Source organism: Curtobacterium sp. MCLR17_059 (assembly GCF_003234665.1).
GTDB lineage: Bacteria > Actinomycetota > Actinomycetes > Actinomycetales > Microbacteriaceae > Curtobacterium > Curtobacterium flaccumfaciens.
Map to the genome: position 1 here is coordinate 1 of NZ_QKSU01000016.1, position 53716 is coordinate 53716.

Here is a 53716-nt window from a genome sequence, read left to right on the forward strand (position 1 = left end):
ACATCTCCGAAGACGCCGCCGGCCTGCTGAACAAGACCTTCGGCACCGACGCCGTCAAGCGCGGCCTCCTCGTCGGCACCGCCACCATCACCGCACAGATCAAGTAACACCCCGCACCGCCACAATCGGCCCGGACCACGCAGCAGCGTGGCCCGGGCCGACTTGCGTCGTGCGGGCCCGCAGGCCGCGGCGTCGTCACGGGCTGGGCGACACCTCACGTGCTCACGTTCGCGTGGACTGTCGCTCAGCGCGAAATCGCGCCCGGACCCCACCGCACCGCACCGCACGGCGGTACCGCTCAGCGGCGCCGCCACCACCGCCGCGGCTTGGCCTCGAGCCGCGCCTGCTCCGCAGCCTGCGCAGCGGAGGCCATGCGCACCTCGCGGCGCTCCCGCCACGCGAGCACCTCGGCCTCGACGTCGCGCATCGGCGTCACCACCGGCGGCCCGCCGAGCAGCTGCCGTCGGGCCTCTTTCACCCGCGCGTTGAAGTCCACGAGGACGTCGCGCACGTCGGACTCCAACGACAATGCGTCGAGTGCGTCGTCGAGTTCGGCGTCCTCGGTGCGCAGCGCCAGGGCCGGCGGCGCGATGCCCCGGATGTCCTCACGCTCGATCTTCGACTTGATCCACCAGTCCGGGTCGTGCTGCCCGTCGAGGCCCGGCAGCGGCTTGCCGTGGTACGGGTTGCCCTCGAAGACCCCGCGGCGCTCGGCCTCCGCGATCTGGGCCCGGGCGTGCGCCGCGACGTCGGCGGCCTTGAGCAGCCGACGTTCCTCGCGTTCCGACCGCACCTCGTCGGGGTCGAGCGACCCCCGCTCGATCTCCTGGTCGACGAGCTGCTGGTAGCGGTAGCGCGCGGCCCTGCGGAGCCGGTCCATCCGTGCATCGACGTCGTTCATCGTCAGACCATGATGCCCCGCGCCCCCGACGGTTCGTCCAGCCCGGTCAGGACTTCTCTGAGACTTCTTCGATGGTCAGCGCGGCCTGGATGAGGGCCAGGTGCGACAGACCCTGGGGGATGTTGCCCATGAAGTCCCCGTCGACGGCACTGAGCATCTCGCTGAACAGGCCGACGTCGTTCGCCTGCGCGACCATGTCGTCCATCAGCTGCTTCGCGTCGTCGACCCGTCCGACGCAGGCGAGGGCCGCAGCGAGCCAGAACGAGCACGCCACGAACGGCGATTCCTCGTCCTGGATGCCGGAGTACCGGTACACGAGCGGGCCGTGCTGCAGCTGCTCCTCGATCGCCCGGATCGTGGACTCCATGCGCGGTCCGCGGTCGAACGCCGACATCGCGTGCAGCAGGATCGAGCAGTCGAGCGCGTCGGTGCCCGGGTACATGACGTAGTGGCCGAGCTCCTCGTTCCACCCGTTCTCGGCGACCCAGTCCTCGATGAGCTCGCGGTTCTCGATCCACTTCTCGCGCGGGCCGTCGATCATCCCCGCATCGTGCAGCTCGACCGCGGCGTCGAGCGCCTGCCAGCAGCCGATCTTGCTCGTCGTGTAGTGCTGCGCCTCCTGCAGCTCCCACATGCCCGAGTCGGGCTCCACCCAGCGGTGGCACGCGTCGTCGGCCAGGTCCTGCAGCACCGAGGCCGTCTTGCGGTCGAGCACGTTGCCGGCTCGGACGTACTGCCGCATGATCTCGAACACGTCGCCCCAGACCCCGAGCTGCAGCTGGTCACCGGCGCGGTTGCCGATCGTGACCGGCCCGATGCCGTTCCAGCCCGGGACGTCGCGCTCCTCGACGGTGTCGCTCTTCGACCCGTCGAGCCCGTAGAAGATCGGCATCGTCTCGTCGTGCTCGGCGATCGTGCGCATCACCCACGACACGGCGGCGTGCGTCTCCTCGCGCAGGCCGAAGCGGGTGAGCGCGTGCACCGTGTACGCCAGGTCGCGCACCCAGGCGAACCGGTAGTCCCAGTTCTTCCCGCCGGTGCGGTCCTCGGGCAGGCTCGTCGTCGGGGCCGCGGCGATGGCGCCGGTGGGGGCGAAGATCAGGAGCTTCAGGGCGAGGGCGCTGCGCTGGACGGCGTCCGACCAGGGGCCGTCGTAGCTGAACTCCTTCGACCAGGTCGACCAGTTCTCGATCGTGCGGTCGACCCCTTCGAGGGTGCGCTCGGGCTCGGGCAGGAAGATCGGCTCGTCGTACGTGCCGACGATGGTCAGGATCGACTTCGAGCCCTCGGTCGTCGTGAACCGCCCCGAGAACCGGGGGCCGTCGTCGTGCACCGGTTCGAAGCCCTGCTCGACGATCGCGATGGTCACGCCGTCGATGCCGATCACCGTGCCGTTCGCGGTGTCGAGTCGGCGCGGTTCCGCCGTGTTCAGGATCGTGCCGGGCACGACCGCCCACTCCATCTCAACCGACCCTTCGACCCCCTGCACGCAGCGGCCGATCTCGGCCCACGGCAGGCGTCCGGCCACACCGGTGACCATGGCGTCGGTCACGGTGGCGGTGCCGGACGGGGTCGTCCACGTCGTCACGAGCACGTTCGTCCCCGGCAGGTAGGCGCGGGACACCTGCGCCTGGTCGTCCACGGGGCGCAGGGCGACGTGTCCGCCGTGCTCGGCGTCGACGATGCTCGCGAACACCGGCGGCGAGTCCATCGACGGGATCGGCAGCCAGTCGATCCGGCCGTCGAGTGCGATGAGGGCGACCGTCCGCCCGTCGCCGATCGCGCCGTACGAACGGAGCGGGACGTACCCGTTCGTCCGTTCCTCGTTCTCGGTCGCGTCGGGGGTGTCTCGCGTGCGCTCGGTCATGCGTCCAGCCTGCCCCGGCCCCGGTGGCGACCATCAGGCGGACGTACCCCTCGTGGAGAACGCACGCCGGGCCTCCCGGCTGTGGAGAACCACCGGCGAACCGCCGGAGCACCCCAGGAGAGCCGCCGGCGAACCCCCGGCGCCCAGCCGACACGCCCACGCGACTTGCGCATCCCGGGCGTGTCGCACTAGCGTCATCCTCCTGCCGATCAGGCAGACCGCCCGCCCCGGGCACACCGGAAGGACCGCGCATGCGCACCGTGCAGCACAACGAGGAACGCGTCGAGCTCCAGCTCGCCGCGGCCGCCGTGCTGCCCGAGCAGCAGTGGTCCCTCCGCTATCCCGTGTAGGCACGCGACGTCCCACGACGCCCCGTGCCCACCCGGCCCGGGGCGTTCGTCAGCACCGCTTCCTTCCGTCCGCCACGTCCGGCGACGACCAGGAGGCTCGGCGTACGACCGTCTCGGACCGTCACCTCGACCGTCACGAAAGCGAGACGACTCCATGAAGAAGATCAACGACCGATTGCTCAGCTGGGCCTCGATGCTCGAGGACAACACCGAGCAGCAGGCCCGCACGACCGCGCGCATGCCGTTCGTGTTCCCGCACCTGGCCCTCATGCCCGACGCACACCTCGGCCTCGGGGCCACCGTCGGGTCCGTCATCCCGACCCTCGGCGCGATCATGCCGGCGGCCGTCGGCGTGGACATCGGCTGCGGCATGATCGCGGTCCGCACGCAGTTCACCGCCACCGACCTGCCCGCCGACCTGCAGGGCCTGCGCGAGCAGATCGAGCGAGCGATCCCGCTGTCGGCCGGTGCGTCGAACCGGAAGATCGTGGCGACCGCCGCTCCCCGGATCGCCGAGCTCGAGGCGATGGCCGAGACCGCCGGGTTCGACCCCGACGGCGTGCACGGCGGGTGGCGGAACCAGCTCGGCACGCTCGGCTCCGGCAACCACTTCATCGAGGTCTCCCTCGACGAGCAGGACCGGGTCTGGCTCTTCCTGCACTCCGGGTCGCGGGGCGTCGGCAACAAGATCGCGCAGCGGCACATCAAGGTCGCCAAGAAGGCCATGGAGCGCTGGTGGATCCAGCTGGCGGACCCCGACCTGGCGTACCTGGTCGAGGGCACGCCGGAGTTCGACCGGTACATCGCCGAGCTGCGGTGGGCCCAGCACTTCGCGCTGCTCAACCGCGAGGAGATGATGGACCGCGTCGTGCGGCAGCTGTCCGAGGCCGTCGGCACGCCCGTCGACGAGCGCGAGCGGATCAACTGCCACCACAACTTCACGCAGCGTGAGACGCACTGGGGCAAGTCCGTGTGGGTCTCACGCAAGGGTGCGATCCAGGCGAAGGCCGGTCAGCCCGGCCTGATCCCCGGGTCGATGGGCACCGCGTCGTACGTGGTCGAGGGACTCGGCAACAAGCCCTCGCTCGAGTCGTCCCCGCACGGTGCCGGCCGGCTGTTCTCGCGGAGCGCTGCCCGGCGGACCTTCACCCACGAGCAGCTGCGCGAGGCGATGGCCGGCATCGAGTACCGCGACACCGACGCGTTCCTCGACGAGATCCCGGCCGCCTACAAGCCGATCGACCAGGTCATGGCGGACGCCGAGGACCTCGTGTCGATCCGGCACACCCTGCGGCAGGTCGTCAACGTGAAGGGCGACTGAGACGCGCCCACCGACGGACGGGAGGCCCGTGGCGGCACCGCCACGGGCCTCCCGTCCGCCACGTGGCGGACCGCACGGCCCGGCGCGCCCCGGCGCGCCCCGGACAGGACGGCATGCGTCGGGCACGCTGGGCCGTGATGAGCGACACGGCGGAGCACGCAGCGAAGGAAACCGGACGACAGGTCCGGCGGGCGGCCGACAGCCGCTGGTTCGAGGTCACGGCACGCGCCGGGTTCGTCGGCAGCGGCATCGTCCACCTGCTGATCGGGTACCTGGCGATCCTGCTCGGGATCGGCAACGCGTCCTCCGGTGGCGAGACGGACCAGTCCGGTGCGCTGCAGCAGATCGCCGCGGTCCCCGGCGGGGTGTTCCTGCTCTGGCTGATCGCCGTCGGCACGGCCGCACTCACCGTGCGCCTGGTCGTCGAGGCGATCGTCGGCGGCCGTTCCGACACCACCCGGGGCTGGCTCGCCCGGCTGAAGGACGTCGCGAAGGCCGTGGTCTACGGCGTGATCGCGTACTCGGCGGCCTCGTACGCGCTCGGCGCCGGCTCGAGCTCGAGCAGTTCGTCGCAGAGTGCCGCGGCGAAGACCCTGGCGACACCGGGCGGGGTGTTCGTGCTGGTCCTGGCCGGGGCGATCGCGGTCGCGGTCGGCATCGGGCTCGTGGTGATCGGCTGCCGCCGGTCGTTCCGGAAGCAGATCACGCGACCGTCGGGTCAGCTCGACCGCGTGGTCACCGTGCTCGGCGTCGTCGGGTACGTCGGCAAGGGCGTCGCCGTGGTCATCGTGGGCGTGCTCATCGCCGTCGCGGGGCTGCAGAGCGACCCCGACCAGGCCACCGGCCTCGACGCCGCGTTCGACGCGGTGCGGAGCATGCCCGGTGGGGTGTTCGTCCTCGTCGCGATCGGCATCGGGTTCCTGGCCTTCGGCGTCTACAGCTTCTTCCGCGCGCGGTTCGCCCGCCTCTGACCCGCCGGCGCCGCCGCGCTACCCGCCGCACGCACGCCTGAACGGGCACGGACCGCCCCCGCGGTAGACGGGGTCGATGAGCACCAACGTCACGACCGGCCCCGCGACCGTCTTCGCCGACGCCCGAGCGGTCCTCGCCGAGAGCATCGTCTGGGACCCGTCCGCACAGCTGCTCCGGTGGGCCGACATCACCCTCGGCACCCTCAACACCGCCGAGGCCGACGGCACCGTGCGCTCGAGCGTGCCGCTGCCGCCCCCGCTGGCGAGCTTCCAGCCCCGGGCCTCCGGCGGGTTCGTCGCGGCCCTCGGCGACACCGTCGTGGTGACCGACGAGCAGGGTGCCGTGGAGCGTGAGATCGCCCGAGTCACCCACAGCACCTCGGGCAACCGGTTCAACGAGGGCAAGTGCGACCCGTTCGGCCGGTTCCTGGTCGGCAGCATGAACGTGACGACCGGCGAGCCCGACGGAGCGCTCTACTCGATCGAGGCCGACGGCACGACCCGGGTGCTCCGCGGCGGCTTCGGCGTGACGAACGGCATGGAGTGGTCGGAGGACGGCAGCACGATGTACGTCACCGACACCAGCGCCTCGACCGTCTTCCGGGGGTCGTACGGCCCGGACGGCGAGCTCGGCGAACTCGAGCCGTTCATCGTCGGTCAGGCGCACGACGGCCTGGTCCGCGACGACCAGGGCTGCTTCTGGAGCGCGATCTACGGCGGGTCCCGCGTCGAGCGCTACGGGCCGGACGGCTCGCACCTGGAGACGGTGGAGCTCCCCGTCGCCAACCCGACGTCGGTGGCGTTCGGCGGCCCGGACATGTCGACGCTCTTCGTCGGGACGGCCCGCGAGAACCTCACCGAGGAGGACCTGGAGCAGGCGCCCCGGTCCGGCGCGGTCTTCGCGGTGCCGACGACGGTGCACGGGTTCCCCGCGAACACCTTCAGCGGCTGAGCACGTCGTCGCCGCCCGCGCGGACGGCGGCCGGGTATCCTGGGCGACCGCCCGACCGGAGGAGACCCACGTGGACGACGAACGCCAGGCACCGCGGCCGGACCCGGCCGGCGAGCTCGCCCAGGCCGAGGACGCCGACGTCACGGTGCAGGTGGACCGGGTCGCGGTCGACGGCACCTACGTCCGGGTGAGCTCGATCGGCGAGCCGGGCGCGCGGGCCTTCGTGCTCGTCGCGGGGCTCGGCATCGCCTCGACCTACTACGAGCGGCTCGCCCCGCACCTCAACGAGAACGGTCCCGTGCACGCACTCGACCTGCCGGGCTTCGCCGGTGTCCCGCGGTTCCGCGGGAAGGTCTCGATCGAGCGCTACGCCGACGCGGTCGAGCGGGTCATCGACGACCTCGGGCTCCAGGACCCGGTCCTGGTCGGGCACTCGATGGGCACCCAGGTCGTCACCGAGGTCGCCGCCCGCCGTCCGGGGATCTCCGACCTCGTGCTCATCAGCCCGGTGGTCGACTCGTCGGCACGCACGGTGCGACAGTCGGCGTTCCGGTTCCTCCGGTCGACGCTGCACGAGCCCGCCGCGGTCCGCTGGCACGGCATCACGGCGTACGCGCTGTGCGGCTGGCACTGGTTCCGGAAGGTCCTGCCGCGGATGATCGCGTTCCCGATCGAGGAGCGCGCCGCCCACGTGCATGCCCGCACCCTGATCGTCCGCGGTGAGCACGACGCGATGGTGCCGCGGGACTGGGTCCGTCGGCTGGCGCGGGTGTTCCCGTACGCGGTCCTCCGTGAGGTCGTCGACGGCGCACACTCGGTCATGCACGCACAGGCCGACGCGGTCGCGCGGCTCGCCGTGGCGCACGTCGACCACAGGATCCCCGACCGGGGCGTGTCGTCGCTGCAGCGGGTGCGCGACGACTCGACGTCGTCGGACCTGGCGCGGCTCAGCCCGGGGGACGCCTGGTTGCTGGTCAAGTCGCGGTTCATCGAGCTGTTCGGGATGGCCCGGAACGACGACGAGACGCTCGAGGCGGCCAAGTCCGCGCACGCCGTCGCGATGGCGGACGGTGACGACCTGCCGGTCGACCCGGCCGATCGCCGGGCGGTCGTCGACGAAGTCGCGCCGGAGTCGAAGTAGCCAGCACCGTCGAAGTAGCCAGCACCGTCGAAGCAGCGCGCACCGTCGAAGCAGCGTCCGCCGCGATCTGCGGGTGACCGCCTGGAGGCCCGGTGCCGGTCCGACGGACCGGCACCGGGCCTCCAGGGCGTCGCGACCACCGCGACGGGCGAGCGGTCAGGGCGTGATGCGGCCCGGCAGCATGTCGGGCGTCAGCGCGTTCGCCTCGGCGAGCACCTTGCGGGCCTCGTCGGTCTTGTCCCACACGTTCCAGAGCAGCACGCCCCGGACCGTGTCGTCGTCGTCCAGGTAGTAGACGACGCCGGTGACGGTGGGGTCCTGCCAGTCCTCGACCGTGCGGAGCTTCGAGCTGACCTGTCCGACGGCCTCGTACCCCATGTCGAAGACGTCGGAGTAGAACATCGGCGTGTGGTCGTAGGTCTCGTCGGCGTCGGCCAGGTTGCGGCCTGCCTGCCGACCCTGCTGCTGGGCGTTGTCGACGTGCTCCACCCGGCGGGTGCCGAGGATCCGGTCCGGGTACTCAGCGACGTCACCGGCGGCGAACACGGAGTCGTCGTCGGTGAGCAGCGTCGAGCTCACCACGATGCCGTCGCGGACGGTGAGTCCGGCGTCGGCGGCGAGCTGCGTCGCGGGTTCGATGCCGAGTCCGGCGACGACCGCATCGGCCTCGACCACGGAGCCGTCGTCGAGCGTCAGCCGCACGCCGTCGGCCGTCTCGGTGCCCTCGGACACCCGGCGACCGGTGCGGAGCTCGACGCCGTGGTCGACGAAGCGCTGCTGGAACGCCCGAGCCAGGTCGTCCGGGAACATCCGTCCGCCGACGACCTCGTCGGGGTCGACCAGCGTGACGCGTGCGCCGTTCTGCACGATGCCCGCCGTGATCTCCTGACCGATGTACCCGCCGCCGACGACGGCGACGTGTGCTCCGGCGTCCGCGAGTTCGCGCAGCCGGCGGTAGTCCGACGCGCTGCGGTAGTCGAGCACGCGTGCCGACGGGGACAGCCCCGGCAGCCCACGCGGCTTCCCGCCGGTCGCGAGCAGGAGCCGCTCGTAGCCGTGGGTCGCGCCGTCGGCCGTCGTGACGGTCTTCGCGGCACGGTCGATCCCGGTGACCGCGGTTCCCAGGACGAACTGCGCCCCGGTCTCCTCGGTGTGCAGGTCGACCTTGTCGTCCCAGCTGAAGTCCGGATCGGTCCAGAGCTTCTTCGAGAGCGCGGGCCGGGCGTAGGGCCGGTCGACGTCCTCGCTGAGGATGCCGATCGACCCGTCGGTGTCGAGCTCGCGGATGCCACGGGCAGCGGCGTCGGCGACCATCCCGCCGCCGACGATGAGGTAGCGGAAGTCGGTCATGACGCCTCCTGGCGGTGCTGTGGTGCCACGATCAGATCGTGGCGACCGAGCCGGAGTCGACCCGGTAGTTGGCGCCGTTCACGAAGCTGGCCAGGTCCGAGCACAGGAAGGCCACCACGTTCGCGACCTCTTCCGGCTCGCCGCGGCGCTTGAGCTCCATGTACGGGCGCTCCTCTTCGAGGAAGCTGCCGATGGCCTCGTCGAACGAGGTCCCGCGCTGCTTGGCCCGCTTGTCCATCATCGCGTCGGTCATCGGCGTGTGGATGAACGCGGGGGAGACCGTGTTCACCAGCAGCCCCTCGGAGGCGTAGGAGCGCGACAGGCCCTTGGCGAACGAGAGCACCCCGGCCTTCGCGGCGCAGTAGGGCAGTTCGTCGTCGTACGGCTGCGAGGCGTCCTCGGACACCAGGTAGACGATGCGTCCCCAGCCGCCCTGTCGCAGGTCGCCGATGAACTCGCGGGTGATCCGCACCGGCCCCATCAGGTCGATGTCGATCGTCTCCGCCCAGCCGGCCTCGTCGATCTCGTGGAACATGCCCTGGGCGCCGGTGACGCCCGAGGACTGCACCAGGATGTCGATCTCGCCGACCGCTTCACGCACCTTGTCGTGCAGGGCGGCGAGGCTCTCGGCGCTTCGGACGTCGGCGGCGAAGGCGTGCAGCTTGCCGAGCGGCGCCTCGAGCTGGTCCGCACTGGTGTCCAGACGGCTCTGGTCGATGTCGGTGACGACCACGGTCGCACCCTCTGCCAGGAGGATGCGCGCCGTGTTCCAGCCGATGCCGGAGTCGCCGCCGAAGACGAGTGCGGTCTTGCCCTGGATACCGAGGTCCACCCGGGCCCCTACGCGTGTGCCGACGCGTCGGCGACGGCGGGCGTGGTGGCGGAGGCCAGCGGGGTGCTGGGCGCGCGGTTCTCGGCGGAGACCATCCACGCGAGCTGCTCGAGGCGCTCGATGAAGCCGTGGAGCAGGTCCGCGGTCGTCGGGTCCTCTTCGTCGACCTCGTCGTGGACGTCGCGCATGGTGCCCGTCGCCTGGTACAGCCGGAGCGTGACCTGGTCGATGGCGTCGTGCGTGGTGATCTCGCCCGAGGGGAACGCGTCGAGGTGGCTGCCCGCGGAGACGGTCGCCGAGCGGCCGTCCGGCACGAGGTACAGCGCACGCATGCGCTCGGCGGTGTCGTCGGCGAACTCACGGGCCGCGTCGACGATCTCGTCGAGCTGCAGGTGGAGGTCGCGGAAGTTGGTGCCCAGGATGTTCCAGTGGGCCTGCTTGCCCTGCAGGTGCAGGTCGATGAGGTCCACGAGGACCGCCTGGAGGTTCTTGGCCATCTTGTCCGAAGCGTGCATGGTTGTGGCTCCTTTCGCGTCGGTGTGACCGTTCCGGTCTACGCGGTGCCGCAGTGCGCGCTCTCAGTGCGCTCGGAGGCAGCGTCCCCCGAGGTCGTCCGGTGCAGGGCTGCTCAGTGCGACGGCGCGGGGTCGACCTGGTCAACGGCGTCGCGCATCTGCTCCAGGAACCCGGCGACGATCCGCGCCTCGGACGCGGGGAGCCCCTCGGCGATCGACATCATCCGGCGGTGCATCACGCCGAGCGTGGCGCGGACCTCGTCGTCGGTCTCGGTCGTCGGCGTGATGACGAGGGCCCGTCGGTCGGTGGGGTGCGGGTCGCGGCGGACGTGGTTCGACTTGACCAGGCGGTCGATGAGGATGGTCGTCGAGGCCGACGAGATCTTGAGGTACGCGGCGAGGTCCTTCGGGCTCACGGCGGTGCCGGAGCGCTGCGCCTGCAGCAGGAAACGCACGGCGAGCAGGTCGGTCTCGCCCATGCCCATCGAGTCACGGGTCCGGCGGCGCATGGCCGTCTCAGCGGATCGGTACCGGCGCAGGGCGTTCAGCACCGCGACCCCGCGTTGGGTCGCGTCGTCGTCCGGGAACCAGTACCCGGACGCCTCGGTGATCTCCTGCGTCGACATGGCGTTCAGGGTAACCCGTCTCGTATCTCGGCCGTCTAGTGAACTCCCGGGTTCCGCCACGACCGGTGCGTCCGCAACGTCCGCAACGTCCGCACCGTCCGATGCGTCCGCACCGGACGGACAGGAGGCCCGTGGCGGGGTCGCCACGGGCCTCCTGTCCGATGGTTCGTCGCGTTACGCGGCTGCCTGCTCGTCCGTGCCGGCTGCGGCCTCGGCGAGCGCGGTGAGCGCGCCCTGCACGAGCGTCGTGACCTCGGCGTCCTCGCGCGGGTGGGTCTCGGCGAAGCGGACGACCGACTGCGGGATGGCGACCTTGACGTCCTCCAGGACCTTCGCGCCGGCGATGCCGGCGGCCTTGCGGGCGTCGTCGTGGGCCCAGACGCCGCCGTACTGGCCGAACGCCGAGCCGATCACGGCGAGGGGCTTGCCGGACAGCGGCGAGGCACCGAACGGACGCGAACCCCAGTCGAGCGCGTTCTTCAGGACGGCGGGGATGGTGCCGTTGTACTCGGGGGTGATCAGCAGGACGGCGTCCGCGGTGGCGACGGCGTCGCGGAAGGCGACGGCCGCGGCGGGCGGGGTGTCGCCGTCGATGTCCTCGTTGTAGAACGGCAGGTCGACGATGCCGTCGAAGGTGTGCAGCTCGATGCCCTCCGGCGCGTGGTGCGCGGCGGCCTCGGCGAGCTTGCGGTTGATGGAGTCGGCGCGCAGGCTGCCGACGAGGACGAGGACGTTCGTCATGGAGCTCCTTCTGTTGCGGGATGCTGTTGCTGGACGGAAAGGTGTCAGCGACAACCAATGCGATCGTAGGGGGCGCTATTCCCAGCACCCTGGGTACGGTGGCGACGTGACCACGCTTCGGACCCCGGCCAGCACGCCACGAACCACCGACCCGACCTGGTGGCGCGATGCCGTCGTCTACCAGGTCTACCCGCGCAGCTTCGCCGACACGGACGGCGACGGGCTCGGTGACGTCGCGGGCATCACGAGCCGGGTGCCGTACCTGGCATCGCTGGGCGTCGATGCCCTGTGGCTCTCCCCGTTCTTCCCGTCGCCGCTCGCCGACGGTGGTTACGACGTCGCCGACTACCGCGCCGTCGACCCGAAGCTCGGGTCCCTCGACGACCTGGACGCCCTGGTCAGGGCCGCCCACGAGCACGACCTCAAGGTCATCGTCGACATCGTGCCGAACCACACCTCGGACCAGCACGAGTGGTTCCGGGCCGCGTTGGCGTCCGCGCCGGGGTCGGCCGAGCGTGCGCGGTACGTGTTCCGTGAGGGCTCGGGCGCCTCCGGGGAACTGCCGCCGAGCGACTGGGTGTCGAACTTCGGTGGCAGCGCGTGGACCCGAGTGCCCGACGGGCAGTGGTACCTGCACCTGTTCGCCCCCGAGCAGCCCGACCTGGACTGGTCGAACCCCGAGGTCCGCGCCGACTTCGAGGACACGCTGCGCTTCTGGTCCGACCGCGGTGTCGACGGGTTCCGCGTGGACGTCGCGCACGGTCTGGCGAAGGACCTGTCGACCCCGTACCGGCCGTCGAACGAGCAGGACCTGCCGCTCGACGGCTCCGACCCGCTGTACGACCGCGACGAGGTGCACGAGATCTTCGCCACCTGGCGCCGGGTGCTCGACGAGTACGACCCGCCCCGTGCCGCGGTCGCCGAGGCCTGGGCCCCGGCACCCCGCCGCGTCCTGTACGCCCGGCCGACGGAGCTCGGGCAGGCCTTCAACTTCGACCTGCTCGAGGCTCCGTTCGAGCCCGATGTGTTCCGTCGGATCATCGAGCGGAACCTGGCCGCCTCGGAGCAGTCCGGTGCCTCGAGCACCTGGGTGCTCTCGAACCACGACGTCGTGCGGCACCCCACCCGTTACGGCCTGCCGGACGGCACCGACACCGACGCCTGGCTCATGACGGACGGCACGACGCCGGAGCTCGACCGTGCACGGGGGCTCCGTCGGGCCCGAGCTGCGACGATGCTGATGCTGGCGCTGCCCGGGTCGTCGTACGTCTACCAGGGCGAGGAGCTCGGGCTGCACGAGGCCGCCGCGATCCCGCGCGACCTGCTGCAGGACCCGAAGTGGCTCCGCACCGGGCACACCGTGAAGGGCCGGGACGGCTGTCGGGTGCCGATCCCGTGGACGCGCTCCGGGCCGTCGTTCGGCTTCGGGGACGTCGCACCGCACCTGCCGCAGCCGCAGGACTTCGGGGAGTCCTCGGTCGAGGCCGAGGACGGCGATCCCGAGTCGACCCTGTCGCTGTACCGCCGGGCGCTGGCCGCCCGGCGTCGGCTGCAGCAGGGGGAGGCGCTGACGTGGCTGGAGTCCGGCTCCGAGGTCGTGGCGTTCGCGCGGCACGACGGCTGGCGGTCGGTCACGAACTTCGGCACCGCGCCGGTGCCCCTGCCGGCCGGGACCGTCGTCGTCGCGTCCGGGCCGCTCGACGGGGTCGCACCGGGGCTGCTGCCGGGTGAGACGACGGTGTGGCTGGCCTGAGCGGTCCGCTCGCGTCGTTCTTCCTCCACAGCCGGGAGGCCCGTGGGGGCGTTCCACAGATCGTCTCGCCGCCGCCCGGGGGTGACGTCCCGGTCGCGAGCATCGGGGCATGACAGATCCCACTGCATCAGCACCTGCGCCAGTACCAGCTCCTTCCGTCGACCGGCGGTCGTTCCGCTCGCGGGTCGTCCGCCGTCTCGCCGCGGCGTGCGCCACCCTGACCGCGCTCGGCGTGCTCGCGGCGCCTGCCGTCCTGCCGTCCGGGTCGAGTGCGGCCGCCCTCGACTTCCCGTACGTCAACCAGTTCTCCAGTGCGTCCGGCGGTGCCCTGCACGGTGACGCCGCGGTGTCCGGCGGCCGGCTGCGGCTCACCGACGACGTCCGGAACCAGGCGGGAGCGTGGTCGACGAACGACACGTTCCCGTCCGACACCGGGCTCGAGATCGAGTTCACGTACGCGATGCACACCGAGAAGGACGACCCCGGGGCCGACGGCCTGCTGCTGTACCTGGCCGACGGCGCAGCGGCACAGGGCGTCGGGTCCTTCGGCGCCGGTCTCGGGTACGCCTGCCGCAAGGAAGCGACCGAGGGCGGTGGCCGGGAGTGCGACCTGCCGGGCGTCCCCGGGGGCTTCGCCGCCGTCGCGATCGACCACTACGGCAACTTCTCGTCACGCATCAACGGGTCCGGTCCCGGAGCACAGCCCGACCACGTGGTGGTCCGGGGCTCCGGCAACGGGACCGAGGGCTACCGGTACGTCGCCGGTGCCGCAGCACCCGGTGGCACCGTGACGGCCGGATCCACGCCCCGGACGGTCCGGATCACCCTGCTGCCCGACGACGACGGCGGGCTCGCGGTCTCCGTTCGGCTGCAGGTCGGCTCGACCATGCGCACCGTGCTCGACTCGGTCCCGCTGCACGGCGACGGGCAGGCCGCGCTGCCGAGCACGCTGCGCCTCGGGTTCGCCGGGGCCACCGGCAGTCACGTCGACAAGCACGAGGTCGACGCGCTCCGGGTCTGGAAGCCGGCGGACCTGTCCGTCGAGCACGACCTGCCCGCGATCGCGACGGCGGGCGAACCGCTCCGCTACACCGTGACGGCGCGGAACCCCGGCCCGAACGCCGCCGACCCGAGTCCGCTGCAGGTCGACGTGCCCGACGGCGTCGAGGACGTCACCTGGACCTGCACGGCCGCGGACGGCTCCGCCTGTGCGACCCTGTCGGGCACCGGTGACGTCGCGACCGACCTGTCGTTGCCCCGAGGGGGTTCCGCCGTCGTCACGATCGAGGGCCGGGTGGCCGAGGGCACGTCCGGAGCGCTGGAGAGCGTTGCGACCATCGCCCCGCCGACCTCGTTGTCCGACACGAACGAGGCCGACAACGCCTCGCGGGCGACCACCACGGTCACTGCCCCCGTGATCGCCGCCGACGTCGAGACGGACAAATCGGTGTCGCCGTCGACCGTCCGGCCCGGTGACGAGGTCGAGTACCTCGTGACGGCCCGGAACCGGGGGCCGTCGGTGGCGCAGCAGGTCGGGGCGGTCGACGACCTGCCCCAGGCCATGCGGTTCGTGGGCTCCGACGACGGGTGCACGGCCGAGGGGCAGCGGGTGACCTGCAGCTCCGACGTGTCGCTCGAGGTGGGCGAGACCCTGGACTTCCGCATCCGCGCCGAGCTCGACCCCGCGTACCAGGGGGACGGCTCCGACGTGGTGAACGTGGCGACGGCGACCTCGCCGACCGACGCGGACGGCGGCGACCCGTCCACCGGCGTCGCGATCGTCGTGGGCCCGGACGACGAGGGGCCCGCGCCGAGCCCCGTGCCGACGACCGGGCCGGCTCCGGACGACGGGGACGCCGGTGGTGACGGTTCCGGTGGCGACGACGGTGACGGCGCCGGTGCCGACGACGGCGGAGCCGGTGACCCCGCAGCCGACCGTCGGGCGGCTGCCCCCGTGGGAGCCCTCGCCTACACCGGCGCCGAAGGGCTCGGGCTCGCCGCGGCGCTCGCTGCCCTGGCCGCCGCCGCCGGGTCCGTGTGCTGGTGGCTCGCCCGACGTCGTGCTCGTCGGAACGCGCCGACCGACGACCCGCAGCAGCCCTGAGACCGCCGGGACGGCACCGGAGGCGGTGTCGTCCCGGTGCGCGGGTGTGGACGTCCACAGGGGGGTCGAGTCCGCTCCGGTCGGGCGTCCACCCCACCGGCGGTAGGATCGGATCCACGATCCGCATGCCCGAAAGAGGTCTCGTGTCCGACACCGTGGACGACGCCACCACCGTGGAAGACGCGACCCAGCGCGCGCGGTACTGGCCGATCCCGATCCTCCGGGCGGTCCCCGCAGCGGTCGTCGCGATGGTGATCACCTTCTCGACCAACCACGCCGCGGGCTACGGTCTCCTGCTGTTCGGCGGCTTCGCCCTGGTCGAGGGCCTCGTGCTCCTGTTCGGCGGGATCTCCCGACTGCCCCTCGACGGTCGATCGCGTCGCACGACCCTGCTCCAGGCCGTCATCACCCTGCTCGCCGCCGTCGCCGCGTTCGCGTGCAACGGGTTCGGGCTGCCGGCCTTCATCACGGTCATCGTCGCGTTCGCGGTGCTGACCGGGGCCCTCGAGCTGTCGCAGGGGCTCCGTGCCCGGCGACGCTCGCCCTTCGCTCGCGACTGGACCACGATCGGCGGCCTCACGCTGTTGCTCGCGGTCGCCTTCCTCGTCACGCCGCCGGACTACTCCCAGCAGCTCGGTGGCGTGGAGCAGGTCACCGGCACCCTCGACGCCTCGATCGTGCTCGTCGGCCTGCTCGGCGCGTACCTCGCCATCACGGCCGTCTTCCACGTGATCGCCGGCCTCTCGCACAAGTGGGGCACGGCCACGCCGGCCGTCGCCCCGGACGGAGCACCACACGCATGACCACCCCCAGCCGTCGTGACCGTCTGCGCCCGGTCGAGCTCCTCGGGATCTCCGCGATCATCGCGGTGTTCACCGGGCTCGTCGTGCTGTTCTCGACGCGGGAACTGCAGCTGGCCGTGATCTTCCTCGGCGTCGCGTTCATCGTGGTCGTCGTCGTGCTCGCGATGCTGCAGCTCGCCTCGTCGAGCGAGCAGGACGACAACGACATGCTCGGCGGGCACAAGACGCCGGGCGAGGGCGACGGCGACGACTTCCACTGACGGCTGATGTCTGACAGCTGACGGCTCCGGTCGGACACGCCCGAGATCACGAATCCGCCACGGTCCTGTCAGGATCGCGGGTCCTGCCGACACCTCTGAGTGAAGGAGGTGGGATGTGGACGTGACGACCGGCACCGACACGGACGAAGGACTCGTCCGTGCGATGGCACAAGGGGACACCGGCGCGCTCGCCCGGGCGTTCGACCGGTACGCCGCCACCCTCACCCGCTACGCGTGGGCGCTCGTCGACGACCGGTCCGACGTCGAGGAGATCGTGCAGGACGCTTTCCTGACGCTCTGGCAGCGCGCCGCGACCCTCGAGCTGCCGACGGACACGGTGCTGCCGTGGCTGCTCGTCGTGTGCCGAAACCACGCCTTCAACACCGGGCGCAAGCAGGCCCGGCGCCGCACGGACGAGCTCCCGGAGCACCTCGCCTCGCCCGCCGACCACGACGAGGCCCGCGAGACCCTGCGCTGGGTCCGCGCCGAGATCGCCGCGCTCCCGGACCTCGACCGCCGCATCTGCGAGCTCTGCCTGCTCGAGGGGCACTCGTATGCCGAGGCCGCCGAACTCCTCGGACTCACGGTCGGCGCGGTCACCCAGCGGGTGTCCCGCAACCGTCGACGACTCAAGAAGGTGGTGATGCACGATGAACACTGAGCCTCCGCAGGGAGACGACCTGCAGCGCATGCTCGTCTCGATGAAGCAGAACGTCCTCGAACGTGCCACCCCGCTCCCGAAGCGTCGTCGGGGCCGGTCCGGGATCGTCATCGGTGTCGTCGCGCTGCTCGCCGTCGGCACCGCGACCGGTGCGGTCGCCCTGACCCTGTCGCAGCAGAACGCCGACCCGGTCGCCGCTCCCACCCAGACCCAGCAGCCCGAGCCCGCGCCGTCCTCCACGACGCCGAGCTCCGCCCCGATCACGGGTGCCCCGGTCCCGAAGCCCACCCCGACGTCGACACCGACCCCCGCCGCGGCGACGATCCCGGCGACGTGCCGCGACATGGTCCCGGCAGAGGACTACACCCGGCTCTTCGGGGAGACTCCGCTGACCGAGATCTCGAAGGCGAAGGACGGGACGGCCGGCGGCGATGGTGAGGACGTCACCTGGGCGAACGGCGAGTCGAAGATCATCTGCACGTGGGCAGATCCCCGAGCCGACGTCAGTGGGCTCACCATGACCGTCGGGACGGCCGGGCCCGGGGCCGCGGACGTGCTCGCCACCAGTCCGCTGGAGTGCGAGGACCGCGACGGCGGGCGGGTGTGCCAATCATCCGTCCCGGCCGAGGCTGCCCCGGTGGACCAGGTCTCCACCTTCTTCCTGCGCGACGACACCTTCATCGTGATCCGGCAGGCGAACTTCCCGACGAACGGGCTGCTGGACGCCGTGGTCGGGGAGATCTGGGGGGACTGACGGCCCGGAGGCACGTGGCGGACCCGACCCGTGCCTCCAGTTCGTCGGTGGTCAGATCGTGAGCAGGAACGGTCGCCTCGCGCACCGTGACGCGACCGTTCCTGCTCACGAAGCACAGCTGAGCGCGACCGCGTCACCCCACCCGCGCCGCCACGATGTCGCGCGCCAGCGTCCGGACCGCGCGGCTCGGCTCCGGGGACGTCCGGACCGCCAGGCCGATGCGGAGCGGGTCGACCTCGTCCTCCAGATCGAGCACCGCTCCGTCGTACCGCACCCCTGAGTCCGGCACGACCCCGACGCCGAGCCCGGCCGAGGCGAACCGGATCACTGCTGGCATGTCGTTCATCTCCGCGACGATCCGCCGACGGATGCCGAGCCGCTCGAGTGCCCCGTCGAGGATGATCCGGTTGCCGAACCCGTGCGCGGTGTCGACGAAGGGTTCATCGGCGAGTTCGGCGAGCGACACCGACGACCGGCCGGCGAGCGGGTGGTCCGCCGCGGTGAACACCCGGAACGGCATCTCCCGCAACGGCTCCACGACGACGCCGGCGGGCACGGAGGGCAGGCCCGTGTAGGCGATGTCGAGCCGCCCGGCGACGAGGTCCTGCACGAGGCCGGTCGTCCCCGACGGCGAGGTCATCAGCTCCACGGCGACGAGCGGGTGCTGCCGCCGGAACCGCTGCAGCACGCCCGTCAGGTCGACGATGTCCATGCTCGTGAAGATGCCGAGCCGCACCCGGCCCCGCAGGTCGGCGTCGTCAGCGGTAGCCAGGTCGCGCATCCGGTCGAGGGACTCGAGCACCGCGCGGGCGTGGGGGAGCAGGTCCTCGCCGGCGGGGGTCAGCACGAGCTGTCGTCCGGTGCGATCGAAGAGCCGCACCCCGAAGCTGCGCTCGAGCGAGGCGATGCCCGCGGACACCGTGGACTGCGCGGCCCAGAGCCGTTCCGCCGCCCGGGTGACGCTGCTCTCGGCGGCGACGGTGACGAACTGTTCGAGCAGTCGGGTCTCCATCGTCCGAGTATCGAGCAGATCGATCGCGCACATCAAGCGCATCCGTTGGACTCGATGCACCGCGAGCGCGATCATCGGAGCATGTCAACCGTCACCGACACCCCGACGGGCACCGTCCCCGCCACCACCGCCGCTCCCGCATCCGCGAGCGACCGTGTCGTCGCCCCGCGCGGACGCCGTGTCCACACCCGTCGGCGCCACGGTTTCGGCTTCTGGGTCGTCGCCTTCGCGTTCCTCGCGGTGATGGCCTTCGCGACCGTCCCCGCACCCCTGTACGTCATCTACCAGGCCCGCGACGGCTTCCCGACCTTCACCACGACGGTGATCTTCGCGGCGTACGGGGTCGGGGTCGTCGGGTCGCTGTACCTGGCGGGGCACCTCAGCGACGTGCACGGACGCCGTCCGCTCATCCTGGTGTCGATCGCCCTCGAACTCGTCGCCGCCGTGCTGTTCCTGCTCTGGAACGACGTCACCGGCCTCATCGTCGCCCGGCTCGTGACCGGCCTCGGCGTCGGGACGCTGACGGCGACCGCGACGGCACACCTCGGTGAGCTCCGGGTCCGTGCCACCGGGTCGAGCGACTCCGCGAAGGGCGCGAGCGTCGCCGCCGGCGCCGTGAACCTCGGTGGTCTGTCGCTCGGCGCCCTGGTCGGCGGAGCGCTCGCCGAGTTCGTCGGGCAGCCGCTCATGGTCCCGTACGTCGTGTTCGTGATCGCGCTGGCCGTCGCGTTCGTGCTCGTGCTGGCCGCACCGGAGACGGTCGACCGTCCCGAGCAGCCCGTGGCCTACCGTCCGCAGCGCATGCAGGCTCCCGAGGGGCAGGGCGCCGCGTTCTGGGCCGCCGGCGCAGCCGCGTTCGCCGCGCTCGCCGTGCAGGGCCTCTTCACCTCGGTCGCGCCGAGCTTCCTCGGCACCACGTTCCACGTCACCGACCGCCTGGCCGCCGGGGCCACGACCTTCGGGGTCTTCGCCGCGAGCGCGCTCTCGCAGATCGTCTTCGCCCGACTGTCGCAGCGTGCACAGATCCGGCTCGGCATGGTGCTCCTGGTCGTCGGACTGGTCGTCCTCGCCGTCGCCGCGGTCCTGCTGCAGGTCGCCGGGTTCATCGGCGGCGGGGTCGTCGCGGGAGCCGGCGTCGGCCTGCTGTTCCGCGCGGCGATCGGCAGCGCCGCAGCACTGGTCGGCCCGGAGCGTCGGGGCGGCGTGCTCGCCGCCACGTTCCTCATCGCCTACGCCGGGCTCACGGTGCCGGTCGTGGCCGTCGGGGCGGCGCTGCTGGTGATCCCGACGCTCCCCGTCCTGATCGGGTACGTGGTGCTCGTCGCCGTCCTGGCCGTCGTCGCCGGCACCCGGCTGGCCGCGCGCGCCTGACGCGTGCCGGGCCTCCCCTCCGCCCGGAACCAGGTTCCGGACACCGCACCACGCGATCGCGCGGTGCCGTGTCCGGAGCCTGGTTCCGTCGTGCGGTCGAACTCCCGGCATACTGGGCGCGTGCCCCGGAACCGCAACCGTCCCGTGATCACCGGCGTCGCGGCCGTGGTGGCCGCCGGTCTCCTCGCCGGCGGGTTGTTCCTGACGGCACGGCAGGGCGCGGACGACCCCACCATCGGTGCCGGCTCGGCCTCACGGACGCCGAGCGACGCGCCGCCGGCCGCCGGTGACGGCACCGTCACGATCACCCGCACCGGGCCGGACATGCCCGGCAGCACCGCGCTCGGCCGGTGCGACACCACGACCCAGGCGGCCGTCGCGCAGTACGAGACCGAGGCCCTGGGCCGCGTCACCCTGCAGTGCGGCACCGCTGCCCAGGGGTACGAGCACATCCGGGTGCGGCACACCGCCGACTGGCAGGACGTCGTCACCGGGCACGGCTCGCGCGACTGGGACGACGCCATGCTCACCGCGGTGCAGACGGCGCTCGAGGACCCGCGCCCCGGGTTCCCGCTCGACGCCGGCGACGGCAAGGTCTGCTACGCCGCACCCGTCCGGTTCGACGACGGTTCACGCCCCGACGACGAGCCCTGGGTCAAGGTGATCGTCTCGGCCACCACCGACCGGGTGATCACGGCGTACCCCACGCGCACCGACGACTGCTGACGCGGTGGGCGGCGGCGCTGCCCACTGACGCCGAACGACACCGCCGATGTCGTCCGACATCGGCCCTGTCGCAACCGGTGCCACGCAACAGTCCGCGTGTGCACGAAGCGACGATGTCGTCGTCGTACGACGTCGACACTGTCGTTCGGCGTCGCCACCCCCGCCGCAGCGCCCCCGATCGCGAGATCCGCACGCCCGAGCGCGGACCCTACGCGTGCACCTCGTACTCGTGCCGCCGGTGCGACACCGGCTCCAACTGGAACGTCGAGTGCTCCACCGGCACGTCGAAGTGCTCCGCCACGCACCGCTGCAGCTCGTCGAGGATCGCCGGGGCGTGCGCCGTCGAGAAGCAGTGGTCGTCGACGACCACGTGCGCGGTCAGGTTCGGCACCCCGGTCGCCACGAGCGTCGCGTGCAGGTCGTGCACCGCGATGACGTGGTCGAGCTCGAGGATGTGGCCACGCACGTCGTCCAGGTCGAGCCCCGGCGGCGTCGACTCGAGCAGCACGTTCGCGGTCTCGCGCAGCAGCCGGATCGCCCGCGGCAGGATGAGCAGGCCGATCAGGATCGCGGCGACGGAGTCCGCCCGCTCCCACCCGGTCAGCATGAGCACGACCGCGGCGATGATGACGGCGACCGACCCGAGGGTGTCGTTGAGGACCTCGAGCCGGGCGGCGCGCGAGGTGAACCCCTCGCCCGAGGCCCGCAGCAGCACCGCGTAGGCCACCAGGTTGCCGACGAGGCCGACGATGCCGAAGACGAGCAGCGGCCCGGAGTGGATCTCTTCCGGCACGAACAGCCGCTGCACCGCCGAGATGATCACGTAGACCCCGACGGCGAGCAGGATCGCGGCCTGTGCGGTGGCCCCGAGGACCTCGGCCCGCTGGAAGCCCCAGGTGCGCTGCGCGGTCGGGGACCGGCGGGCGAGCCGCGTCGCGACGAGCCCGATGCCGAGTCCGCCGGTGTCGACGACCATGTGCCCGGCATCGACGAGCAGCGCGAGCGAACCCGTGACCACGGCGCCCACGACCTCGGCGAGCAGGATGCCCGCCGAGATGCAGAACGCGATGAGCAGGGCGCGCTCCGAGGCGTGCCCGACGCCGTGCCCGTGGTCGTGTCCCATGCCTCTGATGGTAGAGCGCTCGTATCTGACCCGGCCGACGTCTTCGGAGGGAGAGAGCAACGAGTCCTATGTGGACTGTGGCAAGTATTCCATGTATGCCAAGCATGCCAAGTATGCTGTGCACATGGAAACCGGCGAACTTCGTAAGCTCATTGCCGAGATGCGCCGCATCCACGGTGAACCGGATCTTGTCGAGGCCAAGAGCGGACGAGGCGGCTATCCGAAGACAGTGGTGGATTCTATAGTCGCGTTCGCGAACACGAACGGTGGAACGATCATCATCGGCGTCGATGAGGAGCAGGACTTCGCCGTCGTCGGGGTGCAACAGCCAGCCGCGTACCGGGATGCCGTCATCAATCAGGCCCGAGATGGCGTCGTTCCACCGGCTGATGTCACCGTCGATATTGTGGACCTCGACGGTGACCAGGTCGTCGTGGTCGACGTGCCCGAAGCAGAGGCTTCGCAGAAGCCCCTGCACCTCGCGTCGAAGGGGCCGTCCACCGGTGCCCTCGTCCGCACCGGCGACGGGGATCGACGAATGACCGCAGCGGAGATCGGCCTTCTCTACTCCACGCGGACCCAACCGGTGTTCGACCGCCAGCCGATCCCAGGAGCCTCGTTTTCCGATCTCGACCGAGGTGTCCTCGGCAGAACGCTCGAGCGGATCCGCAGCACGGCTGCTTCGCTTCGTACTGATGACGATGAAACCGTACTCGTCCGCATCGGCGCTGCGCTTCGAACCGACGATGTGATCCAGCCCACCCTGGCAGGCCTCCTGGCCTTCGGAGTGTACCCGCAACAGTGGTTTCCGCAGCTCATGGTGAGCTTTGTTTCATTCGCCCCCGATCAGTCGCCCGAGCGTTTTCTCGACAACGTCACAATCCGGGGAAGCATCCCCGCGATGATCGCTGAGACAGTGGCGTCGGTTCGCCGGAACCTGGCAGCCCGGGCGACGGTGACCGGCGAGGGACGCGCTGATCGGCTGGACTTCTCGCTCGAAGCAGTGCGGGAAGCGGTGGCGAACGCACTCATCCATCGGGATTACAGCGGCATCACGGAAGGCACGCAGGTGCAGGTCGAGCTCTACCCGGATCGGCTGGTGGTGAGAAGTCCCGGTGGGTTGTACGGTCCGATTGCGCTCGAGGAACTCGGCGAACCAGGAGTGTCGTCGTCACGCAACGGGACGCTCGTCTCGTTGCTGTCCGACACGTTCATTCCCGGCAGTGATCGGCTTGTCGCGGAAAACCGGGCGTCCGGTATTCCTGCCATCGTGCGGGAGTCGCGTCAACTCGGTCAGCCGAGGCCAGAGTTCGACAGCAGCATCAGTTCGTTCACGGTGAGCATGTCGAGTTCCGCGCTGCTCGATGACGAGGTTTACCGAAGGATCGAGCGGCTCCAGATCCCTGGAAGAACGCGTGAGAAGGACATCGCTCTGGCGATGCTTCTGCGAGCTCCGATCACGAACGAAATGCTCCGGGAGTGGGGCATGGACCGGATAGTCGCCGGAGGTGTCCTCCGCGACCTTGTCGACATCGGGGTCGCGGTGAAGCGGGGAGGTCGTCGGTACGCCAGCTACGTCCTCGACGACTCAGCACGTGCAGCTTCCGAACCAACGGCCGAACGTGTGCAAGGCGATACCTCCGACAGAGCGCGGCCGGTTGACACCCTGCCGAGCACGGAGTCGGTGTTCGCTGTGCTTCGCGCGGAGGACCGGCTGTCGGCCCGCGCGATCGCGGAACGAACGGGATTGCACCGGCGAACGGTTCTGAATGTCCTCAATTCTGCCATCGACGACGGCGATGTTCTTCCGCATGGAGCGCCGCGGAGCCCGCAGCGGACATACTCATTGTGGCGATGAAACATCGGTCGCCCTACGAGCTGTCCACACCGCCGGACGTGCTGGCCGGGCTGCACCCGCGACTCCGCACGTACTTCGGCGAGGTCCGGCCCGGGCACGTCGGCCGCGGCGAGGGTGTCTTCGACGTCGTCGGCACCCCACGTCGGTGGCTCTGGCCGGTGCTCGCGGTGTTCGCCCGCGACTCCGTCATGTTCCCGGTCTGGGAGCGGGACGTCCCGTTCGCGGTCGAGAACCGGCCGGCTCGCGTCCGTCGTGGACCCGGCACCGGCCTGGAGGCCCGGGTCGCCGTCCGCGCGCACCGCACCTTCCGGTTCCGCTCCGGGAGCCGCACGATGGTGGACGCCATCACCGCCGAACCGGACGGCCTGGTCGACCACCTGGGTCGCCACGGGCGCGTCAGCGCGCGTCTGCGGGCGCAGGTCGACGCGGACGGCCCGGACGCGGGCGCCCTGCGCCTGGTCTCCACGCGTGTGACGTTCCACGCGCTGGGACGCGAGGTGCGCCTCCCGGCCGCCCTGAGCCCGCGTGTGACGCTCACAGAACGATTCGATGACGAAGCCGACCTGCAGCGCGTGTCCCTGGTGCTCACGGCGCCGGTGCTCGGCACGCTGTACCGGTACGAGGGGGCGTTCCGGTACGAGATCGCGCCGGACACAGAACGGGGATGAGATGAGCGACCAGAAGGGCCGCGTCGTGATCGCGGGAGCGAGCGGCTTCGTGGGGCGGTACCTGCGGGACGCCTTCGCCGAAGAGGGGTACCGGGTCGTCACCATCGGCCGGACCGGCGACGCCGTGTGGGGCAACACCATGCGCATCCGGGAACTCGTCGACGGCGCCGCCATGGTCGTGAACATGGCGGGCAAGAGCGTCAACTGCCGCTACGGCCGACGCAACCGCGCGGAGATCATGCGCTCGCGGGTGGACACCACGCTCGAGCTCGCCGAGGCCATCCGCACGTCCGAGCACCCGACGCCGCTGTGGATGAACGCCTCGACCGCAACGATCTACCGGCACGCCGACGACCGACCACAGGACGAAGCGACGGGGGAGATCGGCGAGGGGTTCTCGGTCTCCGTCGCCCGCGCGTGGGAGGACGCCTTCTTCGGCGCCGACCTGCCCGGCACCCGTCGCGTGGCGCTCCGGATGGCGATCGTGTTCGGCGACGGCAGCGCCCTGCTGCCGCTCCTCCGGCTCGCGCAGGCCGGCCTCGGCGGGCCGCAGTACGACGGGCCGTGGGTGCCGACGCGCTCCCGGCTCCGCGCCGGCACGTACCACCACCACCGGCCCACGCACGGTCGGCAGCGCTTCAGCTGGGTGCACATCGCCGACGTCCTCGGGTCGATCCGGTTCCTCCGCGACCACCCGGAGATCGAGGGGCCGGTGAACATCTCGAGCCCGAACCCGTCCGACAACCGCACCGTGATGGCGACCCTCCGCGACGCCGTCGGGCGCCGGTTCGGGGTGCCGACCTGGCGGTGGATGCTCGAGCTCGGGTCGTTCGCGATCCGCACCGAGACCGAACTCGTGCTGAAGAGCCGGTGGGTGGTGCCGACCCGGTTGACCCAGGCCGGCTACGAGTTCCGGTACCCGCACCTGCGCGGGGCGCTCGCCGGGATCATCGCGGAGCGTCGCCAGCACCGGGGCTGAGCGCCGGGTCGAGGTCGCGCGGACTGCCGCTCGCGAGCGGTCCGTGCGGCACGTCGTGCGGCCTCGGCGACACGGCCGCGGCACGTCGTACGCCCTCGGCGACGGGGGCCGGTCGCGGCCCGCGGTCCCGCGCCGGACGTGACGACCACAGCACGGCGGCCACGACGACCGCGCCGGCGAGCACCTCGACCAGGTCGGGCACCTCGCCGAAGGCCGCCCACGACGCGAGCACACCGACCACGGGCACGAGCATCGAGAACGGCGCGACCGTGCTCGAGGGGTAGGCCGCCAGCAGCCGCGACCAGATGCCGTAGCCCACCAGGGTGGCGACGACCACGATGTAGAGCAGGCCGAGGTCGGCGGGCAGCGCGGCCGCCGTGAACGCCGAACCGAGAGCGGTGCCGATGCGGTCCGGGCCCTCGACCACGAGCGACAGCACGACCATCGGGACCGGCGGCACGACGGACCACCACAGGGTCAGGTGCAGCGGGTTCGCGGCCCCCGCCCGCCGGGTCGCGACGTTGCCGATCGCCCACCCCAGCGCACCGCACAGTGCGAGCACGACGGGCAGCAGCGCAGCGGTCTGGGAACGGTGCAGGGCGATCGCGGCGAGTGCGGCCACGGCGACGGTGACCCCGACGACCTGCCTGCCGGTCAGCCGCTCGCGCAGGAACACCCCTGCCAGCACCACCGTGAACGGCGCGGAGGCCTGCAGCACGAGCGAGGCCAGCCCCGACGGCATGCCGGACGCCATGCTGAGGTACAGGAACGAGAACTGCAGCACGCCGAGCCCGAGGCCGACGAGCAGCAGTCGCCCGAACGGGATCCGCGGCCGCGGCACGAACAGCAGCGTCGGGACCGCCAGGATCGTGAACCGCAGCGCCGCGAGCAGGAACGGCGGGAAGTGCTCGAGCGCGAGTGCCGTCGCGGGGAAGTTCAGTCCCCAGACCACGGCGACGACGACGGCGAGGAGGCGGTCTCGGGTGGTCATGCTCCCCATCGTCCCGGCCCGCACGTTGTAGGTCCATCGAAACCTTCACGAACGACGATGTAGGGTCCCTGTATGGTCGACTTCGACGTGCAGCTGCTGGCGGTCCTGCGGGAGCTCGCCGAGCGCGGCAGCGTCACGGCCGTCGCCGAGGCCACCCACCGCACACCGAGCGCCGTCTCCCAGCAGCTGCAGACGCTGCAGCGGCAGGTCGGCGTCCCGCTGGTCGAACGCGTCGGGCGCGGGGTCCGGCTGACCCCGCACGGCGAAGTGCTCGCGGGCCTGGCGTCCGGGGTCGCGACCGCCATCGCGCGGGTGGACGCCGCCTGGCAGGAGCACCTCGGCGGCACGACCGGACCGGTGTCGCTGGCGATCTTCCCGTCGGCGGCGGAACTGCTGCTGCCCGGCGTGCTCACCCGGATGCAGGCACACCCGGGCATCGCGCTGACCCTGGTCGACGTGGACGTCAGCGAGGGGGAGTTCGCACCGCTCGCGGCCGACCACGACGTCGTCGTCGGGCACCGGTCCGACGGCGTCCGCCCGGCCGACCAGGGATCGGTCGACACCGTGCCGCTGCTCCGCGAACCCCTCGACGTGGCCCTGCCGCCCGGGCACGCCCTGGCCGGCCGCGCACGCGTGGGCATCAACGAGGTCGTCGGGGAACGCTGGATCGGCGTGCCGGAGGGCTACCCGATCGACCGGGTGCTGCACGCGATGGCCGCGGCGACGGACACCCCGCCGAGCGTCGCGTTCCGCACGATCCACCTGCCGGTCATCGAGAACCTGGTGGCGGCCGGCCACGGCATCGCACTCGTCCCGCGGTACACGTCGGGGACGCGGGCGGCCGGGCGCTTCCACCTGGCGGAGCTCGCCGACGTCCGTGCCGGACGCCGCATCGAGGCACTGGTCCGCCCCGACCGTGCCGTCCGTCCCGTGGTGCGCACCGTCCTGGAGGCGCTGGTCGCCGTCGCCCTGGACGTCACCACCTGAGACGGTGGCGCCCACTGCCGGGCGCACGCCGTGCCTCCAGGCCGCCTGTCAGCGCACCTGGAACGTCAGCGCACCTGGAACGTCAGCGCACCTGGAACGGCGTGCCGAGCGGCAGGCGCTCCGCCAGCGCCGTGATGTCGGCGTTGTGCATGCGGATGCAGCCGTGCGAGGCGGCGGTGCCGATGCTCGACGTGTCCTCCGTGCCGTGCAGCCCGATCTGGCCGGGGCCACCGCCGAACGAGTTGAGCACGTCCGAGAACGCCGTCGTGCCGTACGCGTACGGGCCGTAGCCCTCGTTGGTCGGTGCGAGCAGCTCGGTCAGCGCGAACCGGCCGGTCGGCGACGGTGTGCCGCCGGTGCCGGTGGCGACGGGGTAGCTGTCGACGACCTTGCCGTCCTTGTACAGGTCGAGCGTCTTCGTCGAGCGGGTGACGACGATCGCGTACGGGTCCTCGGTCAGGGTGACGGCGCTGGTCGGCACCCAGCCGGTGCTGCCGTTCGGGCGCTGTGCGAGCTGCACCTCCGCCCAGCCGTCCTGCTGGTCGACGACCCGGAAGACGAGCGGGGCACCGGACGCCTGCGGGTTCTCGAGGGTCTGTGTCGCCGTGCCGCCCGCGCTCGCGCTGACCGGGACGGACGCGCCGGTCACGGCGGCGACCGTGGTGCTGGCCGGGGCGTCGAGCGCGTCGACGGGTGCTGCCGACCGGGTCGGCTCCGGTGTCGTCGTCGGGGTGGGCGTCGGTGCCGCGATGGACCGGGTGGGGGTCGGGGCGGGCGCGGCTGACAGGGGACCGAGCGCGACGAACGCGACGGCCCCCGCACAGACGACCGCCACGGCGGCGGCGATCACAGTCGCACGCCGCCGTGGCTCGGTCGGGAGGATCGGCAAGATCAGCCCGTGAAGTTCGCCGTTCCGGGCACCGGGACGGCGACCGGTGCCGTGCCCGGGTCACCGGCAGCGGCCGGGTCGGCCGTGACGGTGAGCGCGGCCTGCGCGGCCTGCGCCGACGAGGCGCCGACGAGACCGACGCTGTACGCGCCGGCGGTGTTCACGAAGTCGGCGGGCAGGACGATGGTGCCGGAGACGTTGCCGTCGGCGTCGGCGCGGAACGCGACCCCGGGGATGTCGGTGCCCTGGGCGCCGGTGCCGACTCCGGCGCCGACGAGCTCGTTCGGAGCGAAGCCCGAGCCCTGGATGCGGACTCCGGTGGTGGTGGCCTCGGTCAGCGTGGCCGTCGGGGTGAGGAGCTCGGCGGCCGCGGTGGGCTGCGGCGTGAAGTAGGTCGTGGTGTCGTCGACGCGGAGCGCGGAGATCGAACCGCTGGCGTCGGCGGCGAGGGACTGACCGTTCGCCTCGAGCGGGGCGGCGAGGCTCTTCAGCTCGCTGCTGGGCAGCGCGGTCGGTGCCGGGGTGCCGTCGACGGTCGGTGCCGGGGTGGGCTCGTCGGTCGGAGCGGGCGTCTCGGTCGGCTCGGGCGTCGGCGGGGCCGTGGTGTCGGCGGCGACGTCGATGCCGACGTAGACGACGTACCCGACGACCTGCGCGTCGGCGGCCTCGAGGTCGGCCGTGAGCTCCGTCGTCGACTCGACCTCGCCGGTCGCGGGGTCGATCCAGTTGCTGGTGCCGTCGGAGATGCCGACGCCGTCACCGGTCTCGGGCGCGTCCGTGGCGAAGACCACGGTCTGCGCGCTGGTGTCGCCGCCCTCCTGGACCGCGAGACCGAAGCTCGTCGCGCCGGTGGTCGTCATGCTGATGCCGGCGGCGAGGGCGGGGACGCTGCTCGCGGGCACGGGCTCGTTCAGGCCGCGGACCAGGCCGACGGCCTCGCCCTCGGAGACGGACAGGCCGTCCTCGTCCAGCGTGGCGTGGTCGGTGATCGAACCGCCACCGTCCAGGTCGGTCACGGACGCCCAGTACCACTGGTCGGTCAGCGGGAAGGTGCCGGTCGGCGCGGCGGTGAAGTCGTCGGCCGAGTCGGTCCAGGTGACGATGGCCGAAGCAGCGGTGCTCGTCACCAGGGCGGTCGAGACCGTCGGGACGAGGGCGGCGGAGACGCCGAGCACGGTGGCGCCGACGGCGGCCGCGGTGATGCGAGAACGAAGCACGGTGTGGAGATCCATCCGGTCAGTGGACAGGGTGCATCCACTGCGACGCCCCCCGTGCTGAGATGTACTCAGCGATACGAACCTATCGAACCGCTCAGGATTCCGCACCCCCCGGACGCGGATCCGATGACGGACCGACGACCGTCCGGCCGCCGGTCCGTCGTGCTCAGACGTCGAGGTGGTCGACCAGCTCGTCCGCCAGGCCCGTGTAGGTCGCCGGCGTCAGGTTGGTCAGCCGGGCCTTCGCGCCGTCGGAGATGTCCAGACGGTTCACGAACACGATGAGGTCCTGCTGGCTCACCCGCTTGCCGCGCGTGAGCTCCTTGAGCATCGCGTAGGGGTCCTCGATGTTCGACTGCCCGGCGGTGACCTCGGCACGGATGACCGTCTGGATCGCCTCGGCGAGGACCTCCCAGTTGTGGTCGAGGTCGTCGGCGAGCTTGACCTCGTTCACGGCGATCTCGCCCAGTCCGCGGCGCAGGTTGTCGAGCGCGAGCAGCGAGTGCCCGAACGCGACGCCGATGTTCCGCTGCGTGGTGGAGTCGGTCAGGTCGCGCTGCAGCCGGCTCGTCACGAGGGTCTCGGACAGCGTCGAGAAGAGCGCCGACGAGATCTCGAGGTTCGCCTCGGCGTTCTCGAACTTGATCGGGTTGATCTTGTGCGGCATCGTCGACGAACCGGTCGCACCCGCGACGGGGATCTGCGTGAAGTACCCCATCGAGATGTAGGTCCACACGTCGGTGGCCAGGTTGTGCAGGATCCGGTTGGCGTGACGCACCCGGTCGTAGAGCTCGGCCTGCCAGTCGTGCGACTCGATCTGCGTGGTGAGCGGGTTCCACGTCAGGCCGAGGCCCTCGACGAACTCGCGGGACAGCGCGGGCCAGTCGGCCTCGGGGTCGGCGGCGAGGTGTGCTGAGAAGGTGCCGGTCGCGCCGGAGAACTTGCCGAGGTACTCGCCGCCCTCGATCTGGGCGAGCACGCGCTCGAGCCGGTAGACGACGACCGCGAGCTCCTTGCCGAGCGTCGTCGGGGTGGCCGGCTGACCGTGCGTGTGCGAGAGCATCGGCACGCTCCGCAGCTCGACGGCGAGCGTCCGGAGCTTCTCGAGCACGGCACGGAAGCCGGGCAGCCAGACCTGGTCGACGGTGTCCCGCACGGTGAGTGCGTAGGACAGGTTGTTGACGTCCTCGCTCGTGGCGGCGAAGTGGGTGAGTTCGGCGATCGCGTCGAGCCCGAGCTCGGACAGCCGGCGGCGCACGAAGTACTCCACGGCCTTGACGTCGTGACGGGTCGTCGCCTCGATCTCGGCGAGCTCCGCGATCTGGTCCTGGCCGAAGGTCTCGACGATCCGGCGCAGTGCTGCCTTGTCGTCGACGCTGAGCGGCGAGGTGGTGAACATCGCGTGGTCGGTCAGGAAGATGAGCCACTCGACCTCGACCACGATGCGCGCGCGGTTGAGGCCGGCCTCGGAGAGGTGCTCGCCCACCGTGTGCACGATCGGGTAGTAGCGCCCGTCGAGCGGGCTGATCGGCTGCGGGGGAAGGGGGGTCATGGGGCTCCCTGACGGACTGCCGGCTCGAGCTGGTGGAAGAGCGCCCGGCAGGCCCGTTCGACGGTCGAGAGCACTCGGTCGAACTCGTGCCGGTCCGCGTAGTACGGGTCCGGCACGTCGGCCTGCTGGGGCCAGGCGGCGTCGTACCGCAACAGGAGCGTCACCTTGGCGGAGTCGTCCATGGTCGGGGCCCACGAACGCAGGATGCGCTCGTGGGAGCGGTCGAGTGCGACCACCAGGTCGAGGTCCGGGAACCGGTCCGGGTCGAACTGACGGGCGCGATGCCTGCTGCCATCGTATCCGCGCGCCGCCAGCGCTGCGATCGTGCGCTCGTCGGCGGGTTCGCCGACGTGCCAGTCACCGGTGCCGGCCGACTCCACCTGGAACCGGTCGGCGAGGCCGGCGTCCGCGGCGATCTGCGCGAACACGACACCGGCCATGGGGGAGCGGCAGATGTTACCGCTGCAGACGAACGAGACGCGGAACGGGGCGTCGACGTCCTGGGTCATGAGCACATCATGACGCAGGGCGGGGTCCTCCGCGAGGTCCGCCGGGGTCACGCCCGCTGGCGGTTGAGCACCGGGCGGGCGAAGAGCCCGATCAGCCAGGCGAAGACCGCGAGCACGAAGGCACCGACGATGCCCCAGCCGAAGGAGTCGACCTCGAGCCCGAAGCCGAACGCCTCCGAGATGCCCGCGACGATGAGCAGCAGGATCGCGTTCACGACGAACGAGATGAGCCCGAGCGTGAGGATGTAGAGCGGGAACGCCACGATCCGGATGAGCGTTCCGATCACCGCGTTCACGAGACCGAACACGAACGCCACGAGCAGGAAGGTGAGGACGGTCGCAGTGGTCCCGCCGTCACCGAACGGCGTCACGGAGACGCCGCTGACGATGAGCGTGGTGAGCCAGAGCGCGAGGGCGTTGACGACGAGGCGGACGAGGAATCGCATGCGCCCATGATGCCCTCGTTCCCCTCGTGGGTGCCGTGGGCCTGCCGGTAGCCTGAACCCGTGAGCGAGCAGCGTGTGCACATCCGGCCCGAGGTGGCCGTCCTCCCCGCGTACAAGCAGGGGCGACAGGCGTCCGACTCCGCCTTCAAGCTGTCGAGCAACGAGAACCCGTTCCCGCCGCTCCCCGGGGTCGTCGAGGCCGTGCAGGCCCAGACCTCGTACAACCGCTACCCCGACGCCACCGCCCTCGCCCTGCGCGCCGTGCTGGCCAACCGCTTCGGGCTGACCGCCGAGCAGGTGCACGTCGCCCCGGGCAGTGTCGCGATCCTGCACGAACTCGCCCGCGCGACCTCGGGCCCCGGCGACGAGATCGTCTACGCGTGGCGCTCGTTCGAGGCGTACCCGGGCGTCGTCACGGTCGCCGGCGCCACCAGCGTGCAGGTGCCGAACCGCGCCGACGGTGGGCACGACCTCGACGCGATGGCCGCGGCCGTCACCGAGCGCACCCGCATGGTGCTCGTCTGCTCGCCGAACAACCCGACGGGGCCGATCGTGACCGCCGCGGAGTTCGACGCGTTCATGGCCGCGGTGCCGCAGTCGGTGCTGGTCGTGCTCGACGAGGCATACGCCGAGTTCGTGACCGACGAGGCCGCCGTGCACGGTCACCCGCTGCTCGCCGCGCACCCCAACCTCGTGGTCCTCCGCACCTTCTCGAAGGCGTACGGGCTCGCCGGGCTCCGCGTGGGCTACGCGCTCGGTCCGGACTACGTGCTCGACGCCGTCCGGGCCTGCGCGATCCCGCTGTCCGTGACCGCCCAAGGCCAGGCGGCGGCGCTCGCCAGCCTGGAACGCGAGGCCGAGCTGCTCGAGCGCGTGACCGAGATCGCCACCCTGCGCGACCGGATCGTCGTCGAGCTCCGGGCACAGGGCTGGGACGTCCCCGACGCCCAGGGCAACTTCCTCTGGCTGCCGACGGGCGAGCGGACGGCGACCGCGGCGGCCGCGTTCGAGGACGCCGGCATCATCGTCCGGGCCTTTCCGCCAGAGGGCATCCGCATCTCGATCGGCGAGCACGAAGCTGTGGAAACGCTCCTCCAAACAGCCCGCTCACTTGTGGGGGACCTCCAGGTGGCCGACTAGTGCCTGGCGCTACGCTGGCCCGCATGTCATTCCGCGCCGCGGCTCCCGCGACGACCACCGTCCGGCTCCTCGACCCCGAGGGTCGGTTCGTGGAGACCGACGAGAACGCCGAGTTCGCCGCCGCCGCGCGGGCGATCCCCGACGAGACCCTGCTGGCGATGCACCGCCGCATGGTGCTCACCCGTCGGTTCGACCACGCCGGCCACAACCTCCAGCGCACCGGCCAGCTCGGCCTGTGGGTGCCCAGCCACGGGCAAGAGGCGGCACAGACCGGCTCCGCCTTCGCCCTGCGCGCCCAGGACCACGTGTTCCCGTCGTACCGCGAGCACGCCGTCACCATGCACCGCGGCGTCGAGCCGATGGAGATCATCGCGATGTACCGCGGGCAGACCCACGGCGGGTGGGACCCGGACCAGCGCGGCAACACGCACATCTCCACGCTGGTGATCGGCTCGCAGACCCTGCACGCCACCGGGTACGCGCTCGGCCAGAAGCTCGACGGCGACGTCGGCACGGGCGACCCGGACCGCGACGCCTGCTCGATCGTCTACTTCGGCGACGGCGCCACCAGCCAGGGCGACGTGAACGAGGCCTTCGTGTTCTCCGCGTCGACCAAGGCGCCGGTCGTCTTCTTCCTGCAGAACAACCACTGGGCCATCTCAGTGCCGGTGTCCGTGCAGTCCCCGACGCCGCTCGTCGACCGCCCGCGCGGCTTCGGGATCCCGAGCGTCCTGATCGACGGCAACGACATCCTCGCGTCCTACACGGCGTCGGTCGTCGCGACCGAGCACGCCCGCAGCGGCCAGGGCCCGGCCTTCATCGAGGCCGACACCTACCGCATCGGTGCGCACACCAGCTCCGACGACCCGAGCCGGTACCGCGCCGACGGTGAGCTCGAGGAGTGGGTCCTGCGCGACCCGATCGTCCGGTCCGAGGCGTACCTGCGCTCGAAGGGTGCGACGGACGAGCAGTTCGCCGCGTTCGACGAAGAGGGCGAGGACATCGCCGCCGACGTCCGACGCCGCACCGTCGCCCTGACCGCACCGTCCGTCGACGTCATGTTCGACAACGTGTACCGCGAACCGCACCCGCGGATCACCGAGCAGAAGGCCTGGCTCGCCCAGTACGAGGCCGGCTTCGAAGGGGGCGCCCACGCATGAGCACCACCGAGCAGCTCTTCGACTACACCCTGCGCTCCCACCCGGGCGCCGGCGAGGTCCCGAGCGACCCCACCCCGACCCTGCCGATGGCCAAGGCCCTCAACGCCGGGCTCGCCGCGGCCATGGAAGCGGACGACAAGGTCCTGCTGATGGGCGAGGACATCGGCCAGCTGGGCGGCGTCTTCCGCATCACCGAGGGCCTGCAGGACCGCTTCGGCGCCGAGCGCGTGCGGGACACCCCGCTGGCCGAGGCCGGCATCATCGGCACCGCGATCGGCCTCGCCCTGCGCGGCTACCGCCCGGTCGTCGAGATCCAGTTCGACGGCTTCGTGTGGCCCGGCTTCGACCAGATCACCTCGCAGCTCGCGAAGATGGCGAACCGCCTGCCGGCACACATGTCGCTGCCCGTCGTCATCCGCATCCCCTACGGCGGCCACATCGGCGCCGTGGAGCACCACCAGGAGTCCCCGGAGGCGTACTTCGCGCACACCCCGGGACTGCGGGTCGTCAGCCCGAGCACCCCGAACGACGCCTACTGGATGATCCAGGAGGCCATCGCGTCGAAGGACCCGGTGATCTTCCTCGAGCCGAAGTCCCGCTACTGGCCCAAGGGCCAGGTGGACCTCGTCGACGGCCACGTCCCGATGCACACCACCCGCGTCGCCCGCACCGGCAGCGAGGTCACCCTGGTCGGGCACGGCGCCATGGTCGCCACCCTGATGCAGGCGGCGGACATCGCCGAGGCCGAGGGCACCAGCTGCGAGGTCATCGACCTCCGCTCGATCTCGCCGATCGACTGGGAGCCGCTGCTCGCCTCCGTCCGCAAGACCGGTCGCCTGGTCATCGCACAAGAGGCCTCCGGCTTCGTCAGTGTCGGCAGCGAGATCGCCGCGACCGTCGCCGAGCGGGCGTTCTACACGATGCAGGCACCGCCGCTGCGGGTCTCCGGCTTCGACGTGCCGTTCCCGGTCTCGAAGCTCGAGCACCTGCACCTGCCGGATGCCGACCGCATCCTCGAGGCCGTCGACCGCGCCCTCGCCTACTGACCCGTCCGACCGAGCACGACCAGATCCGCGAAGGAGCCGTAGTGGCCGCCGCCGAATTCCCCCTGCCCGACGTGGGTGAAGGTCTCACCGAGGCCGAGATCGTGCAGTGGCGCGTCGCGATCGGGGACGAGATCGCCGTCGACCAGGTGCTCGTCGAGATCGAGACCGCGAAGTCGCTCGTCGAGCTGCCGTCGCCGTTCGCCGGCACGGTCACGGGCCTGCTCGTGTCCGAGGGGGACACGGTCGAGGTGGGCAAGCCGATCATCCGCGTCGACTCGGACGCGTCGGTCGCCTCCGGTGCGGCCCTCACGCCGCCTGCGGAACAGCCTGTCGAGCAGCCTGGAGGCGCGGCACCCGTCGCCCAGACCGCCCCGGTCTCGCCCGTGGTCGCGTCCACCCCGCCGGCCCCTGCCGCCCCGTCGGCCCCGGTCGCGCAGACGCCGCCCGCTCCGGCGCGCGCTGCTGCCCCCGCTCCAGCCGCAGTGGCGCCGGCCGCTGCTGCTGCCCCTGCACCGGCGGCGCCGGTGCAGCCGGTCGCCGTCGACGCGACCGTCCAGGGCACCGACGAGTCCTCCGGTGCCGTCCTCGTCGGCTACGGCTCGGCGACCTCGTCGCCCTCCCGTCGCAAGCCGGGCGCCCGCCGGGCCGCAGCGCTCGCGGCCGAGGCGAGCCGCGCCTCCAGTGTGGACACCGCCGCGGCGGCGGAAGCCTCCGTCGACCCGGGCGAGGAGAGCACCGCCGAGGCGATCAGCGCCCTCGGGACGGGCTCCGCGCACAAGCAGAGCACCGCGACCAACGTGCTGGCGAAGCCGCCGATCCGGAAGCTCGCGAAGGACCTCGGCGTCGAACTGACCGAGATCGTCGCGACCGGTCTGGCCGGCGAGGTCACCCGCGACGACGTCATCCGGCACGCGAAGCAGGCCAGCGTCTTCCGGAACATCGAGACGCCGGAGTGGGGTGAGGTCCGCAGCGAGACGATCCCGGTCAAGGGCGTCCGCAAGGCCATCGCCACCGCGATGACCACGTCCGCGTTCACGGCACCGCACGTGTCGCTGTTCGTCGACGTCGACGCGACCCACACGATGGAGTTCGTCAAGCGCCTCAAGGCCTCGCCGACGTTCGCCGGCGTCAAGGTCTCGCCGCTGCTCATCGTCGCGAAGGCCGTCATCTGGGCCGTCCGCCGGAACCGCTCGGTGAACTCGACCTGGACCGACCGCGAGATCATCGTCCACCACTTCGTGAACCTCGGCATCGCCGCGGCGACCCCGCGCGGGCTCATCGTGCCGAACATCAAGGACGCGCAGGACATGTCGCTGCTCGAGCTGGCGCAGGCGCTCGAGGAACTCACCCTGACCGCCCGCGACGGCAAGACCACGCCGAAGCAGATGGCGAACGGCACGGTGTCGATCACGAACATCGGGGTGTTCGGCATGGACACGGGGACCCCGATCCTCAACCCCGGCGAGGTCGCGATCGTCGCCATGGGCACGATCAAGCCGAAGCCGTGGGTCGTCGACGGCGAGGTCCGTTCGCGCATGGTGACGACCATCGGTGCGTCGTTCGACCACCGGGTCGTCGACGGTGACGTGGCGTCCCGCTTCGTGCACGACGTCGCCTCGGTGCTCGAGGAGCCCGCGCTCCTGCTCGACTAGCGTCGGTCGTTCCGCTTCGTGAGCAGAAGTGGTCGGGTTGCTTCGAGCCACTCGACCATTCCTGCTCACCATCTGCGGGCTTCCGCAAACGTCGCGTGGTGTTCACACGGATGTCGGGGGTCGGCGGCATGATCGGTGCATGGTCCACCAGCTCCTGACCCCCTCGCAGGAGATCCGAACGGATCGCCTCCTCCTCACCCCGCTGACCCCGGCCGACATCGACGACGTGCACGCGCTCTTCTCGGACGCCCGCACGTGGCAGCACCTGCCCACGGGTCGGCACGTGGCGCGGAGCTCGAGTGTGGACATGGTGCAGCGCAAGATCGGCGGTCGTGCACGCCACGGCCTCGGGTCCTGGGCGGTCCGGAGCGCCTCCGACCACGCCTTCGTGGGTGTGGGCGGGGTCGACATGACCGCCGGTGGGGTCTGGAACCTCGGCTACCGCCTGGCGCCCGCGGCATGGGGGCAGGGCTTCGCGTCCGAGATCGCCCTCGCTGCCGTGCGTGCCGCCGCCGACACCGCTCCGGACGTCCCGGTGACCGGCCGGGTGCTCACGAACAACCCTGCTTCTGCAGCCGTGCTGCGTCGTGCCGGGCTGTCGCTGGTGTGGCAGGGGGCTCCGGCTGCGCAGAACCGTGCGGCCGCCGGCGTCGAGGGGCAGGTCTGGACCGATCGGCTGCTCTCCGACGAGCAGTTCGCCTGGCTCGTCGCCAACGCCTGACCCGTCAGCGAGCGGGTCCGCCGAGCGTGATGCTCCGTGCGGCGCGCGCTTCGACCGATGACGAGTGTGTCGCGATCAGGACGGCCGCTCCGCCAGCCGCCAGCTCGCCCAGCAGGTCGAGCACCATCGCCGCGTTGTCGTCGTCGAGGGCACTCGTCGGTTCATCGGCGAGGATGACCGACGGACGCTTCACCAGGAGCCGCGCCATCGCGACCCGTTGCTGCTCGCCGCCGCTGAGTTCGTGGACGCGGTCCGTTCCGCGTCCAGCCAGACCGACACGGTCGAGGGCCTCGCCCGTCCGGATGCCTCGGTGTCTCCGCCGTCCGTCCGGCAGGCGAACCACGTCGACGTTCGACTGGACCGTCATGTCGGGTACCAACCCGAAGTCCTGGAACAGGTACCCGAGGTGGCGCCGCCGGATCAGTCGTGCCCGCCGCCCGTTCGAGCCCGCCGACTCTCCGTTGATCCGGATCGTGCCGCCGTCGAGCGCATCGACGTGCCCGACACAGTCGAGCAGCGTCGACTTCCCGCAGCCGCTCGGCCCGACCAAGCCGACGATCTCTCCACCTGCCACCTCGAACGTCAAGTCGTGCCACAGTGCACGGCCTCCGCGACGCTTCGATGCGTTCCGTACCTCGATCATCGTGATCCGTTCCCTCGGTTGCGTGCAGTGCTCCGTGCCGTGACGGCCATGACGACGAGGCTGGTGGCGCTCACCGCCGCGAGCGTCACGAGCGCGAGCGCCCCGGCGACTCCGGCCGACTGCGCGACCGGGTCGAGTGCCGATCTGAGCCCGCTTCCGTCCGGGCGTTGCGACCACCAGGTGTTGACGACGGCGATGACGGCGATCGAGACCAGACCGGCTTCGATCGTCAGCAGGCCAGCATCGGTGCGGACGGGCGAGACGCCACTGGTGAACTTCGCGAACAGCGCACGGCCGTGACGGCGTCGGTGCGCGATCGTGGCGACCATCCCGAGCATGACGCTGACGGCGAGGGTGCTGACCAGGGTGCCCGTCCCGATCGCCACGGTCGTCGCTGCGTGCCGTGCCTGTTCCGCCGCAGACTGACCCACCGCGACGACCGCGCTGAACTCGTCGCGGAGCCCCGACGCGCCGATCGACCGCTCGGCGGCAGCACGGGACGTGAAGACGACGTCTCCGGTCGACAACCACGATCCGAGTTCATCGGCCGAGAAGACGTCGAACGGTGTGGGGACGACCACGATCACGGCATCGTCGAGCCACGCGCGCGACGACGCGTCGTCCGGGTACGAGTAGACCTGCTGGCGGGCCAGCGTGCCGCCGATGACGTGCTCGAGGAGGGCGTCGGGTGCATCCCGCAACTGCCAGTCGGTCAGACCCGCGACGAGCCGCTCGCGGGAGAGGTCACTGTCGGCAGGCATCCACACGGCGATCTCCGCGCCGTCGGTGGTGATGCGGGCCCCGTTCGCGGAACGGACGTCCTGCAGGTCGAGGTAGCCCTGGTCGACGACGAGCGCAGGAACCGTCGACTTCCCTCGGCCACTCGACACTTCGACCGCGGCGGCGAGGAACGCATCACGCCGCTCGAGCGCCCCAGCGGCGAAATCGCCGATGCGGTCCCAGTAGGCCTGCTCCTCGACCGGGCGGGGATCCGGGGTGACCCAGAGCTGGACGGTTTCGCCGGCCGCCCGAAGATCCCGTTCTGCCGTTCCCTGTCGCGCGGTGGTCACTGCCCCGGTCAGTTCGAAGACGGCCGCGATGAGCAAGAGCAGCGCGGGCACCCGTGCGATCTGTGCGACGAGCAGGAGCGCGCCCGCTGGTCGAGCGCCCCGCAGTGCGCCGGCCAACGGCTGTCGACACGCGACCACCGTGCCGATCGTGTGCGCGACGACGACCGGTACGAGCAGTCCCACGCAGAACACCGAGATCGCGGCGGCGAGGGTCGCCGCCGAAGCGAGCCCGTTGTAGAACCAGAGCCCGATGGCGGCGACGGGTGCTCCGATGGCGATGACGAGCACGGCGGTCCGGAGCTCAGCCAGCTCCTGGATGACGATGGCGGTCGTGGTGTCTCCGTGCAGTCGGCGGACTGCGCTGCGGCGAGGGGCCCCGACGGTCGTCATCAGGCAGAGCGCCACGCATCCCGAGACGAGTGCTCCGACCAGGGCCAAGGTCTGATCCAAGCCGTCGGTGACGCCGATGCGTTGCAGGAGCGGCACGCGCTCCACGCTGACCTCGTACCCGGCGTCTGTCAGTGCGCTCACGACGGCTCGCCGAGCGTCGTCGTCCCCGAAGACCGAGTACGAGCCGGTCGGGTCGAACTGGTCGAGTTCCGACATCGGACGGACGGTGGTGGCCATCGACCTCGTGAAGTCCTCGTACCCGTCGATGAGCCAGCCGGCACCGCGGCTCGAGGGCGCGTCGGTGACGAGCGCGACGCGGCGCGTCGTCGGAGCTGCGCGGTCCGCCACCACCCGCGCGATCGTCGCGTGCTCGGCCTCGGCGACCTGCTCCAGTGCGATCGCGACCCGCTGGTTCGATCCGGTCTCAGCACCGGCGGTAGCGGTCACCACGGACGAGGCGCCCACGATGCCGGCTTCGCTGACCTGCACCAGGCCGACGAAACCCAGGACGGCAGCCAGGAGCGGCGGGACGAGGTAGGCGAGCGCCACCGATCGGATGTTCATGGTCCCCCTTGCGGCGAGCGTGAGCCGGAGCGGACGGTCGCTCGGACCGCCCGCTCCCGGTCTCAGCAGTTGTGGTAGTACGCCTTGTTGCCGCTGCGCGCCTTCGGTGTCATCGCCATCGCGTACCGGCCGCCTGGCACGTTCGTGACGCGCTTCGACTTCTTGCCGACCGCAGTCGCGCCGTGGCACCGCTTCTCGCGGAAGTAGTTCGACCAGGTGTCGTCCTTGCCGACGCCCCATTGCCAGAAGCTCCCGCCCCCGCCGTCGTTGTTGGCGCCGATGCCGCTGGTCTCACCGCTCGCACTTGCACCGGAAGCAGCGACGGTCACTCCGCCGGCTTCCGACCCTGATCCCATGACCTCGAACTGCGCAGCTGATGCCGCCGTCGCAGTGCCCGTGATCAGGCCGACGGTGAGACTGAGGCCGACGAGCATCTTCGTTCTGGACTTGTGCATGACTGTTTCCTCCCATGTGCCCCCCGATGAGGCTCGACCGATCGTGGCAGCGGCGCAGCACTGATGTCAAGAATGTGGAATGCATGTATCACCGAGTCCGAGACGCCCGACGTTGGTCTTCCCGGCCTGACTCGCTACTGTGATGGGAACTGGTCATGTCCGCGCATGACCACCGCCCAGGATCAGCAACGGAGCACGAGGGACGCATGACGAGCCGCATCACCGAGGGTGCCGAACCGAAGCACCAGCAGCTGCGGCGCATCCTGCTCGACCTCGTCACCACGCGACTGGCTCCCGGTGCTGCGATCCCGTCCGAACGTCAGCTCATCGCCGAGTACGGCGTCTCCCGGATCACCGTGCGTGAGGCCCTCGGGCAGCTGGTCAACGAGGGCTACCTGGAGCGCGTCCGCGGCAAGGGCACCTTCGTGGCGCACCGGCCCGTGCAGTCGACGCTGCACCTCGCCTCGTTCACCGAGGAGATGCGGGCGATGGGGCACGAGCCGACCACGGTGGTGCTCGTGCGTGAAGAGCGGGTGCCGCCGGCCGACACCGCCGCAGCCCTGCGGATCGACCCGGACGTGCCGGCCTTCCACGTGAAGCGCCTGCGGATGGCCGATGGTGCCCCGGTGTCGATCGACGACGCCTGGCTCGTGGCCGACGCGTTCCCGGGCCTGCTCGACCACGACCTGTCCGGGTCGGTGTACTCGATCATCGCCACGGAGTACGGCACCCCGATCGACCGCGCGCAGCAGACCGTCGCGGCGAACCCGGCGGCCGATGACGTCGCGACGCTGCTCGGGACGAAGACCGGAGCGCCCGTGCTCGAGTTCGACCGGGTGTCGTACGCGGGGGAACGACCCGTGGAGCACACCCGCAGCTGGTACCGCTCGGACCGCTACCGCGTGCAGATGGAGGTCACCGCGACCCCCGCGGTCGCGTAGTCCGCCCGACAACGCGAAAGCGACTGTGTGCCGCGGGTGTTCCGCAGCACACAGTCGCTCTCGATGGGGGAAGTGGCCCTAGACCTCGAAGAGGGTGTCGCCGTCGAGCACCGTGGTGCCGACCGTCCCCTGGTCGACGCTGTCCGGCGTCGAGCCGAGCACGACGACCGGGCAGATCGGCGAGTACCCGGCTGCTGTGATCACCGAGGGGGTGAACCGGACGACGGGGTCACCGGCGGTGACGGTGTCGCCCTCGGTCGCGAGGAGCTCGAAGCCCTCGCCGGAGAGCTTCACGGTGTCGATGCCGACGTGCACCAGGACGTCGGTGCCCGCGGCGCCCTGCAGGGCGAACGCGTGCGGGTGCAGCTTGACGATGGTGCCGTCGACCGGGGCCACCGCGGTGACCGCACCCTCGACGCCCGTCGGGTCGACCGCGACGCCGGCGCCGACGAGCTGCCCGGCGAACACCGGGTCGGGCACGTCGGCGAGGGCAACGACCGGGCCGCCGAACGGGGTGCGGACGACGGTCACAGTTCGTCCTGGATGTCCTGGGCGAGGTTGTCGGCGACCGTGCCGACGATGACCTGCCAGCCGGTGCCGCCACCGATGACCGCCTGGGCCCCGGCTGCCTGCAGGGCGGCCTTGTCGACCAGGTCCCCGTCCTCGACCTCGACGCGGAGGCGCGTGATGCAGCCCTCGACCTCTTCGATGTTCTCGGCACCGCCGAGTGCGGCGATGATGTCGGCTGCCTTGATGTCGGCCATCGTTTCCTCCTCGTTAAGGGTTTGCGTCGCAGGTTGACACCGGACCGCTCTCGGATCAGACTACGGAACTGGTCATGACCGGACAGGACCGGACCTGGCGACACCGCCGAGGTTACCTGCGCTGGCTGCACGACTCAACTCACCCCGACAGCTCCACCCAATGACGAGAGGACCTCCGATGAGCGCCACCACTGCCACGGATGTGCCGGAGAAGAAGAAGCCGAAGAAGCAGTCACGGCTGTTCGCACAGGCCCAGCGCCTCGGACGGAGCCTGCTCCTGCCGATCGCGGTCATGCCGGCGGCGGGCATCCTGAACCGCATCGGTCAGCCGGACCTCCTCGGCGCGATCCCCGGCTTCGAGACCGGCGCCGGAGTCATCTCAGCTGCCGGCCAGGCGATCTTCACGTGGCTCCCGCTGCTGTTCGCGGTGGGCATCGCGATCGGCTGGGCGAAGAAGTCCGACGGCACCACCGCGCTCGCTGCGGTCGTCGGCTACATGGTCATGTACGAGGTGTTCGCAGTGATGTCGCCGGTCGTCCTCGCCGGGGTCAAGAACGCCAATGGCGAGCAGGCCACGATCAACTACGGGGTGCTCGGCGGCATCGTGATGGGGCTCGTCTCCGCCGTGATGTGGGAGAAGTTCCACCGCACGAAGATGCCCGACTTCCTCGGGTTCTTCTCCGGTCGCCGCCTGGTTCCGATCCTGACGGCCGCTGCGGGTCTCGTCATCGCCGTCGCGATGTCGTTCGTCTACCGCTACTTCGACATCGCACTGACCGCGGCCGGCACCGCCGTCGCCGACAACGCCGTGATCGGCGGCGGCATCTTCGGCTTCGCGAACCGCATGCTCATCCCGATCGGGCTGCACCAGCTGCTCAACTTCTTCCCGTGGTTCCAGCTCGGCAGCTTCACCAACGCGGCCGGCGACCTCGTCCACGGTGACATCCCTCGCTTCCTCGCGGGCGACCCGACCGCGGGCATCTTCCAGACCGGCTTCTTCCCGATCATGATGTTCGCGCTGCCCGCCGGTGCCCTCGCGATCTGGCGCAACGCCAAGCCGCAGAACCGCAAGCTCGTCGGCGGCATCATGATCTCCGCCGCACTGACCTCGTTCGTCACGGGCATCACCGAGCCGCTCGAGTACTCGTTCATGTTCGTCGCGTTCCCGCTGTACATCATCCACGCGGTGCTCACGGGCACCTCGCTCGCCCTGGTGAACGCCCTCGGGATCCACGACGGGTTCTCGTTCTCGGCCGGCGCGATCGACTACGTGCTGAACTTCGGCAAGGCGGACGGGGCGATCTGGCTCATCCCGATCGGCCTCGGCTACGCGGTCGTGTACTACTTCCTGTTCAGTTTCGTGATCAAGAAGTGGAACCTCCGCACGCCCGGCCGTGAAGAGGACACGATCGCCGAGAACACGATCGACGCGGCCACCAAGCCGTAGACGCGAGCGTCTCCATGACGGGAGGCCCGGTGCCAGCTGGCACCGGGCCTCCCGTCCGTCTCCCGGTCGCGCTGAGAGCCCTCATAGCGGTTTTGACAATCGTTATCAGTAGGCGTTAGCGTCGTGCCATGCACAACCGCCTCCTCGCCCTCCCACTCGTCGCCGGCGCCGCCGCGCTCGCCCTGACCGGGTGCGCCACCTCGTCCGCCTCGGGGGAGGCCAGCGGTGACGGCACGATCAACGTCGTCGCCTCCACCAACGTCTACGGCTCGATCGTCAAGACCATCGGTGGCGACGCCGTCACCGTGACGAGCATCCTGAGCGACCCGTCGCAGGACCCGCACTCGTTCGAGTCGAGCGCCCGCACGCAGCTCTCCGTGTCCAAGGCCGACCTGCTCATCGAGAACGGTGGCGGGTACGACGACTTCATGACGACGCTCGCGAACGCCTCGGACACCAAGGCGGACACGATCAACGTCGTGAAGCTCTCCGGCCTCGACAAGGGAGGCAGCGCCGAGTTCAACGAGCACGTCTTCTACAGCTACCCGACGATGGTGAAGCTGGTCGAGGCGGTCACGAAGGACCTCAGCGCGCTCGACGAGAGCGGCAAGGACGCCTTCGAGAAGAACGCCGCCACGCTCACCACCAAGCTCGAGGACCTCGAGTCCCAGACCGACGCCGTCAAGAAGCAGGACTCCGGCGACAAGGTGGCGTACACCGAGCCGGTGCCCGGGTACCTGTTCGACGCGATGGGGCTCGAGAACGAGACCCCGCCGGACTTCTCCGAGGCCATCGAGGAAGGCGACGACGTCCCGCCGGCGGCCCTCCGCGACACCCTCGCGCTGTTCACCGGCAAGCGCGTGCAGCTGCTCGCCTACAACAACCAGGCGTCCAGCCCCGAGACCGAGCAGGTCCAGAAGGCGGCCGAGCAGAACGACATCCCCGTCGTCGGTGTCACGGAGACGCTCCCCAAGGGGCAGGATTACGTCTCGTGGCAGCAGGCGAACATCGACGCGGTGAAGGCAGCGCTCCAGAAGTGACGACCTCGACCGCAGCAGCGGCGACCCCCAGCCCGGCGACCACCACGGTGGACGACCGGGCTGCGGCTCGTCCGGTCCTCGCGCTCCGCGACGCCGGGTTGTCCTACGGCGCCCGGAAGCTCTGGGCAGGCCTCGACCTCGACCTCGCGCCGGGGGAGTTCGTCGCGGTCCTCGGCCCGAACGGCGCCGGCAAGACCTCACTGCTCCGCACCGTCCTCGGGCAGCAGCGGCTCACGAGCGGCACGATGTCGTTCCTCGGGCAGCCGGTGCACCGCGGCCACCGGAAGATCGGCTACATCCCGCAGCAGCGCCTGATGGAGGCGGGGACGCCCCTGCGCGCGCGGGACATGATCGCCCAGGGCGTGACCGGGCACCGGTGGGGGATCCGACGGGCGTCGAAGGCCGACCGGATGCGCATCGACCGGGTCCTCGACGAGGTCGGCGCCACCGCCTTCGCGGACGCCCCCGTCGCCGAGCTCTCCGGCGGCGAGCAGCAGCGCACCCGCGTCGGGCAGGCCATCGCCGCCGACCCCGCCCTGCTGCTGTGCGACGAACCCCTCATCTCGCTCGACCTGCGGCACCAGCGCGGGATCACCGAGCTCATCGACCGCGAGCGCCGGCAGCGCGAGGCCGCCGTGCTCTTCGTGACGCACGACGTGAACCCGATCCTCGACGTCGTCGACCGGGTCCTCTACATCGCCGGCGGTCGGTTCCGGATCGGTTCACCGGACGAGGTCCTGCGCGCCGACGTCCTGAGCGACCTCTACGGCACGCCCGTCGACGTCGTCCGCACCATGGGACGCATCGTCATCGTCGGGGCGAACGAGGCCCACGAGCACCACCCGGGCGAGGTCGACCCGCACGCCGACCAGCCCGACGAAGGGCGGATCTGATGGACCTGCTGTCGACCGTCTTCTCGTTCCAGGACTACGGCGAGCTCCTCGTGCTCGTGCAGAACTCGATCTGGGCCGGCGCGGTGCTCGGCATCGTCGGCGGCCTCATCGGCCCGTTCGTCGTCGCCCGGAACATGCCGTTCGCCGTGCACGGCATCTCGGAGCTCTCGTTCGCCGGGGCCAGCGCCTCGCTGCTGCTCGGGGTGAACGTGGTCTCCGGCTCGCTCGTCGGGTCGGTCATCGCCGCTCTGCTCATCGGTCTCCTCGGGTCGCGTGCCCGGGAACGCAACTCGATCATCGCCGTCCTCATGCCGTTCGGGCTCGGGCTCGGCATCCTCTGCCTGGCGCTCTACAAGGGCCGGGCCGCCAACAAGTTCGGGCTGCTCACCGGGCAGATCGTCTCGGTCGACAACCCGCAGCTGACGTTCCTGATCGTGGTCGCCGCGATCGTCGTGGCGACGCTGCTCGTCATCTGGCGCCCGTTGATGTTCGCCTCAGTCGACCCCGACGTGGCTGCGGCCGCGGGGATCCCGGTGCGGACCCTCGCGATCGTGTTCATGCTCGTGCTCGGGCTGGCCACCGCCGTGTCGGTGCAGATCGTCGGAGCGTTGCTCGTGCTCTCCCTGCTCGTCACCCCGGCGGCCGCTGCCCTGCGCCTCAGCTCGCACCCGGTCGTCGTGCCGGTGCTGTCGACGGTGTTCGCGGTGACGTCGGTCGTCGGTGGCATCCTGCTCGCACTGGGCGGCGGCCTGCCGATCAGCCCGTACGTGACGACCATCTCGTTCGCGATCTGGGTGGTCTGCCGGATCATCGGGTCGCGACGCGACAAGCGGGGACGCAACCGCGTCGCCGGCCGGAGCCAGCGTGGCGGGGGCGAGCCGGGCCTCCAGGCCGGGACGACGTCGACAGCCGGTCGGAAGGAAGAGGTGTCAGCATGAACGCCGTGCAGAAGACCAAGCGGAACACGTGGCAGCGCGAAGCGGTGCGCGGTGCCCTCGACTCGACCGAGGGGTTCGTCAGTGCGCAGGCGCTGCACCAGCACCTGCGGGACGAGGGATCGACCATCGGTCTGGCCACCGTCTACCGGGCGCTCGCCGACCTGGCCACCGAGGGTGATGCCGACTCGCTGCAGCAGGACGGCGAATCGCTGTACCGGGCGTGCACGACGGACGCGCACCACCACCACCTGATCTGCCGGAACTGCGGCCGGACCGTCGAGATCGAGGCGGACCCGGTGGAGCAGTGGGCGCAGGACGTCGCCGCCGCCAACGGGTTCACCAACGCCAGTCACGTCGTCGACATCTTCGGCGAGTGCGCCGTCTGCACGGCAGCCCGCGCGACGGACTCCACCGGCGAGTAACCTGCCCCGCATGCACGTCATCCTGGTCCCCGGGTTCTGGCTCGACGCGAGCGCATGGGACGACGTCGCCCCGGTGCTCCGGGAAGCCGGGCACTCGGTGCAGGCCGTCACGCGCGACGGCGACACGCTCGACGAGCAGGTCGCCGCGTTGGTCGCGATCCTGGACGACGTCGCGTCCGCCGACGAACCCGTCGTGCTCGCCGGACACTCGGGTGCCGGGCCGATCGCGTACATGGCCGCCGACCAGCGCCCGTCGCTCGTCGCGCACCTGCTCTACGTCGACACGTTCCCGGGGCCCGAGGGTGGGTGCGTCAACGACGAGCTGCCCGTGGTCGACGGGGTCGTGCCGCTGCCGTCGTGGGACATCTGGGAACCCGCCACCGTCCGGGGCATGACGCCCGAGGTCCGGCAGGACGTCGAGCACCGGGCGATCCCCGAGCCGGCCTCGGTGCCGTCGGACCGGTTCCACTACGCCGACCCCGCACGGCACACGATCCCCGCGACGATCATCACCTGCGAGATCCCCGCCGCCGAGCTGCTGGCGATGGTGGCGGACCACCAGGCCTGGGCGGCTGAGCTCGTCGCGACCGAGGAGCTCTCCATCGTCGGGCTCGAGACGGGCCACTGGCCGATGTTCACGGCGCCGCAGCAGCTCGGGGAGCTGATGGTGCAGGCGCTCGCGCCCAAGCCGACGCAGGCGCCGTAGGCGCGCAGCGCCGAGCGCGCGGCCTCGAGTGCGCGTCGCCGTCGAGTGAGCAGAAGACGTCGGGTCCGCCTCCGGCACCCGGCGTCTTCTGCACACTCGAACGCCGTGGGGGTGACCAACGGGGCCACGAGAGCGGTCCGGTCTGCCGCCACGGGCCTCCAGGCCTGGAGGCGCGGCTTGCGACACGCCCGGTCCTCGCGTAACGTGGACCCCTGGTTCTCCGCGTCCGCGCGGCGGGCCCGTTGTTCCAAGCCCTCCGACCGTCGCGAACGCCGCGGTCGCGCGGTGTCCGGCTCTCCTTCGACAGGGGAAGCGGACCTGGGCGGTGCACACAACCCCCTCGCACGGCCACCCCGGTGGCACTGCGCGTGTGCACCAGGCAAGTGAACTTGGGTGCGGCCGTCCGGTCGCACGGTACTCAGGAGGAAACCATGGCAGCAGTGTGCCAGGTGACCGGCGCCGTTCCCGGCTTCGGTCACAACATCTCGCACTCGCACCGCCGGACGAAGCGTCGCTTCGACCCGAACGTGCAGAAGAAGACGTACTACGTGCCCTCGCTTCGTCGTAACGTCACGCTCACGCTCAGCGCGAAGGGCATCAAGGTGATCGACGCACGTGGCATCGAGTCCGTCGTCAAGGATCTCCTCGCCCGTGGGGAGAAGATCTGATGGCGAAAAAGGGTCAGGACATCCGTCCGATCATCAAGCTCCGCTCGACGGCGGGCACCGGGTTCACCTACGTGACCAAGAAGAACCGTCGGAACAACCCCGACCGACTCGTGCTCAAGAAGTACGACCCGGTGATCCGCAAGCACGTCGACTTCCGTGAGGAGCGCTAAGCATGGCGAAGAAGAGCAAGATCGCGAAGAACAACCAGCGTGCCGTCATCATCGCGCGCTACGCCGAGCGTCGTCTCGAGCTGAAGAAGGCCCTCGTGGACCCGAACGGCACCGACGAGTCGCGTGAGGCCGCCCGCGTGGGCCTGCAGAAGCTGCCCCGCGACGCATCGCCCATCCGCTACCGCAACCGCGACGCCATCGACGGCCGCCCCCGTGGCCACCTCGGTGAGTTCGGCATCAGCCGTGTCCGTTTCCGTGACATGGCCCACCGCGGCGAGCTCCCCGGCATCACGAAGAGCTCCTGGTAAGCACTCGCAGTACACGACGCCCCGTCACCTCCTGGTGGCGGGGCGTTCGCTGTGTACGGGGTACATGCGAGCCGTCATTCGTCACATCTGCCCCTCCAGCACCCCCTCGGAGCCCCGGCAACCCCGGAAATCCGGGCGAGTCGGCGGTTTTCACCCCCGGCGGCTGGTAGGTTCAACTCCGGTTCCGCCGGGCCCTCGGCCCACTGGCACCGTGGCACGGGGCACCCGCTCCGGGCGCCGGACGACACGTGCGTCCGACCGATACTGCAAGAAGTCCGAGGAGGACATCCATGGCTGACAAGTCACTGAACCGCACCGAGCTCGTCGCTGCCGTCGCCGCTGAGTCCGGCCAGAGCCAGGCCACCGTCAACGGCGTCGTCGACGCGCTCTTCAGCGTCGTCTCGTCGTCCGTCGCCGACGGCACGAAGGTCACGATCCCCGGTTGGATCGCCTTCGAGAAGACGCACCGCGCCGCCCGCACCGGCCGCAACCCGCAGACGGGTGACGCCATCGAGATCGCCGCGAGCGACTCGGTCAAGGTCAGCGCCGGCTCGAAGCTCAAGGCTGCGGTCAAGTAAGACTGTTCCGCGCATCGGGAGGGACGGCTTCGGCCGTCCCTTTCGTCGTTCCCGGGGCGCGCGGGCGCGTGGTGCGCGGGTCCTGGCCTGGAGGCCCGTGCCGGTTTGCACAGATCGGCCCGCCCCGTCCGTCGGCCGGGTGGGCACCGCCTAGGCTTGACGGGTGAATCGGATCGCGCGCATCGCCGGTCCCGCCGTGCTCCTGCTCGTCGGGTTCGTGGCGCTGCTCACGGCACTCGTCATCGGTGGGGGCGCGAACCCCGCACTCATCGCCGACCCAGGGCCCGTCGTCCGCTTCGGGCTGCCGATCGCCCGGCTCGTCGTCGACCTGTCCGCGGCCACCACGATCGGTGGGCTCGCGCTGGCGACCGTCGGCCTCTCGCGCTCCGGCCCCGAGTGGAACCGCGCGATCGACGTCGCCGCCGGGGCCAGTGGTGTCTGGACGGTCGCGTCGGCCGTCGCCACGTTCTGCACGTTCCTCAGCGTCGCCGGTTCGCGCATCAGCATCGACGAGCAGTTCGGGCAGTCGATGGGGGTCTTCCTCACCGGCACCGAGCTCGGGCTCGCCTGGCTCGTGACCGTCCTCGTCGCCGCGGCCGTCACGGTGCTCTGCTTCGCCGTCCGTTCGCGGGGCATGGTCGCCCTGACCGCCGGCGTCTCGATGATCGGCCTCATCCCGCTCGCGCAGCAGGGTCACGCCGCCGGCACCGCCAGCCACGACGCCGCCGTGACGGCACTGGGGCTGCACCTGGTCGGTGCGGCGCTGTGGGTCGGTGGGCTCGTCATGCTCGTGCTGCTGCGCGGGGTGCTGCCCGGCGACCGGCTGGCCGTGGTCGTGGCGCGGTACTCGAGCATCGCCCTCGGCTGTTTCGTGCTCGTCGCCGTCTCGGGCAGCGCGTCGGCGCAGATCCGCGTCGGAGCGCTGTCGAACCTGTTCACCCCGTACGGCACGCTCGTCCTGGTGAAGATCGGCGCGATCGTGGCCATCGGGGTCCTCGGCGCGGTGCAGCGCCGTCGGGCCATCCGTGCGCTGACCACCTCGCCCGGTCGGCAGCGGCCCTTCTGGACCCTCATCGTCGTCGAACTCGCGGTGATGGGTGTGGCGTCGGGGTTCGCCGCGGCACTCGGACGGACCGCCACCCCGGTCGACCAGATCGCCCTGAGCAAGACCACCGACCCGAGCCCGGCGGAGCTCCTGACGGACGACCTGCTGCCGCACGCGCCCGGTGCGTGGGGCTGGCTGACCCAGTGGAACATCGACCTGTTCTGGCTGATGGCCGCCGTGCTGCTCGCCGCGACGTACGTGGCCGGCGTCGTGCGACTGCGGCGGAGCGGCGTGCGGTGGCCGGCGCGACGCTCGATCGCCGCGGCCCTTGCGATCGTGTCCCTGGTGGTCGCGACCTCGGGCTCGCTCCACCAGTACGACCGGTTCCTGGTCTCGGCGAACGTCGGCGCCCACGTGCTGCTCGGCCTGGTGGTCCCCGCCCTGGTGTGGGCGGCGGCACCGGTCGCCCTGATCCGCGCCGCCGTGCACCCCCGCAGCGACGACAGCACCGGGGTGCGTGAGTGGACCGACGTCATCGTCGAGCACCCGTCCGTGCGGTACCTGGCCCAGCCGTTCCCCGCGTTCCTGCTCGCGGCAGCCCTGTGGTGGGCCTTCTTCGCCACCGATGCCGTCCGGTGGTCCGTGAGCGACCCCACCGGTCGTACCGTCAGCGACGCCGTGTTCCTGCTGGTCGGGCTGCTGGCCGTCCCGACGCTCTGCACACCGATCCCTGCCGGGCACCGCCGCCCGACCACGGCTGCCGCCGTCGTCCGGATCGTCGGGGCGGTGGTGATCGCGGCGGGCATCGTCTCGCTCGGCATCGCGATGCGCGGGCCGCTCGGGCTGCTGCAGGCATCGTGGTTCGGCGCGATGGGCCGGACGTGGGGGCCCGATCCGCTCGTCGACCAGGCCCGGGCGGGCCTGGTGCTGATCGTCGCCGGGGTGCTGCTCCTGGTGACCGTGGTCGTGGTGGTGCTCGTGCGGCTGCGTCGTGACGGGGGAGACCCGGCCGACGTCGTCGACGCAGTTGCTGCCGGCGACGCAGCTGTGGCCGGTCCGACCGCCGCCGCCGAGCCCGCTTCCCGGGTTGACCAGGACGACCTGGACTTCGACGACGGCAGCGACGACCTCGAACCCTCGCCCGGAGCGGACGCCCGATGAGCATCGAGCTGAGCGACGAACAGCGCGCCGTCTTCGAGTACATCGAGCACACCCGTGACCACGTGTTCATCACCGGCCGGGCCGGCACGGGCAAGTCCACGCTGCTCAACCACCTGTCGTGGAACACCGAGAAGCAGGTCGTCATCTGCGCCCCGACGGGGGTCGCCGCGCTCAACGTCGGCGGCCAGACGATCCACTCGCTGTTCCGGCTGCCGATCGGGCTCATCGCCGACGCCGAGCTGCGGCAGGGCCCGGACACCCGCAAGCTGCTCAACACGATCGACACCCTGGTCATCGACGAGGTCTCGATGGTCAACGCCGACCTGCTCGACGGCATGGACCGGTCGCTCCGCAAGGCCCGCGGTCGGCAGTTCGAGCCGTTCGGCGGGGTGCAGGTCGTGATGTTCGGCGACCCGTACCAGCTGCCCCCGGTGCCCGGCGACGCCGACGAGCGCGCCTACTTCACCGACCACTACCGGTCGATGTGGTTCTTCGACGCCAAGGTGTGGCTCGAAGCCGAGCTCAACATCATCGAGCTCGCCACGGTGCACCGGCAGCGCGACGACGCCTTCGCCGCGATGCTCACCGCCGTCCGGCACGGTCGGGTCACCGCGGACATCGCCGAGCAGCTGAACACCGCGGGGGCCCGCCCGGCCCCGGACGACGCCATCACCCTGGCGACCCGCAACGACACGGTCGCCCGGATCAACAAGGCGGCCCTCGAACGGCTGCCCGGCAAGGTGAAGACCGCCAAGGCCGACGTCAACGGGGACTTCGGTGGACGGAACTTCCCGGCCGACGAAGCCCTCGAGCTGAAGCCCGGCGCGCACGTGATGTTCCTGCGCAATGACGCCGACCAGCGCTGGGTGAACGGCACCCTGGGCATCGTGACGGCCATCCGCGACACGGTGTGGGTCGACGTCGACGGCGAGTCGTTCGAGGTCCAGCCGTCGGTGTGGGAGAAGTTCAAGTACTCGTACGACGCGGACAAGAAGGAACTCAAGAAGGACACCGTCGGGGAGTTCCAGCAGTTCCCGCTCCGGCTCGCCTGGGCCGTGACCATCCACAAGTCCCAGGGCAGCACCTACGACCGGGCCGTGGTCGACCTCGGCAACCGGGTGTTCAGCGCGGGTCAGACGTACGTGGCGCTGTCGCGGCTGACCTCCCTCGAGGGGCTGTTCCTCACCCGGCCGCTCCGGCCGCAGGACATCATCGTCGACCTGGACGTCCGACGCTTCATGTCCGAGGCGCCCCGCATCGTCGCCACCGAGCTCGAGGCCCCGAAGAAGCAGCCGGACGCGGAGCCCGACGCCGACTGACGCGTCCGACTGACCCGTTGGGTCCGCTTCGGCCACACGCCGCCGGCACGCGCGCCTGCATGCCCGGACGCACACCGCCGAGCGGTCACGACTCCCCGTCGGTCCTGCGCCGAGTGGTCACTCGTTGTCGCCTGGACACTCCGCATCCGACAGTTCGTGACCGGCCGAAGCACCTGAGCGGGGAGTCGTGACCGCACGACACCCCCGCCGGAGCACCCCCCCCGCCGGACCACCGCCGCCGGACC

At 71.1% G+C, this 53716-nt stretch carries 54 protein-coding genes; 34 read left to right on the forward strand and 20 right to left on the reverse strand.

Translation table 11 applies throughout. The features are described 5' to 3' along the window. Positions 1-298: 298 nt before the first annotated feature. The gene (locus tag DEJ12_RS16680) at positions 299-901 is read right to left on the reverse strand and encodes a DUF1992 domain-containing protein (protein WP_111030880.1); all 603 of its coding nucleotides are present in this window, start codon (positions 899-901) and stop codon (positions 299-301) included. A 46-nt stretch (positions 902-947) separates the two neighbouring features. Further along, positions 948-2768 carry a glycoside hydrolase family 15 protein gene (locus tag DEJ12_RS16685; protein WP_111030882.1) on the reverse strand — a complete coding sequence of 607 codons (1821 nt, stop codon included), beginning with the start codon at positions 2766-2768 and terminating at the stop codon, positions 948-950. 504 nt (positions 2769-3272) lie between these two features. On the opposite strand from DEJ12_RS16685, the gene DEJ12_RS16690 reads away from it, so the two are divergent. From DEJ12_RS16690 to DEJ12_RS16705, 4 genes are all read left to right on the forward strand, one after another. Then, a complete protein-coding gene (locus DEJ12_RS16690; RefSeq protein WP_071404876.1) occupies positions 3273-4439 on the forward strand; it encodes an RtcB family protein in 1167 nt (388 codons plus the stop codon). Positions 4440-4576: 137 nt separating this feature from the next. Further along, positions 4577-5410 (forward strand): DUF1206 domain-containing protein, encoded by an 834-nt coding sequence (locus DEJ12_RS16695; protein WP_111039758.1) that lies wholly within the window; start codon positions 4577-4579, stop codon positions 5408-5410. Between the two features lie 76 nt (positions 5411-5486). Beyond that, positions 5487-6362 (forward strand): SMP-30/gluconolactonase/LRE family protein, encoded by an 876-nt coding sequence (locus tag DEJ12_RS16700; RefSeq protein WP_111030886.1) that lies wholly within the window; start codon positions 5487-5489, stop codon positions 6360-6362. Positions 6363-6432: 70 nt separating this feature from the next. Beyond that, entirely contained in the window at positions 6433-7503 is a 1071-nt protein-coding gene (locus DEJ12_RS16705) for an alpha/beta fold hydrolase (RefSeq protein WP_111030888.1), read from the forward strand. A 156-nt stretch (positions 7504-7659) separates the two neighbouring features. Here the strand turns inward: DEJ12_RS16705 and DEJ12_RS16710 are convergent, their stop codons facing one another. From DEJ12_RS16710 to DEJ12_RS16730, 5 genes are all read right to left on the reverse strand, one after another. Beyond that, positions 7660-8853: an NAD(P)/FAD-dependent oxidoreductase gene (locus tag DEJ12_RS16710; RefSeq protein WP_111030890.1), complete on the reverse strand. Its 1194-nt coding sequence runs from the start codon at positions 8851-8853 to the stop codon at positions 7660-7662. 31 nt (positions 8854-8884) lie between these two features. After that, the gene (locus DEJ12_RS16715) at positions 8885-9685 is read right to left on the reverse strand and encodes an SDR family NAD(P)-dependent oxidoreductase (protein WP_071246288.1); all 801 of its coding nucleotides are present in this window, start codon (positions 9683-9685) and stop codon (positions 8885-8887) included. A gap of 8 nt (positions 9686-9693) precedes the next feature. Continuing rightward, positions 9694-10200 (reverse strand): Dps family protein, encoded by a 507-nt coding sequence (locus DEJ12_RS16720; RefSeq protein WP_017886495.1) that lies wholly within the window; start codon positions 10198-10200, stop codon positions 9694-9696. A gap of 113 nt (positions 10201-10313) precedes the next feature. Continuing rightward, the gene (locus DEJ12_RS16725; protein WP_111024711.1) at positions 10314-10826 is read right to left on the reverse strand and encodes a MarR family winged helix-turn-helix transcriptional regulator; all 513 of its coding nucleotides are present in this window, start codon (positions 10824-10826) and stop codon (positions 10314-10316) included. Between the two features lie 174 nt (positions 10827-11000). Next, the gene (locus DEJ12_RS16730; protein WP_027464982.1) at positions 11001-11567 is read right to left on the reverse strand and encodes an NADPH-dependent FMN reductase; all 567 of its coding nucleotides are present in this window, start codon (positions 11565-11567) and stop codon (positions 11001-11003) included. Positions 11568-11673: 106 nt separating this feature from the next. Between DEJ12_RS16730 and DEJ12_RS16735 the strand changes: the two genes are divergently transcribed. From DEJ12_RS16735 to DEJ12_RS16760, 6 genes are all read left to right on the forward strand, one after another. Then, on the forward strand, positions 11674-13320 hold the full coding sequence (locus DEJ12_RS16735) for a glycoside hydrolase family 13 protein (RefSeq protein ID WP_111030892.1): 1647 nt from the start codon (positions 11674-11676) through the stop codon (positions 13318-13320). Between the two features lie 109 nt (positions 13321-13429). Continuing rightward, positions 13430-15424 carry a DUF11 domain-containing protein gene (locus tag DEJ12_RS16740; RefSeq protein WP_111030894.1) on the forward strand — a complete coding sequence of 665 codons (1995 nt, stop codon included), beginning with the start codon at positions 13430-13432 and terminating at the stop codon, positions 15422-15424. A 143-nt stretch (positions 15425-15567) separates the two neighbouring features. After that, on the forward strand, positions 15568-16227 hold the full coding sequence (locus DEJ12_RS16745; RefSeq protein ID WP_084740820.1) for a DUF308 domain-containing protein: 660 nt from the start codon (positions 15568-15570) through the stop codon (positions 16225-16227). Beyond that, on the forward strand, positions 16224-16487 hold the full coding sequence (locus DEJ12_RS16750) for a hypothetical protein (RefSeq protein ID WP_071404886.1): 264 nt from the start codon (positions 16224-16226) through the stop codon (positions 16485-16487). Before DEJ12_RS16745 ends, DEJ12_RS16750 begins: the two co-directional genes overlap by 4 nt. Before the next feature lie 121 nt (positions 16488-16608). Further along, positions 16609-17148, forward strand: coding sequence for an RNA polymerase sigma factor (locus DEJ12_RS16755; RefSeq protein WP_111030938.1), 540 nt, complete (start codon positions 16609-16611; stop codon positions 17146-17148). Further along, positions 17138-17902 (forward strand): hypothetical protein, encoded by a 765-nt coding sequence (locus tag DEJ12_RS16760; RefSeq protein WP_146245621.1) that lies wholly within the window; start codon positions 17138-17140, stop codon positions 17900-17902. The genes DEJ12_RS16755 and DEJ12_RS16760 overlap by 11 nt, the downstream gene beginning before the upstream one ends. Before the next feature lie 133 nt (positions 17903-18035). On the opposite strand, the gene DEJ12_RS16765 is transcribed toward DEJ12_RS16760, so the two are convergent. After that, positions 18036-18914 (reverse strand): LysR family transcriptional regulator, encoded by an 879-nt coding sequence (locus DEJ12_RS16765; protein ID WP_181433188.1) that lies wholly within the window; start codon positions 18912-18914, stop codon positions 18036-18038. A gap of 81 nt (positions 18915-18995) precedes the next feature. On the opposite strand from DEJ12_RS16765, the gene DEJ12_RS16770 reads away from it, so the two are divergent. Together DEJ12_RS16770 and DEJ12_RS16775 are read left to right on the forward strand one after the other, a co-directional pair. Beyond that, positions 18996-20285, forward strand: coding sequence for an MFS transporter (locus DEJ12_RS16770; RefSeq protein WP_111030900.1), 1290 nt, complete (start codon positions 18996-18998; stop codon positions 20283-20285). 120 nt (positions 20286-20405) lie between these two features. Continuing rightward, on the forward strand, positions 20406-21011 hold the full coding sequence (locus DEJ12_RS16775) for a hypothetical protein (RefSeq protein WP_111030902.1): 606 nt from the start codon (positions 20406-20408) through the stop codon (positions 21009-21011). 208 nt (positions 21012-21219) lie between these two features. Here the strand turns inward: DEJ12_RS16775 and DEJ12_RS16780 are convergent, their stop codons facing one another. Then, entirely contained in the window at positions 21220-22134 is a 915-nt protein-coding gene (locus tag DEJ12_RS16780) for a cation diffusion facilitator family transporter (RefSeq protein WP_111030904.1), read from the reverse strand. A 124-nt stretch (positions 22135-22258) separates the two neighbouring features. On the opposite strand from DEJ12_RS16780, the gene DEJ12_RS16785 reads away from it, so the two are divergent. From DEJ12_RS16785 to DEJ12_RS16795, 3 genes are read left to right on the forward strand one after another with little or no spacing between them, the layout of a single operon-like run. Then, positions 22259-23992: an ATP-binding protein gene (locus DEJ12_RS16785; protein ID WP_111030940.1), complete on the forward strand. Its 1734-nt coding sequence runs from the start codon at positions 22259-22261 to the stop codon at positions 23990-23992. Then, complete coding sequence (locus DEJ12_RS16790; RefSeq protein WP_111030942.1) at positions 23989-24660, forward strand: DUF4166 domain-containing protein; 672 nt, start codon at positions 23989-23991, stop codon at positions 24658-24660. The genes DEJ12_RS16785 and DEJ12_RS16790 overlap by 4 nt, the downstream gene beginning before the upstream one ends. Before the next feature lies 1 nt (position 24661). Beyond that, positions 24662-25639 carry an epimerase gene (locus DEJ12_RS16795; protein WP_111030906.1) on the forward strand — a complete coding sequence of 326 codons (978 nt, stop codon included), beginning with the start codon at positions 24662-24664 and terminating at the stop codon, positions 25637-25639. On the opposite strand, the gene DEJ12_RS16800 is transcribed toward DEJ12_RS16795, so the two are convergent. Further along, the gene (locus DEJ12_RS16800) at positions 25608-26630 is read right to left on the reverse strand and encodes an EamA family transporter (RefSeq protein ID WP_258370653.1); all 1023 of its coding nucleotides are present in this window, start codon (positions 26628-26630) and stop codon (positions 25608-25610) included. The genes DEJ12_RS16795 and DEJ12_RS16800 overlap by 32 nt on opposite strands. Before the next feature lie 72 nt (positions 26631-26702). Between DEJ12_RS16800 and DEJ12_RS16805 the strand changes: the two genes are divergently transcribed. Continuing rightward, positions 26703-27617, forward strand: coding sequence for a LysR family transcriptional regulator (locus tag DEJ12_RS16805; protein WP_111030908.1), 915 nt, complete (start codon positions 26703-26705; stop codon positions 27615-27617). Positions 27618-27699: 82 nt separating this feature from the next. Here the strand turns inward: DEJ12_RS16805 and DEJ12_RS16810 are convergent, their stop codons facing one another. The 5 genes from DEJ12_RS16810 to DEJ12_RS16830 all read right to left on the reverse strand — a co-directional run bounded on the left by DEJ12_RS16810 (position 27700) and on the right by DEJ12_RS16830 (position 32230). After that, positions 27700-28506, reverse strand: a complete 807-nt coding sequence (locus DEJ12_RS16810) for a L,D-transpeptidase family protein (protein ID WP_258375602.1) — start codon at positions 28504-28506, stop codon at positions 27700-27702. Between the two features lie 2 nt (positions 28507-28508). After that, positions 28509-29738, reverse strand: coding sequence for a hypothetical protein (locus tag DEJ12_RS16815; RefSeq protein ID WP_111030912.1), 1230 nt, complete (start codon positions 29736-29738; stop codon positions 28509-28511). 151 nt (positions 29739-29889) lie between these two features. Beyond that, positions 29890-31275, reverse strand: a complete 1386-nt coding sequence (gene purB / locus DEJ12_RS16820) for an adenylosuccinate lyase (protein WP_111030914.1) — start codon at positions 31273-31275, stop codon at positions 29890-29892. Beyond that, positions 31272-31784 (reverse strand): low molecular weight protein-tyrosine-phosphatase, encoded by a 513-nt coding sequence (locus DEJ12_RS16825; protein WP_017886476.1) that lies wholly within the window; start codon positions 31782-31784, stop codon positions 31272-31274. Before DEJ12_RS16825 ends, purB begins: the two co-directional genes overlap by 4 nt. A 47-nt stretch (positions 31785-31831) precedes the next feature. After that, complete coding sequence (locus DEJ12_RS16830; RefSeq protein WP_071404898.1) at positions 31832-32230, reverse strand: phage holin family protein; 399 nt, start codon at positions 32228-32230, stop codon at positions 31832-31834. Positions 32231-32290: 60 nt separating this feature from the next. On the opposite strand from DEJ12_RS16830, the gene DEJ12_RS16835 reads away from it, so the two are divergent. From DEJ12_RS16835 to DEJ12_RS16855, 5 genes are all read left to right on the forward strand, one after another. Further along, positions 32291-33370, forward strand: coding sequence for a histidinol-phosphate transaminase (locus DEJ12_RS16835; protein WP_111030916.1), 1080 nt, complete (start codon positions 32291-32293; stop codon positions 33368-33370). 23 nt (positions 33371-33393) lie between these two features. Continuing rightward, complete coding sequence (locus DEJ12_RS16840) at positions 33394-34530, forward strand: thiamine pyrophosphate-dependent dehydrogenase E1 component subunit alpha (RefSeq protein ID WP_071404900.1); 1137 nt, start codon at positions 33394-33396, stop codon at positions 34528-34530. 86 nt (positions 34531-34616) lie between these two features. Further along, the gene (locus tag DEJ12_RS16845; RefSeq protein ID WP_111030944.1) at positions 34617-35576 is read left to right on the forward strand and encodes an alpha-ketoacid dehydrogenase subunit beta; all 960 of its coding nucleotides are present in this window, start codon (positions 34617-34619) and stop codon (positions 35574-35576) included. A gap of 41 nt (positions 35577-35617) precedes the next feature. Further along, complete coding sequence (locus tag DEJ12_RS16850) at positions 35618-37228, forward strand: dihydrolipoamide acetyltransferase family protein (RefSeq protein ID WP_111030918.1); 1611 nt, start codon at positions 35618-35620, stop codon at positions 37226-37228. A 139-nt stretch (positions 37229-37367) separates the two neighbouring features. Continuing rightward, positions 37368-37949: a GNAT family N-acetyltransferase gene (locus DEJ12_RS16855; RefSeq protein ID WP_111030920.1), complete on the forward strand. Its 582-nt coding sequence runs from the start codon at positions 37368-37370 to the stop codon at positions 37947-37949. Between the two features lie 4 nt (positions 37950-37953). Here the strand turns inward: DEJ12_RS16855 and DEJ12_RS16860 are convergent, their stop codons facing one another. The 3 genes from DEJ12_RS16860 to DEJ12_RS16870 all read right to left on the reverse strand — a co-directional run bounded on the left by DEJ12_RS16860 (position 37954) and on the right by DEJ12_RS16870 (position 41071). After that, entirely contained in the window at positions 37954-38535 is a 582-nt protein-coding gene (locus DEJ12_RS16860) for an ABC transporter ATP-binding protein (protein WP_220034819.1), read from the reverse strand. Between the two features lie 53 nt (positions 38536-38588). Beyond that, positions 38589-40616, reverse strand: coding sequence for a hypothetical protein (locus tag DEJ12_RS16865; RefSeq protein WP_111030924.1), 2028 nt, complete (start codon positions 40614-40616; stop codon positions 38589-38591). Between the two features lie 62 nt (positions 40617-40678). Next, on the reverse strand, positions 40679-41071 hold the full coding sequence (locus tag DEJ12_RS16870) for a lactococcin 972 family bacteriocin (RefSeq protein ID WP_111030926.1): 393 nt from the start codon (positions 41069-41071) through the stop codon (positions 40679-40681). Between the two features lie 206 nt (positions 41072-41277). Between DEJ12_RS16870 and DEJ12_RS16875 the strand changes: the two genes are divergently transcribed. Further along, the gene (locus DEJ12_RS16875; RefSeq protein WP_017886466.1) at positions 41278-42012 is read left to right on the forward strand and encodes a GntR family transcriptional regulator; all 735 of its coding nucleotides are present in this window, start codon (positions 41278-41280) and stop codon (positions 42010-42012) included. A 78-nt stretch (positions 42013-42090) separates the two neighbouring features. Here the strand turns inward: DEJ12_RS16875 and DEJ12_RS16880 are convergent, their stop codons facing one another. Together DEJ12_RS16880 and DEJ12_RS16885 are read right to left on the reverse strand one after the other, a co-directional pair. Next, on the reverse strand, positions 42091-42543 hold the full coding sequence (locus tag DEJ12_RS16880; protein ID WP_111030928.1) for a glucose PTS transporter subunit IIA: 453 nt from the start codon (positions 42541-42543) through the stop codon (positions 42091-42093). Continuing rightward, positions 42540-42776, reverse strand: a complete 237-nt coding sequence (locus DEJ12_RS16885; protein WP_027464959.1) for a PTS transporter subunit EIIB — start codon at positions 42774-42776, stop codon at positions 42540-42542. The genes DEJ12_RS16880 and DEJ12_RS16885 overlap by 4 nt, the downstream gene beginning before the upstream one ends. 178 nt (positions 42777-42954) lie before the next feature. Between DEJ12_RS16885 and DEJ12_RS16890 the strand changes: the two genes are divergently transcribed. The 12 genes from DEJ12_RS16890 to DEJ12_RS16945 all read left to right on the forward strand — a co-directional run bounded on the left by DEJ12_RS16890 (position 42955) and on the right by DEJ12_RS16945 (position 53471). After that, positions 42955-44223 (forward strand): PTS transporter subunit EIIC, encoded by a 1269-nt coding sequence (locus DEJ12_RS16890; RefSeq protein WP_111030930.1) that lies wholly within the window; start codon positions 42955-42957, stop codon positions 44221-44223. A gap of 128 nt (positions 44224-44351) precedes the next feature. Next, on the forward strand, positions 44352-45263 hold the full coding sequence (locus DEJ12_RS16895) for a metal ABC transporter solute-binding protein, Zn/Mn family (protein ID WP_071404907.1): 912 nt from the start codon (positions 44352-44354) through the stop codon (positions 45261-45263). Positions 45264-45310: 47 nt separating this feature from the next. Further along, positions 45311-46156 (forward strand): metal ABC transporter ATP-binding protein, encoded by an 846-nt coding sequence (locus tag DEJ12_RS16900; RefSeq protein ID WP_051596603.1) that lies wholly within the window; start codon positions 45311-45313, stop codon positions 46154-46156. After that, entirely contained in the window at positions 46156-47094 is a 939-nt protein-coding gene (locus DEJ12_RS16905) for a metal ABC transporter permease (RefSeq protein WP_071404908.1), read from the forward strand. Before DEJ12_RS16900 ends, DEJ12_RS16905 begins: the two co-directional genes overlap by 1 nt. Then, entirely contained in the window at positions 47091-47516 is a 426-nt protein-coding gene (locus DEJ12_RS16910; protein ID WP_111030932.1) for a Fur family transcriptional regulator, read from the forward strand. Before DEJ12_RS16905 ends, DEJ12_RS16910 begins: the two co-directional genes overlap by 4 nt. A 10-nt stretch (positions 47517-47526) precedes the next feature. Next, positions 47527-48222 (forward strand): alpha/beta fold hydrolase, encoded by a 696-nt coding sequence (locus DEJ12_RS16915; protein WP_071246243.1) that lies wholly within the window; start codon positions 47527-47529, stop codon positions 48220-48222. Positions 48223-48653: 431 nt separating this feature from the next. Continuing rightward, entirely contained in the window at positions 48654-48890 is a 237-nt protein-coding gene (gene rpmB / locus DEJ12_RS16920) for a 50S ribosomal protein L28 (protein ID WP_027464952.1), read from the forward strand. Continuing rightward, positions 48890-49060 (forward strand): 50S ribosomal protein L33, encoded by a 171-nt coding sequence (rpmG, locus tag DEJ12_RS16925; RefSeq protein ID WP_017886456.1) that lies wholly within the window; start codon positions 48890-48892, stop codon positions 49058-49060. The genes rpmB and rpmG overlap by 1 nt, the downstream gene beginning before the upstream one ends. 2 nt (positions 49061-49062) lie before the next feature. After that, positions 49063-49368 carry a 30S ribosomal protein S14 gene (gene rpsN, locus DEJ12_RS16930; RefSeq protein ID WP_017886455.1) on the forward strand — a complete coding sequence of 102 codons (306 nt, stop codon included), beginning with the start codon at positions 49063-49065 and terminating at the stop codon, positions 49366-49368. Between the two features lie 290 nt (positions 49369-49658). Further along, positions 49659-49946: an HU family DNA-binding protein gene (locus DEJ12_RS16935; RefSeq protein ID WP_017886454.1), complete on the forward strand. Its 288-nt coding sequence runs from the start codon at positions 49659-49661 to the stop codon at positions 49944-49946. 163 nt (positions 49947-50109) lie between these two features. Further along, on the forward strand, positions 50110-52152 hold the full coding sequence (locus DEJ12_RS16940; protein WP_111030934.1) for a cytochrome c oxidase assembly protein: 2043 nt from the start codon (positions 50110-50112) through the stop codon (positions 52150-52152). Beyond that, a complete protein-coding gene (locus tag DEJ12_RS16945) occupies positions 52149-53471 on the forward strand; it encodes an ATP-dependent RecD-like DNA helicase (RefSeq protein WP_111030936.1) in 1323 nt (440 codons plus the stop codon). The genes DEJ12_RS16940 and DEJ12_RS16945 overlap by 4 nt, the downstream gene beginning before the upstream one ends. Positions 53472-53716: the final 245 nt, after the last annotated feature.

Excerpts from the sequence above, each read along its gene's own strand:
- DEJ12_RS16680 (WP_111030880.1), bottom strand. The coding sequence starts at position 901 with ATGAACGACGTCGATGCACGGATGGACCGGCTCCGCAGGGCCGCGCGC.
- DEJ12_RS16685 (WP_111030882.1), bottom strand. The coding sequence starts at position 2,768 with ATGACCGAGCGCACGCGAGACACCCCCGACGCGACCGAGAACGAGGAA.
- DEJ12_RS16690 (WP_071404876.1), top strand. The coding sequence starts at position 3,273 with ATGAAGAAGATCAACGACCGATTGCTCAGCTGGGCCTCGATGCTCGAG.
- DEJ12_RS16695 (WP_111039758.1), top strand. The coding sequence starts at position 4,577 with ATGAGCGACACGGCGGAGCACGCAGCGAAGGAAACCGGACGACAGGTC.
- DEJ12_RS16700 (WP_111030886.1), top strand. The coding sequence starts at position 5,487 with ATGAGCACCAACGTCACGACCGGCCCCGCGACCGTCTTCGCCGACGCC.
- DEJ12_RS16710 (WP_111030890.1), bottom strand. The coding sequence starts at position 8,853 with ATGACCGACTTCCGCTACCTCATCGTCGGCGGCGGGATGGTCGCCGAC.
- DEJ12_RS16720 (WP_017886495.1), bottom strand. The coding sequence starts at position 10,200 with ATGCACGCTTCGGACAAGATGGCCAAGAACCTCCAGGCGGTCCTCGTG.
- DEJ12_RS16725 (WP_111024711.1), bottom strand. The coding sequence starts at position 10,826 with ATGTCGACGCAGGAGATCACCGAGGCGTCCGGGTACTGGTTCCCGGAC.
- DEJ12_RS16730 (WP_027464982.1), bottom strand. The coding sequence starts at position 11,567 with ATGACGAACGTCCTCGTCCTCGTCGGCAGCCTGCGCGCCGACTCCATC.
- DEJ12_RS16740 (WP_111030894.1), top strand. The coding sequence starts at position 13,430 with ATGACAGATCCCACTGCATCAGCACCTGCGCCAGTACCAGCTCCTTCC.
- DEJ12_RS16750 (WP_071404886.1), top strand. The coding sequence starts at position 16,224 with ATGACCACCCCCAGCCGTCGTGACCGTCTGCGCCCGGTCGAGCTCCTC.
- DEJ12_RS16760 (WP_146245621.1), top strand. The coding sequence starts at position 17,138 with ATGAACACTGAGCCTCCGCAGGGAGACGACCTGCAGCGCATGCTCGTC.
- DEJ12_RS16765 (WP_181433188.1), bottom strand. The coding sequence starts at position 18,914 with ATGGAGACCCGACTGCTCGAACAGTTCGTCACCGTCGCCGCCGAGAGC.
- DEJ12_RS16770 (WP_111030900.1), top strand. The coding sequence starts at position 18,996 with ATGTCAACCGTCACCGACACCCCGACGGGCACCGTCCCCGCCACCACC.
- DEJ12_RS16780 (WP_111030904.1), bottom strand. The coding sequence starts at position 22,134 with ATGGGACACGACCACGGGCACGGCGTCGGGCACGCCTCGGAGCGCGCC.
- DEJ12_RS16785 (WP_111030940.1), top strand. The coding sequence starts at position 22,259 with ATGGAAACCGGCGAACTTCGTAAGCTCATTGCCGAGATGCGCCGCATC.
- DEJ12_RS16790 (WP_111030942.1), top strand. The coding sequence starts at position 23,989 with ATGAAACATCGGTCGCCCTACGAGCTGTCCACACCGCCGGACGTGCTG.
- DEJ12_RS16795 (WP_111030906.1), top strand. The coding sequence starts at position 24,662 with ATGAGCGACCAGAAGGGCCGCGTCGTGATCGCGGGAGCGAGCGGCTTC.
- DEJ12_RS16800 (WP_258370653.1), bottom strand. The coding sequence starts at position 26,630 with ATGACCACCCGAGACCGCCTCCTCGCCGTCGTCGTCGCCGTGGTCTGG.
- DEJ12_RS16805 (WP_111030908.1), top strand. The coding sequence starts at position 26,703 with ATGGTCGACTTCGACGTGCAGCTGCTGGCGGTCCTGCGGGAGCTCGCC.
- DEJ12_RS16815 (WP_111030912.1), bottom strand. The coding sequence starts at position 29,738 with ATGGATCTCCACACCGTGCTTCGTTCTCGCATCACCGCGGCCGCCGTC.
- purB (WP_111030914.1), bottom strand. The coding sequence starts at position 31,275 with ATGACCCCCCTTCCCCCGCAGCCGATCAGCCCGCTCGACGGGCGCTAC.
- DEJ12_RS16825 (WP_017886476.1), bottom strand. The coding sequence starts at position 31,784 with ATGACCCAGGACGTCGACGCCCCGTTCCGCGTCTCGTTCGTCTGCAGC.
- DEJ12_RS16830 (WP_071404898.1), bottom strand. The coding sequence starts at position 32,230 with ATGCGATTCCTCGTCCGCCTCGTCGTCAACGCCCTCGCGCTCTGGCTC.
- DEJ12_RS16840 (WP_071404900.1), top strand. The coding sequence starts at position 33,394 with ATGTCATTCCGCGCCGCGGCTCCCGCGACGACCACCGTCCGGCTCCTC.
- DEJ12_RS16845 (WP_111030944.1), top strand. The coding sequence starts at position 34,617 with ATGGCCAAGGCCCTCAACGCCGGGCTCGCCGCGGCCATGGAAGCGGAC.
- DEJ12_RS16855 (WP_111030920.1), top strand. The coding sequence starts at position 37,368 with ATGGTCCACCAGCTCCTGACCCCCTCGCAGGAGATCCGAACGGATCGC.
- DEJ12_RS16865 (WP_111030924.1), bottom strand. The coding sequence starts at position 40,616 with ATGAACATCCGATCGGTGGCGCTCGCCTACCTCGTCCCGCCGCTCCTG.
- DEJ12_RS16870 (WP_111030926.1), bottom strand. The coding sequence starts at position 41,071 with ATGCACAAGTCCAGAACGAAGATGCTCGTCGGCCTCAGTCTCACCGTC.
- DEJ12_RS16875 (WP_017886466.1), top strand. The coding sequence starts at position 41,278 with ATGACGAGCCGCATCACCGAGGGTGCCGAACCGAAGCACCAGCAGCTG.
- DEJ12_RS16885 (WP_027464959.1), bottom strand. The coding sequence starts at position 42,776 with ATGGCCGACATCAAGGCAGCCGACATCATCGCCGCACTCGGCGGTGCC.
- DEJ12_RS16890 (WP_111030930.1), top strand. The coding sequence starts at position 42,955 with ATGAGCGCCACCACTGCCACGGATGTGCCGGAGAAGAAGAAGCCGAAG.
- DEJ12_RS16895 (WP_071404907.1), top strand. The coding sequence starts at position 44,352 with ATGCACAACCGCCTCCTCGCCCTCCCACTCGTCGCCGGCGCCGCCGCG.
- DEJ12_RS16905 (WP_071404908.1), top strand. The coding sequence starts at position 46,156 with ATGGACCTGCTGTCGACCGTCTTCTCGTTCCAGGACTACGGCGAGCTC.
- DEJ12_RS16910 (WP_111030932.1), top strand. The coding sequence starts at position 47,091 with ATGAACGCCGTGCAGAAGACCAAGCGGAACACGTGGCAGCGCGAAGCG.
- DEJ12_RS16915 (WP_071246243.1), top strand. The coding sequence starts at position 47,527 with ATGCACGTCATCCTGGTCCCCGGGTTCTGGCTCGACGCGAGCGCATGG.
- rpmB (WP_027464952.1), top strand. The coding sequence starts at position 48,654 with ATGGCAGCAGTGTGCCAGGTGACCGGCGCCGTTCCCGGCTTCGGTCAC.
- rpmG (WP_017886456.1), top strand. The coding sequence starts at position 48,890 with ATGGCGAAAAAGGGTCAGGACATCCGTCCGATCATCAAGCTCCGCTCG.
- rpsN (WP_017886455.1), top strand. The coding sequence starts at position 49,063 with ATGGCGAAGAAGAGCAAGATCGCGAAGAACAACCAGCGTGCCGTCATC.
- DEJ12_RS16935 (WP_017886454.1), top strand. The coding sequence starts at position 49,659 with ATGGCTGACAAGTCACTGAACCGCACCGAGCTCGTCGCTGCCGTCGCC.
- DEJ12_RS16945 (WP_111030936.1), top strand. The coding sequence starts at position 52,149 with ATGAGCATCGAGCTGAGCGACGAACAGCGCGCCGTCTTCGAGTACATC.